The sequence below is a fragment of the Agromyces chromiiresistens genome (assembly GCF_029167465.1).
Taxonomy (GTDB): Bacteria; Actinomycetota; Actinomycetes; order Actinomycetales; family Microbacteriaceae; genus Agromyces; species Agromyces chromiiresistens.
This window is the reverse complement of sequence record NZ_JARFNL010000003.1, coordinates 1-56,538: the sequence shown is the minus strand read 5'-3', so window position 1 is coordinate 56,538 and position 56,538 is coordinate 1. Positions and strand designations below refer to the sequence as shown.

Here is a 56,538-nt window from a genome sequence, read left to right as displayed (position 1 = left end):
ATCCGGCCCGCGGCGTCGCCGGGGGTCTCGTAGTGGATGAGGTGCCCGACCTCGGGGATGACCTCGAGGGTCGCGTCGGGGAACCGCGTGACGAGCCGTCGCTGGGCTTCGAGCGGAGTGACGTCGTCGCGCTCGGCCGCGACGAGCAGCGTCGGCACCGCGATGTCGGCCGCGTACTCGCCGACGTTGTGGCTGACCGAGGCGCGGAACGCCTCGAGCAGCTGGTCGCGGTCGCCGAAGTCGGAGAAGTAGCGGTCGTGCTGGTCGTGGATCCAGCGACGGAGCTCGCGATCGCGGGTCTTGGCCATCGTCACGCTCATCACCCGGACGATCGCACCGTTGCGGAGCAGGGCGAAGCCGGCCCGTTCGGGCAGCGCAGCCGACGCGCGGTAGTAGACGACGGCGAGCCGGGTCATCACGCCTCTCGGCCCCTCGAGTGCCGGGGCGCCGATCGGGTTCACGAGCACGAGCCGGCGCGGGGCGAGGCCGCCGGCCACCGCCGCGCTCGCCACGATCGACCCGAACGAGTGGCCGAGCAGGTCGTAGTCGCCGTCGAGGCCGACCGCCTCGACGAAGGCGGCGAGCCAGCGCGCATAGCCGTCGATGTCGTGGGCGCGGTCGGCGAAGACGGCCGACGCACCGAACCCGGGCAGGTCTGGCGAGACGATGCGGTAGCCCGGCAGCTGCGCCACGATCGGTTCGAGCCCGTGGTGGTCGCCGCGGAAGCCGTGTACGAGGACCAGCACCGGCGCGCCCGCGTCGCCGTACTCCCACCACGCGGTCGACGTGCCGTCGACGTCGATGCGGTGCTCCCTGACTGGGATGCGGTCGAGCGCGGAGGCGTACGGCGAGGCGATCATCCCCGCCATTCTACGGACGGCGACTGCGCGCGACCTGCGCGTCGCGACCCGTGCTCGCCGCGTCGCGCGGGATTGCGCGGCCCGGGGTCAGGACACGCGATCGGCTGCACCGGTGATGACGGTGGCGCTGCATAGCCTGTGGCACATGGATGCTGTGAACGGGGCCCGCTGGGCCGACACCCTCGCCGTCTTCGACCTCGAGACGACCGGGATCGACGTCGACGTGTGCCGCATCGTCACGGCGCACGTGGGCGTGCTCGGTGCCTCGGGCGAGGTGCTCGAGCGGCGCGAATGGCTCGTCGATCCGGGCGTCGAGATCCCGACGGCCGCCTCGCTCATCCACGGCGTCACGACCGAACGGGCTCGGCTCGAAGGGCAGAACGCCGCGACCGCAGTCGCCGAGATCATCGGCGAGCTCGCATCGGCCGCGGCGAGGGGCCTGCCGATCGTCGCGTACAACGCCGCGTACGACCTCACCGTGCTCGCGCGGGAGGCCGAGCGCTACGGGCTCGCCCCGCTGCCGGGCCCGGGCCCGGTCGTCGACCCGCTCGTCATCGACAAGGCGGTCGACCGCTACCGCAGGGGCAAGCGCACGCTCTCGGTCACGGCCGCCCACTACGGCGTCCGCCTCGACGACGCGCACGACGCGGGCGCCGACGCGGTCGCGGCCGGGCGGGTCGCACAGGCCATCGCGCGGGCCTACCCCGAGCTCGCGGCCCTCGCGATCGGCGACCTGCACGCACGGCAGGTCGAATGGTGCCGCGACCAGGCCGAGAGCTACCAGGCGTGGCGACGCGGCAACGGCGAGCCCGAATTCACGACGTCGGGAGCGTGGCCCGTGCGCGTTCGCACCGGCGCCTGATGCGAGGACGACGAAGGGGCGGGCGACCTCGGTCGCCCGCCCCTTCGTTCGGCTGGATTACTTGCCGAAGTTCTTGAAGCGCTGGTTGAACTTCTCGACGCGGCCGGCCGAGTCCATGATGCGCTGCTTGCCCGTGTAGAACGGGTGCGACTCGCTCGAGATCTCGACGTCGATGACCGGGTAGGTGACACCGTCGAGCTCGACCGTCTTGTCGCTCGTCGCGGTCGAGCGCGTGAGGAACGTGGCGCCCGAAGCCAGGTCGCGGAAGACGATGGCGTTGTACTCGGGGTGGATGTCGGTCTTCATGGAGACTTCCTTGGATTTCGGTTGATAGAGCGATCGGATGATGTTCGAGCTCCCGCCGCGCGAGTGTCGCACCTTCGCGGTGCCGTTCGTCGGCGGGAAAGCATGCTGGCCCCGAGGGCCAGCTAACGAGTTTAGCAGAGTCGAGGCGCGAACGTCTCAGACGGCGCGCGCGGCGAACCGCCCGTCGCGCTCGGTGAGCTCGATCTTCATGTCGAAGGTGGTGCTCAGCGCCTCGGCCGTGAGCGCCTCGGCGAGCGGGCCCGCCGCGACGATGTCGCCCTTCGACAGGAGCAGCGCGTGCGTGAAGCCGACCGGGATCTCCTCGACGTGGTGGGTGACCATGACGATCGCCGGAGACGCCGGCGACGCGGCGTAGCCGCCGAGGAGCCCGACGAGCTCTTCGCGGGCGCCGAGGTCGAGGCTCGCGGCCGGCTCGTCGAGGAGCAGGAGCTCGGGGTCGGTCATGACCGAACGGGCGATCTGCACGCGCTTCTGCTCGCCGTCGGACAGGCTGCCGAACCGGCGGCCCGAGAAGCCCTCGAGGCCCCACTCCTTGAGCACGCGCTCGGCGCGACGGAGGTCGATGCCCTCGTACTCCTCGTTCCAGCGCCCCGTGACCGAGTACGCCGCGGTGAGCACGACGTCGAGCACGGTCTCGTCGCGCGGGATGCGGCGGGCCATCGCCGTCGAGGCGAAGCCGATCATCGGGCGGAGCTCGAAGACGTCGACCTTGCCGAGCTTCTCCTGCAGCACCTCGGCCTTGCCCGAGGTCGGGTGCATCGCAGCGGCGGCGATCTGCAGCAGCGTGGTCTTGCCCGCACCGTTCGGCCCGAGCACGACCCAGCGCTCGTCGGAGTCGACGCTCCACGTCACCGAGTCGAGGATCGTGTTGCCATCTCGGACCACCGACACATCCCGGAACTGCAGAACCGTACTCGCACTCGCCATGCGTCCAATGCTATCGGGAGCGAAGTCGCCCTCCGACGCACCCGTCGGGTCAGCGGCCGAGCACCCGCTCGTACACCTCGATCGTTCGGGCGGCGATCGCGTCCCACGCGAACTGCGTCTCGGCGCGCCTGCGGCCGGCCGCGCCCATCTCGGCGGCGCGCGCCGGATCGGCGACGACGCGCGTGAGCGCCGCAGCGAGATCGGCGACGAAACGGTCGGGGTCGAGCGGGGTGCCCGTGCCGTCGTCGGCCTGCTCGATCGGCACGAGCACGCCCGTGACGCCGTCGTCGACGACCTCGGGGATGCCCCCGGTCGCGGTGCCGACGACGGGCGCGCCGCAGGCCATCGCCTCGAGGTTGACGATGCCGAGGGGCTCGTAGATCGAGGGGCACACGAAGCACGTCGCCGCGGTGAGCAGTGCGGTGAGCTCGTTCCTGGGCAGATGGCGGTCGATCCAGACGACGCCGTCGCGCTCGGCGCGCAGGCCCTCGACGAGGCCCTCGACCTCGGCCATGATCTCAGGGGTGTCGGGAGCGCCAGCGCAGAGCACGAGCTGCACGTCGGCGGGCAGCAGCCGCGCCGCGCGCAGCAGGTACGGCAGGCCCTTCTGCCGGGTGATGCGGCCGACGAACACGATCGAGGGCCGTTCGGGGTCGACGCCGAGCGCGCTCACGGCGTCGGCGTCGTTCGAGGGCGCCCAGTCGGTGAGGTCGATGCCGTTGTAGACGACCTCCACGCGAGCGGGGTCGAGGTCGGGATACGAGCGCAGGATGTCGCGGCGCATGCCGTCGCTCACCGCGATGACGGCATCGGCATCGGTGAAGGCGGCCCGCTCGACCCACGAGCTCAACCGGTAGCCGCCGCCGAGCTGCTCGGCCTTCCACGGTCGCAGCGGCTCGAGGCTGTGCGCGGTGACCACGTGCGGAACGCCGTGCAGTCGCTTGGCGGTGAAGCCGGCGAAGTTCGCGTACCACGTGTGCGAGTGCACGAGGTCGGCGCCCGCGGAGTCGCCGGCGATGAGCAGGTCGACGGCCATCGTCGAGAGTGCGGCGTTCGCCTCGGCGAACTCGGCAGGCACCGGGTAGGCGGTCGTGCCGGCCTCCGTGCGCGGCGCGCCGAAGCAGCGCACCTGCACGTCGATGCTCGCCCTCAGCGCGCGGACGAGCTCTGCGGCGTGCACGCCGGCACCCCCGTAGACCTCGGGCGGATACTCACGAGTGAGGAGGTCGACGCGCATGCTGCAACGCTAGCGCAGGGGCCGGTGACACGCTCCGAAACCGGGAGCACCGAATCGCCGCCGGCTGGTTACAGTGGGCACATGGTTGCGCGCAAGGTCTTCGGTATCGTCCTCGCCGGCGGCGAGGGCAAGCGGCTCATGCCACTGACGGAAGACCGGGCGAAACCCGCCGTGCCCTTCGGCGGCCAGTACCGGCTCATCGACTTCGCACTGTCGAACCTGTTGAACTCCGGCCTTCGCCAGGTCGTCGTGCTGACCCAGTACAAGTCGCACTCGCTCGACCGGCACGTGTCGCAGACGTGGCGGCTCAACGGCCTCCTGAACTCCTATGTCGCGTCGGTGCCGGCGCAGCAGCGTCTGGGCAAGCGCTGGTTCTCGGGATCGGCCGATGCCATCCTGCAGAGCCTCAACCTCATCTACGACGAGCGGCCCGACCTCATCGTCGTCGTCGGCGCCGACCACGTCTACCGCATGGACTTCTCGCAGATGATCGACGCGCACGTCGAGTCTGGGGCCGCCGCCACGGTCGCCGCCATCCGGCAGCCGATCGCGCTCGCGAACCAGTTCGGCGTCATCGAGGTCGATCCCGCCTCCCCCGAGCGCATCAACCGGTTCCTCGAGAAGCCGAACGACCCCGTCGGCCTGCCCGACTCCCCCGGCGAGGTGCTCGCCTCCATGGGCAACTACGTGTTCGACGCGCAGGCCCTCATCGACGCGGTGCTGAGCGACGGCGAGCAGTCCTCGTCGAGCCACGACATGGGCGGCGACATCATCCCCGCCTTCGTCGACCGCGGCGAGGCGGGGGTCTACGACCTGCAGCGCAACGAGGTGCCCGGCTCGACCGATCGCGATCGCTACTACTGGCGCGACGTGGGAACGATCGACTCGTTCTTCGAGGCGCATCAGGACCTCATCTCGGTGCTGCCGGTCTTCAACCTCTACAACCGGGAGTGGCCCATCTTCAGCCAGCAGCTCAACTCGCCCCCGGCGAAGTTCACGCGCGATGCGCGGGGTTCGCTCGGCACCGTGATCGACTCGATCGTGTCGCTGGGCTCCGTCATCTCGGGTGCGCACGTCGAACGGAGCGTCCTCGGCCCGTGGGCGATCGTCGGCTCGGGGGCGCACGTCGCCGACTCGATCCTCTTCGATCGCGCACGCATCGAGGCCGGAGCGACGGTGCAGCGCGCCATCCTCGACAAGGAGGTGGTCGTCGAAGCCGGCGCACGCATCGGCGTCGACCGCGCCGAGGACGTCGCGCGGGGCTTCATCGTGACCGACAGCGGCATCACCGTCGTGGGCAAGGGCTCGCGCGTCCGGACGCACGCGTGAGCGCCGCGCAGACAGGCCGCTCCGGCGGCCCGCTCGTCGTGCTCGACGCCGACTCGACGCTCATCCGAGAGGAGGCGATCGAGCTGCTCGCCGAAGCCGCCGGCAGCCTCGAGCACGTCGCCGCCGTGACCGAGCGGGCCATGCGCGGCGAACTCGACTTCGCGGCGAGCCTGCGCGAGCGCGTCGCGACCCTCGCGGGTGTCGAGACCGCCGTGTTCGACGAGGTGCGGACCCGCATGACCCCGACGCCCGGCGTCGAGGCCCTCATCGCCGGCGTGCACGCCGCGGGTGGTCGCGTCGGCGTGGTGTCGGGCGGTTTCCACGAGCTGCTCGACCCCCTCGCCGAACGACTGGGACTCGACTTCTGCCGGGCGAACCGGCTCGCGGTCGTCGACGGCCGGCTCACGGGCGTGGTCGACGGGCCGATCATCGACGCCGAGGCGAAGCGCCTCGCGCTCGAGGAATGGGCCGACCGCAGCGCGATCCCGCTCGGCCGAACGGTCGCCGTGGGCGACGGGGCGAACGACCTCCGCATGCTCGACCGCGCGGCGCTCGGCGTCGCATTCTGCGCGAAGCCGATCGTGAGGGCGCAGGCCGACGTCGCGGTCGACCGACCCGACCTCGCTCAGGTGCTCGCGCTGCTCGGCCTGCGCGGCTGAGCCGCGTCGGCGGGAGCGTCGGACGCGCTCAGTGCCCCATGCCGAGGCCGCCGTCGACGGGGATGACGGCACCCGAGATGTACCCGGCGTCGTCGCCCGCGAGCCAGGCCACGACCCGCGCGACCTCGTCGGGAGACGCGAATCGTCCGAGCGGGATGTTCTTCTTGTACTCCGCCTGCTGCGCCTCGGGCAGCTCATCGGTCATGTCGGTCTCGATGAACCCCGGCGCGACGACGTTCGCGGTGATGTTGCGGGCGCCGAGCTCGCGGGTGAGCGAGCGGGCCATGCCGACCAGGCCGGCCTTCGACGACGAGTAGTTGATCTGGCCGGGCGAGCCGTAGAGCCCGACGACGCTCGAGATGAGCACGATGCGGCCGAACCGCGCCTTCAGCATGCCCTTCGACGCCCGCTTGACGACGCGGAACGCGCCCGTGAGGTTGGTGTCGATGACGCTCGTGAACTCGTCCTCGCTCATGCGCAGGAGGAGGGTGTCGCGGGTGATGCCCGCATTGGCGACGACGACCTCGACGGGGCCGAGCTCGGCCTCGATCTCGGTGAACGCGCGGTCGATCGACTCGGCGTCGGTGACGTCGGCCCGCACGGTGAGGGAGCCCTCGGGCCCCTCGCCGGAGCGGGCGGTGACGGCGACGCGGTGCCCCTGGGCGATGAACTCGCGGGCGATGGCGTAGCCGATGCCCCGGTTGCCACCGGTCACGAGGACGGTGCGGCTCGTCGTCATGCTGGACTCCGTTTCAAGGGTCGATGCGGGGAACTGGCCGTGCGGCCCGTCCCAGCATAGAGTGTCCCGTTCTCGGCATCCGTCGGGCCGCGACGGACGTAGGCTTGAAGCAAGAGGAGCGCCGTCAGATCCCGGCGACCACCATGAAGCAGCAGTCGATCACCTCGCTGCCGCCCTCCCCCGAAGCGGAGCGGCGCGCACGCATGATCAAGTACACGATCGCGATGACGATCCGGGTCGCCTGCATCTTCGCCATGCTCTTCGCGAAGGGATGGTGGCTCGCGGTCTTCGCAGCCGGGGCGATCTTCCTCCCCTACATCGCGGTCGTGCTCGCGAACGCGCAGGGTTCGGGTCGCGCGGGCCGTGCCGTCCGTCCCGATCGCGCCCTGCCCGCCGGGCCGTCCGCGCCCTCACCGGACGAAGGCGACGGAACCCGATGATCGGCGGACTCTCCGGCGCCCCCGACGGCGCCGTCTGCTCCCGCGCCGCGTGCACGACGGCCGCGACGTGGCGCATCGAATGGCGCAACCCCAAGATCCACACGGGCGACCGCAGCAAGACGTGGCTCGCCTGCGACGAGCACGTCGACTACCTGCGCGGGTTCCTCGAGGCCCGCTCGTTCCCGGTCTCCGTCGCCGCCTTCGGTCATGACGAGCGCGGCGCGGATGCCTCGACGGGAGGCCGCTCGTGAACGACTGGCGCTTCCTCCTCAGCGGCCGCTGGGCCGGGTACCTCGTCCTCGTGGTGATCTTCGCGATCGCGTGCTCGGCCCTCGGCACCTGGCAGCTCAACCGCCGCGCCGAGGCGCTCGCCGAGGTCGCCCGCATCGACGCGAACTACGACGCCGACGCCGTTCCCGTCGCCGAGGCGCTCCCCGACCCGGGCGCGTTCGACATCGACCAGCGCTGGCAGGTCGTGTCGCTCGAGGGCGAGTACCTGGCCGCCGACGAGGTCGTGGTGCGGAACCGACCGCTGGGCGGCAACGTGGGCTTCGAGGTCATCACCCCGTTCCGCCTCGACGACGGCACGGTATTCATGGTCGACCGCGGCTGGATCCCGGAGGCGCCCGACGGACGACCGGGCGATATTCCGGCCGCGCCCTCGGGCGAGGTCGTGGTCGAGGCGCGCCTGAAGGCGGGTGAGGGCACGATCGCGGGCCGAACGTCGACGGGCACCGAGCTCGCGACGATCGATCTCGACGAACTCGCCGCACGGATCGACGCCCCCGCCTACACCGGCGCGTACGGCCTGCTCGTGCAGTCGCCCGACGACGCCGCCGAGCCGCCGCTCGCGGCCCCGCGCCCCGAGCGCGACGAGGGGCCGCACCTGTCGTACGCGCTGCAGTGGTTCGTGTTCGCCCTGCTCGCGTTCATCGGCCTGGGTTGGGCGGCGAACCAGGAGCGCAAGGGCCTCGCCGAGGCATCCACGGGCAGCGGCGGCGACCGCGGTCCGCAGCGCCGCGCACCGCGGCGACCCGAGCGGAAGGCCCGCCGCGACGAGGACGCCGACGTCGAGGACGGGATCCTCGACCGCCGGTAGGGCGCTCCCGGTCGATCGCTGCGGTGCGGCCGCGTGCGCGCGTCAAGCCAGTTCGATGAGCTCCTGGTACTCCGCCGACCAGTGGTCCTCCACGCCGTCGGGCAGGATGAGCACGCGCTCGGGGTTGAGCGCCTCGACGGCGCCCGGGTCGTGCGAGACGAGCACGACTGCGCCCTCGAAGTGCGAGAGCGCGTCGAGGATCTCGTCGCGGCTCGCGGGGTCGAGGTTGTTGGTGGGCTCGTCGAGCAGCAGCACGTTGGCGCCGGACACCACGATCATCGCGAGCGCGAGGCGCGTCTTCTCGCCGCCCGAGAGCACACCGGCCGGCTTGTGCACGTCGTCGCCGGTGAAGAGGAACGAGCCGAGCACCTTGCGCGCTTCGGTCTCGGTGAGGTTCGGCGAGGCCGACACCATGTTCTCGAGCACCGTGCGCTTGACGTCGATCGTCTCGTGCTCCTGCGCGAAGTATCCGATGCGCAGGCCGTGGCCGGGCTCGAGCTGCCCGGTGTCGGGCTGGTCGACGCCGGCGAGGATGCGCAGGAGCGTCGTCTTGCCGGCGCCGTTCAGGCCGATCACGACGACCTTCGAGCCGCGGTCGATCGCGAGGTCGACGGCGGTGAAGATCTCGAGCGAGCCGTAGCTCTTCGACAGGTCCGAGGCCTGCAGCGGCGTTCGACCGCAGGCCGCGGGCGTCGGGAAGCGCAGCTTCGCGACGCGGTCGACCTGGCGCACCTCGTCGAGCCCTGCGAGCAGCTTCTCGGCGCGCGCGACCATCTGGTGGGCCGCGGCCGCCTTCGAGGCCTTGGCGCCGAACTTCGCCGCCTGGAGCTTCAGCACGTCGGCCTTCTTCTCGGCGTTGGCGCGCTCCTTCTTGCGGCGCTCCTCGTCGGCGGCGCGCTGGCGCTGGTAGTGCTTCCACCCCATGTTGTAGACGTCGATGACCGATCGGTTGGCGTCGAGGTAGAACACGCGGTTCACGACCTCGCCGACGAGCTCGACATCGTGCGAGATGACGATGACACCGCCCTTGTAGCCCTTGAGGAACTCGCGCAGCCACACGACGGAGTCGGCGTCGAGGTGGTTCGTGGGCTCGTCGAGGATCATCGTGGAGGCGTCGCTGAACAGGATCCGAGCGAGCTCGATACGCCGGCGCTGGCCACCGGACAGGGTCTTCAGGGGCTGGTCGAGGATGCGGTCGGGCAGGTTGAGGTTCGAGGCGATCGACGCGGCCTCCGCCTCGGCGGCGTACCCGCCCAGCGCGTTGAAGCGGTCGGTGAGGTTGCCGTACTTCTTCATCGCCTTCTCGGCCACGACCGGGTCGTCGCTGCCCATGTTCATGGATGCCTCGTGCATGCCGAGCACGAGCGAGCCGAGGCCGCGTGCGTCGAGGATGCGGGTGCGTGCGAGCATCTCGGGATCTCCCGACCGCGGGTCCTGCGGGAGATAGCCGATCTCGCCCGAGCGGTCGATGCGACCGTCGGTGGGCAGGGTCTCACCCGCGAGGGTCTTCGTGAGGGTCGTCTTGCCGGCGCCGTTCCGGCCGACGAGGCCGATCTTGTCGCCGTCGGACACACGGAAAGAGACGTTCTCCATGAGCAGGCGCGCGCCGACGCGGATCTCGAGGTCGTGGACGGCGAGCACGGCGGGCCTCCTGGCGGGGTGGGTTCGATGGTGCCGAGTGGCACAGCCTCCCAGTCTAACCGGCGGCGCGCGGCCGCCTCGCGCGATGTCGGCAGCGTCGGGCAGACTCGCAGCATGACGACGGATGCCTCGCACGATTCCGCGGTCGCGGCGCTGCGCGCGGCCCGGCTCCGGGCGCAGGGGCTCGTGACCCCGTTCGGCTCCCCCGCCGACGCGATCGAGCGGCTCGTCTGCGTGCAGGCGCAAGACCTCGCCGCAGCGAAGTGGGTGCTCGGCGCGCGCGTCCGCGACTCGAGCGAGGCGTCGATCGACGCCGCGATCGAGGGCCGGCTGCTGCTCAGGTCGTGGCCGATGCGCGGCACGCTGCACTTCGTCGACCCGGTGATGCTGCGTCCGATCCTCCGGCTCGCGTCGCCCCGGGTCCGCATGCGCTCGGCGAAGATGGAGCGCGACGAGGGCATCGACCTGCAGGTGCTCGCCACCGTCCGGGGCATCGCGGTCGCGCTGCTCGAGGGCGGGCGCTCCGCGACCCGCGACGAACTGCAGGCCGCCTGGAGCGCTGCCGGTGTCTCGACGACGGGCCAGCGCGGCTATCACCTGATCTGGCTGCTCGCGAGCGAAGGGCTCCTGTGCAACGGCCCGATCGAGACGCGTGCGCGACAGCGCTTCGTGCTCCTCGACGAGTGGTCGCCAGCGGGCGCGTCCGACCTCGGCGACGACGAGGCGCTCGCCCGGCTGTTCGCGGGGTACGCCCGGGGGCACGGTCCCGTCTCGGCTCGCGACTTCGCCTGGTGGACCGGGCTCACGCTCACGCAGGCTCGCGCCGCGGTCGATCTGGCGGGCGGCGCGGTCACCGCATGGGACGACGAGCGATTCGTCGCAGCCGACGCGCCGAACACGGGCCGTTCCGCGTCGGGGCATCACGTGCTCGCGCCGTTCGACGAGTACTTCCTCGGCTATGGCGATCGCTCCGCCTTCTGCTCCCCCGACGACGCGCTGCGCGTCGTGCCGGGCAAGAACGGCCTGTTCCTGCCGATCCTGGTGCGCGACGGCGAAGTGGTGGGCACGTGGCGCCGCTCCCCCGAGCGGCGTGCCGGCACCACCGTGACGCTCGCACCCTTCCTGGCTGGGTGCGAGCTCGACGGGTTCCGGCCCGCCCTCGATCGCTGGGCGGCGTTCTGGTCGGCCCGGCTCGCCGGGGTCGAGGTGGAGCCGACCGAGGTGGGGCCGACCGCCTGACGGCACGGCGCCGCACATTCGCGCGGGGACGCGTCCCCATGGCGCCGCCGGAACGACGAAGGGTCGGACGCCCGAGGCATCCGACCCTGTCGATCGCGCCGCGCGACCTACTGCTGGAAGTCCGCCTGCAGCTCGAGCGTGATGGTGACCTGGTCGCCGAGCAGCACGCCGCCGGTCTCGAGGGCGGTGTTGTACAGGAGGCCGAAGTCCTCGCGGTTGATGACGGCCTTCGCCGACGCGCCGCCCTTGTAGTTGCCGTAGGGGTCGCCGCCGAAGCCGCCGAACTCGAAGTCGAACGTGACGGGCTTCGTGATGCCGCGGATCGTGAGGTCGCCGTCGACCTTGAAGTCGCCCTTCTCGACGCGCACCCCGGTCGAGACGAAGTCGATCGTCGGGTAGGTCTCGGCTTCGAAGAAGTCGCCGGTGCGCAGGTGGGCGTCGCGGTTGGGCTCGTTCGTCGACACCGACGCGACCTCGGCCGAGGCGGTCACGGACGACTCGAGCGGGTTCTCCGCGGTCACGAAGGTCGCGTCGAAGCGCTCGAACTTGCCCTTGACCTTGCTGATCATGAGGTGGCGGATCTGGAAGCCGACCTCGCTGTGGGCGGTGTCGATCTTCCAGGTGCCAACGCGATAGCCGGGGATCTCGATCGTCGGGGCGGTGGTCGTCATAGCTCGCTGTTCTCCAGTTCGATATCTCGGGGCCGATCGGCCTCACGTATGCAAACGCATGGATCTGCCGGATCTATTCCCGGAACCGGGGAACTTTCTTCGCGGACTCCCGACCCGCTCGACATTCAGCTCAGTTCGCGCCGCAGGGCGAGCACGCGCGTCACGGCGTCGTCGAGCCGCGCCTCGGAGATGCGCCCGGACGCCACGGCGTCCGTGATCGCCCCGACGAGCCCGTCGACCGAGATGCCGAACTCGGAGGGATCGGCGGGAAGCACGTAGAGCAGCAGGTCGGCACCGGCCGCCACGGCGCGCACCGCGTTCTCCCCGGGGTCGGCGTACTCGGGGAGCCCGTTGTGCTGCAGCATCAGCATGTCGTCGGTCACCACGACGCCGTCGAACCCGAGCTCGTCGCGGAGGATGCGGTGCCACGCGGGCGAGAGCGACGCCGGCGCCGGGTCGATGGCGGGATACGCGAGGTGTCCCGTCATCACGAGCTCCGCCCCCGCGTCGATCCCGGCGGTGAACGGGAGCGCCGGGCCGGTACGCCACGCGGCGAGGTCGAGCGGCGCGCTCGGAACGCTCGAGTGCGAGTCGCCGGGCGCGGCACCGTGCCCGGGGAAGTGCTTGAGCGTCGTGGCGACGACGCCGCGCTCGCCTCGGACGGCCGCCGCGACGCGATCGGCCGCCGCTTGCGGGTCGGTGCCGAGCACTCGTCCGGCGATGAACGAGTCGGGGTCGTCCGTGACGTCGGCGATGACGCCGAAGTTGACGTTCGCCCCGCCCGCGTCGACGCTCTGCGCGCGAGCCGCGAACGCCGCGGTCGTGTCGGACGACGGTGCAGCGCGGAGGGTTCCGGCACTCGCCGCCGTGTCCCAGTCGAGACGCTGCACCTCGCCGCCCTCCTCGTCGACGGCGATGAGCGGCGGGAGTGCGGGATCGACCGTGAGCGCACCGGTCAGTGCGCGCAGCGACGCCGCGTCGCCCGCGATGTTGTCGCCCATGAGGATGACTCCCGACACCCCCTGGTCGAGATAGGTGCGCAGCGGTCCAGGATCGGTGCCGGGTGCGTGCAGCATCAGGAGTGCGGCCGCCTTCTCGGCCGCGGTCATCGTCGAGACCCGGTCGGAGACCCAGTCCTCGGAGGCGTCGGCCGTCGGCGTGGCCATGGCCGTCGGCGTCGCGGATCCCTCGGTGCCGGCCGTCGCTCGCGTGGGCGCGCTCGCGGGTGCGCACCCGACGAGGAGCGCCGCTGCGACGGCGAGCACGGCGGGCGGGAGAAGGCGGGGGGAACGCACCCGGCGAGTGTACGCTGCGTGTCTGATCGGGCGCCGAGCGGGGGCGTGGGTAGACTCGCGGCCTCGGGAGGGGTGAGTCGATGCGCCGCAGACGCCTGATCGTGCACGCCGCGACCGCGCTGATCCTCGTCGCGGCCATCGGAGCGACGGCGTCGCCCGCTGCGGCTGAAGACTATCCCAGTTGGGATGAGGTCGAGGCGGCGAAGCAGAGCGTCGCGGCCAGGGCGGCCGAGGCGGATCGCATCACGGCCATCGTCGACGGTCTCGAGCAGGAGGCCGGCCGGCTCGGCGACGTCGCCGTGGAGGCCGCCGCGACCGCCGCGACGGCGGAAGCCGAGCACCGCGCGGCCGCCGCTCGGGCCCGGCAACTCCGATCCGACGCGGACGCGGCGGCCGGGACGGCCGACGAGGCCACCGCACGGTTCGCCCATCTGAGTTCGGTGCTCGCGCGCACCGGGGGCGCCGATGTCGCACTCCGGCTCTTCGTCGAGGCGGGCGACGGCGGTGACGTCGGAGATCTCCTGGACGGACTGAGTCGCGGCGCGCAGCTCAGCGACCTCGCAGCGGGACTCGCCGCGCGAGCCGATGCCGCCCAGGCCGAGTCGGCCTCGGTCAGTGCGCAGGCGGATGTCGCCGAGCGCGAACGCGGGCGTCTCGCGGCGGCGGCGGAGACCGCGGCCGATCAGGCGCGCGCCGCTCATGAGGCGGCCGAAGCGCGCGTCGCCGAACAGCGGCAGGCGCTCGACACGCTCTACGCGCAGCTCGCGAGCCTGCGCGACCGCTCGGTCGAGCTCGAACGCCGGTACCGCATCGGCGAGCAGGCGCGTCTCGAAGCCGAGGCCCGCGAACGCGCGGCGGCCGAGGCGGCCGAGAACGCCGCCGACTCCGGCGGCGGCTCGGGCGGCGATGCTCCGCCGCCGGGCATGGTCGTCGACCCCGATGCGGCCAAGGCGTACGCCGCGGGCGCCGTCGGTCGCTTCGGATGGGGCTCCGCCCAGTTCGAGTGCCTCGTGCTGCTGTGGACGCGCGAGTCGAGCTGGCGGGCCGATGCGTACAACGCGTCGAGCGGAGCGTACGGGATCCCGCAGTCGCTGCCCGGCAGCAAGATGGCCGCCGCCGGCGCCGACTGGCGCACCAACGCCGCGACGCAGATCGAATGGGGCCTGTCGTACATCTCGGGCCGCTACGGCGCCCCGTGCGGTGCGTGGGCGCACTCCGAGCAGTTCAATTGGTATTGATGGATTCCGACGACCTCCTCTTCCGCCGACATGCCGCCGAGGGTGTGCTCCTCCTCGGCGGCGGCGCGGCCATCCTGCTGCAGCTCGCCGACCCCCGTGTGGCGCACGGCGTGGCACGGCACAGCGACTTCGCGCATCGGCCGCTCGACCGGCTGTTCGGCACGCTCGACTACGTCTACGCGATCGGGTTCGGCGACGACGCGATCGTGCGCGAGGCCGTGCGGCGGGTGAACCGACGCCATGGCCCCGTGCGCAACGGCGGGGGCGCGGAATCCCCCGCCTACAGCGCCTTCGACGCCGATGCCCAGCGCTGGGTGGCGTCGACGATCCTCGCGACGGCCCTCACCCTCCAGGAACGTCTCTGGGGTCCGCTCGACCCGCACGTCGCCGACGTCGTGGTGCGAGGCTACGGCGAACTCGGCATCGGCCTGCAGGCCGGCCGCGCGGGATGGCCCTCGACCCGGACCGGGTTCGATGCCTGGTGGAGCGGCCGCCTGGCGACGGTCGAGGTCGGTGACGAGGCACGCCGCATCGCACGCACCCTCCTCACCGCTTCGCCGGCGCTGCCACCCGGCTCGCGGTTCCTCCTGCCGTTCGTCAGGCTGATCACCGCGGCGCTGCTGCCGCCCTCGGTGCGAGACGCGTACGGCTTCCGCTGGACGCCGCGCGCCGAGCGCGTGAGCCACGCCTGGCTGCGCGCCGTCGCGATCGCCTGGCCCCACCTGCCGGCGAGCATCAGGCACGCCCCGATGCGGGCCTCGCTCACGCGCGCGAGCCGCGCGAACCGGTACGCTGGGCGGTGAGGCAGAGGACGACGATGACCCCGCAGGCACCGCACCGCAACGATGCGCTCGACAGCATCGATCGCCGAATCGTGGCCGAACTCAGCCGCGACGGACGGCTCTCCGTGCGCACGCTCGCCGACCGCGTGCACATCTCGCGCACGGCCGCCCACAACCGCCTGCAGCAGCTGCAGCAGCGTGGCGTCATCACGGGCTTCGGGGCGCAGATCGACCGCCGCTCGATCGGGCTCCACATCTCGGCGCTCGTCGTCGTGCGCATCGGCGAGGTGTCCTGGGAGGAGATCGCGGCGAAGCTCGCGACGCTCCCCTTCGTCGAGAAGGTGCAGGCGGTCTCGGGCGACATCGACATCATCCTCACGGTGAGCGCGCCCGATCACGAGCAGCTGAGCCAGGCGATCCTGCGCGACATCCACGACATGCCCGGTGTCGTGTCGACGCGCAGCCATCTCATCCTCGAGGAGATCGACGGGCGACCACCCGCGCAGACCCTGGACATCTGGCGCACCTGACCGCACCGGTCGCGGACGATCGGCACGCATTCGGATCGTCGCAAGCCGTTCGTTCACGCTTGCGTGACACGCCCGCCGACGCGGGCGAGCATGTCGCACGATGGGCACATGAGCCTCAATGTCGAGCACCTCCCGACGCGCACCCTTCCCGCCGAGAAGCCGCTCCGGCTCCTCGACAACGCCGGCCACGCGGTGTCCGGCGAGTCCACCGGCGGGTTCTCGCTGCCCGACGTCGAGACCCTCCTCGACCTCTACCGCAAGATGGTCGTCGCACGACGCTTCGACGTGCAGGTCACGGCACTCACCAAGCAGGGTCGGCTCGCGACCTACCCCTCGGCGTTCGGCCAGGAGGGTTGCGAGATCGGCGCCGTCGCGTCCCTCGACGCCGTCGACTGGCTCTTCCCGACCTATCGCGACAGCATCGCGCTCCTCACTCGCGGCATCGCGCCCGGCGAGATCCTGCAGTCGTTCCGGGGCGACTGGCACAACGGCTACGACCAGCATGCGTACCGCACGGCCGCGCAGGCGACGCCGCTCGCGACCCAGGCGCTGCACGCGGTCGGGCTCGCGCACGCCGCCCGCCTGCGCCACGACCCGCTCGTCGCGCTCACCTTCATCGGCGACGGCGCGACGAGCGAGGGCGACACGCACGAGGCCTTCAACTTCGCCGCGGTCTGGCAGACCCCGACCGTCTTCGTCGTGCAGAACAACCAGTACGCCATCAGCGTGCCGCTCGCGCGCCAGACGCGCGCGGCCACCCTCGCCGACAAGGCCGTCGGCTACGGCATGCCCGGGTTCCACGTCGACGGCAACGACGTGGCCGCGATGTACGCGGTCACGACGGCGGCGGTCGAACGGGCGAGGGCCGGCGGCGGCCCGACGCTCGTCGAGGGCGTCACGTACCGCATCGAATCGCACACGAACTCCGACGACCCGACCCGCTACCGCTCCTCGCGGGAGGTCGAGCACTGGAAGCGGCGCGACCCGATCGAGCGGCTCGAGAAGTACCTGGTCTCCGAGGGCGCCCTCACCGAGAGCCTGCGCGCCGACATCACGGACGCCGCCGAAGAGCTCGCGGCCGCGACGCGCGAGGTCATGACCGTCGAGGCCGAGCTCGACCCGCTCGAGCTGTTCGATCACGTCTACTCCCGCCCGCGTGCCGCCCTCGCCGAGCAGCGCGCCTTCCTCGAGGCCGAGCTCGCCGAGGCCGCGCAGGAGGCCGGCCGATGACCGCCACCGCGACCGCTGGCGCCCGCGCCGAGACATCCCCGACCGAACTGACGATGGCGGGGGCGCTGGGCGCCGCACTGCGCGACGCGATGGCCGCCGACGACCGCGTCGTCGTCTACGGCGAGGACGTCGGCCCGCTCGGCGGCGTGTTCCGGGTGACCGACGGCCTGCAGGCGCAGTTCGGCGAAGACCGCATCTGGGACTCGCCGCTCGCCGAGTCGGGCATCATCGGCACCGCGGTCGGCATGGCGATGTACGGCATGCGCCCCGTCGTCGAGATGCAGTTCGACGCGTTCAGCTACCCGGCGTTCGAGCAGATGGTGTCGCACGTCGCGAAGATGCGCAATCGCACGAAGGGCCGTGTGACCCTGCCGATGGTCGTGCGGATCCCGTGCGCCGGCGCGATCGGCGGCGTCGAGCACCACTCCGACTCCTCCGAGTCGTACTGGGCGTCGACCCCGGGCCTCACGGTCGTCATGCCCTCGAACCCCGCCGACGCCTACTCGATGCTGCGCGAGGCGATCGACAGCGACGACCCCGTGGTGTTCATGGAACCGAAGAGCCGGTACTGGGCGAGGGCCCCGCTCGCACTGCCGGTGACGACGGCGCCCATGGATCGTGCCGTCGTCGTGCGCGAGGGCACCGACGTCACGCTCCTCGCTTACGGGCCGACCGTCCGCACCGCGCTCGAGGCCGCCGACGCGGCGATCGACGAAGGGCTCTCGATCGAGGTCGTCGACCTGCGGAGCCTCTCCCCCTTCGACGACGAGACGGTCGGCGCGTCGGTGCGCAAGACGTCGCGCGCCGCCGTCATCCACGAGGCCGCCCAGTTCGGCGGCTACGGAGCGGAGGTCGCAGCCCGGGTGACCGAGCGCAACTTCCACCATCTCGCAGCGCCGATCCTGCGCATCGCGGGTTTCGACATCCCGTACCCGTCGCCGAAGCTCGAGGAGCACCACCTGCCGACGGCCGACCGCGTGCTCGCAGCACTCGACACCTGGGAGTGGGACGCATGACCCGCGAGTTCATCCTGCCCGACCTGGGCGAGGGCCTCACCGAAGCCGAGATCGTCGCCTGGCTCGTCGCGCCCGGCGACGAGGTCGCGATCGACCAGCCCGTCGTCGAACTCGAGTCGGCGAAGTCGGTCGTGCAGCTGCCGACGCCCTTCGCCGGCGTCGTCGAGTCGCTCGGCGGCGAGGTCGGCGAGACGTTGCACGCCGGCGCGGTGCTGCTGACGCTCGGTGCCGCGACCGCCGCGACCGCGGCGACCGCCGGGGACGACTCGACCACGGCGGCCTCGGCGGCCGACGTCGCTTCGCCGGGTGCGGTTCCGGTGGCCGCCGAACCGGGCGTCGCCGCCCCGACCGACGTCGCGACCGAGGCATCGGGCGCCGTGCTGATCGGCTACGGGACCCGCACGAGCGGCGCGACCAAGCGCGCGGCCTCCGCGCCCGCACGATTCGGCCGTCGCCGCAGCGGCGGCGCTGGCGGCGGAGCCTCGACCGGCGCCGGTGCGAACGCGCCGACGATGCTCGACCCCGCGCGACGCTCCCCCGTCGTCTCCCCCATCGTGCGCCGTCTCGCACGTCAGCACGGGTTCGACGCGGGCCGGCTGACCGGCACTGGCCCCGACCACCTCGTCATGCGGCGCGACGTCGAGGCGTACATCGGCGAGCAGCAGGCGCAACGCCCCGGAGCCGACACTGCGCCGACTCGCGTCGGGGCATCCGCACCCGACGCCGCCCCCGCCCCCGCCCCCACCATGGCGGCCGGCGACGAGCGGCTGCCGCTCGACCGCGTCGCGCGGGCCGCCGCCTCGCACTTCTCGCGCTCCCGCCGCGAGATCCCCGAGGCGACCGTCTGGATGGACGTCGACGCGACCGCGCTCGTCGAGGCCCGGCGTCACCTGAACGAGGCGACCGGTGAACGCTTCGGCACCACGGCCCTCGTCGCGCGCTTCGTGGTGGCCGGGCTGCGCCGTCACCCCCGGCTCAACTCGAGCTACGATGCCGAACGCGGCGAGCTCGTGCTGCACGGCGCCGTCAACCTCGGACTCGCCGCGCAGACGCCACGTGGGCTGATGGTGCCCGTCGTGCACGACGCCGAGCGCATGACCCTGCGCGAACTGCGCGACGCGATCGGCGTGCAGACCGAGGCGGCGACGACGGGCGCGTTCGCCCCGAACGCCCTCACGGGGGGAACGTTCACGCTGAACAACTACGGCACCCTCGGGGTCGACGGTTCGGCTGCGATCATCAACCACCCCGAGGCGGCGATGCTCGGCATCGGGCGCCTCGTGGAGCGCCCCTGGGTGGTCGACGGCGCGCTGGCCGTGCGGACGGTGACGGAACTCACGCTGTCGTTCGACCATCGGGTGTGCGACGGCGCCGAGGCCGCGGCGTTCCTGACGTTCGTGGCGCGCTGCATCGAGCACCCGATCTCAGTGCTCGCCGAGCTCTGAGGCGGGCGGGCCCCGTCGATCGGCCGATCAGAAGAACTCGTCGGGCGTGCCCGCGGCGCGCTCGACGTCGCGGGTGTCGACACCCGCGGCGCGCAGCTTGGCGACCGACACCCGGAGGCCCGACTCCATCTGCGCCGCCCAGGCGTCGGACTCGCGGGCGCTCGTCTCTGCGGCGCGGGCGCGCGCGTCGGCCGACTCGGCCGCGTCGCGCGCGTCGCGCACCTGGCGCAGCGCGAGCGAGATGCCGTAGTAGGCGGCCACCATGGTCGCGATCGGCGCCGCGACGATCGCGAGCGCGCTGATCGCACCGGCCGACGGGCCGAAGGCGACGACGAACGCGAACGCGATGAACAGCACGACGATCGCGACGAGCACGACGAGCATGAATCGCAGGTCGCGGCCCCAGGGACGGACGTCGTTCGACGGGGCGGGCGGCATCGCAACGGTGTCGTCGGTCGACTCGGGTGCCGGTGCGAAATCGGGCACCGTCGGCTGGTCGTCGTGGCTCGGACGGGCGTACGCGTCTGACATTCGGACTCCGCTCCTACGTTCTGATCGACCCCCCAATTCTGGGCCGCCCCTGTCGGGGGGTCAAGGAACCGCGCCGGGCGCGGGCGGATGCCTCAGGCGGCGCGCCGCCTGGCGAGGCCGCGTTCGATCGTGGCGATGATCGCCGGGTCGTCGGGCTCGGTGGTCGGCCGGAAGCGGTGCACCTCGCCATCGGGGAGGATGACGAACTTCTCGAAGTTCCACTTCACGCGGCCGGCCTTGCCGCGGGCATCCTGCACCTTCGTCAGCTCCTCGTAGAGCGGGTGACGGTGACGGCCGTTGACCTTGGTCTTCTCCATGAGCGGGAAGCTCACGCCGTACGTCATCGAGCAGAACTCCTTGATGTCGTCGGCCTCGCCGGGCTCCTGCCCGGCGAACTGGTTGCACGGGAAGCCGATGACGGTGAAGCCCTGGTCTTCGTACTCGCGCTGCAGGGCTTCGAGCTTCTCGTACTGCGGGGTGAGCCCGCAGCGCGACGCGACGTTCACCACCATGACGACCTCGTCGGCGTGGTCGGCGAGCGAGGCGGGCTCGCCGTCGATGGTCGTGAGCGGGATGTCTCGGATCTGCACGCCTTCGAGCCTACGCCGCCGCGCGCTCGGTGTGGGCGGGTGCCGCTACGATCGCAACGCCCTACCGGAAGGATCCGACCCGATGCACCGCGCCCCGATCGCCGTCCATGCCTCCTCCGACGGCGGCCGGCGATGATGGGGGTCAGTCATGCGGTGAGCGGAGCGGCCGCCTGGATCGCCGTGACCGGCACCGTGCCGTACCTCTCGAGCGGTGCCCTTCCGCTCGACCCGGTCGCCGTGCTCGCAGGCTCACTGGTCTGCGCCGGAGCGGCCCTCCTCCCCGACGCCGATCATCACAGCGCGACCATCGCGCAGTCGGTGCCGGTGCTCGGCCGGTTGACCGCCCGCACCGTCGAGGCCGTCTCCGGCGGGCACCGGCACGGGGCTCACTCACTCCTTGGCGCATTCGTGGTCACGGGCGCGGCGTGGGCGCTCACCTTCGCGACCGTGGAGGTCGACGGAGTGGGTCCGCTCTCGATCGGCGTCGCCGCAGGCGTCGCCGCGCTCACGTGCTTCGGCGTCAAGGCGCGCGACTTCGTCGATTCGTGGTTCACAGCATGGATCGCGGGTCTCGCGCTCGCACTCGTGCTCATCGTCGTGGCGCCGGGCGGACTCGTCTGGTTCCCGCTCGCGGTCGCGCTCGGGTTCGTCGCCCACCTCGCCGGCGATGCGCTCACGACGGGCGGCCTGCCCGGTCTTCTCTGGCCGTGGATGCCGCGGCCGCCGTCCTTCGTGCGTGCCGTGCCGCTCGTGAACCGCGTCTGGCTGCCGAACGGGTTCGTCGCGCTGCCTTTGCTCGGTGACACCGGGTCGTGGCGCGAGAAGGCCCTCGGCGGGCTGCTGGCGCTCTATTGCACGGTCGCGGTCGCCGCTGAGGTGCTGCGCGCGATCGGCGTCGAACTCGGGGCGTGACCCTGGTCGAGTCCGCCCGAGGCCCGAAGGACGACGGCGGGACTACCCGGCGGCGCCGGAGCCGGCCGGAACGCGACCGGCGGCGCCGGAGCCGGCCGGAAACCTCTCGGCCTTCGCGCTGCGTGGAGTACGACTCGTGATCCGCTCGATCCGCTCGCACGTCGCCGATGCTGCGCCCTCCGAGCGTGGCGATCCCGAAGGTGGCGGGCTTGCCGCGCATCCGTGCGATCACCTCGACGATCATCATCACGCACATCACGAGCGTGCCACCGATCCACGCGACGAGGGTCGCCCACAGGGGCGGATACACCCAGTCGGGCGCGCCGAGGATCACGCCGAAGACGATGATCTCGACGAGGACCAGCGCGAGCCCGACCACGAAGACGGCGCCGGAGAGGGTGTAGACGGTTCGCGCCGGGTCGCCCCGGTGGATCAAGCGGACTCGGGGCTGCTTCACGGTTGGAGAATAATCGACGACGATTCGCCCCAGCCAGTCGCATGCGTCGCGACGGAATCGACACGCGAACCGGCGAGGTTCATCGGGTCGCCGCGCACACGCGCTGCGGCCGGGCATCACGGCGATCGCGCGGACACCGGTTCCGGTGAGTTCGACGTCGACGCCTGGGTAAGGCTGGAGACCTACCTCTTGCTAGCGGAATAGACGGCCATTTACGGAGTGGGGACCGTCGCAGCAACGCTCGAAAGGTTGACGATGGCTTCACCGCCGTTCATCACCATGTCGGCGGCGTAGGGGCGAGAGAGTCCGGTGAGTGCGAGCACCTTCAGCCGCAGCAGTTCGTCGAGACGGTCCGGTTCGGTTTCGATGACGTCAGCATCGGCGCCGATCCCGGCGTTGTCGACGAGCACTTGGAGCGAACTGCACGGCGAGCTCGGCCCTGATCCCGGAGCTTGCTCCGGTCACCGGAGCGGCATGCCCCGAACCCGTGCACGCGGTCGAGCCTCTCGTTCATGCTTCGTTCCTCTTTGAGGGAAGCGTGCCGCTGACACCTGCCGCAGCCAGATCGCGGAGGGCGACCTCGACGGCTTCCGTCACCGGAAGGCGGTGCGCCACGATGAAGCCGCGCTCGTCCGCCGCGAGCGGCTCGAGCGCCTCGAGTTGCGAGGCGAGCATCGACGCGGGCATGAAATGACCGGTTCGCCGCGCGATTCGTTCGGTGAGCTCTGCCTCGGTGCCGTGCACGTGCACAAACGCGAGGTTCGTCTCGCTGACCCGGATGAGGAAGTCACGATACCTCCGCTTGAGCGCAGAGCATGAGACCACGATCGGGTGTCCCTCGGCGTGCTCGTCCCGCGCTCGAGCTGCCACGCGGGCGAGCCAGGGCCATCGGTCCTCATCGGTGAGTGGGATCCCGGCAGCCATCTGCGCCTTCGCCTCTGGCGAGTGCAGATCATCGGCCTCGATGAACACCCCGTCGATCCGGTCAGCAAGGGCGACGGCGAGGGTCGACTTGCCGGCGCCGGCGACCCCCATCACGACGATCGCTGGGGGTGTCGCAGGGGCAACCGCTTCCGGACCGGTCGCCGAGATTCGATTCGGCATATCGGTCACCAGTCGTGGACCGTTCCGTCGAGGAGCCGGTTGTACGGGAGGTAGGCCTGCTCGTACGGGTACGTGCCCGCCTCGTCGACGTTCAGCTCGACCCCGAGTCCGGGCTTGTCGCCGGGATGCAGGTATCCGTCGGTCCAGGTGAAGGACTGCTCGAAGACGCGGTCGGTCTTCGCCCCGTGCTTCATGTACTCCTGGATGCCGAAGTTGTGGATCGACAGCCCGAGGTGCATGGCTGCGGCCATGCCGACCGGGCTGATGTCGGTCGGCCCGTGCATGCCCGACTTGATCTGGTACATCGCCGCGTAGTCGAGCGTCTTCTTGAGCGGCGAGATGCCGCCCATGTGCGTGACGGCCCCGCGGACGTAGTCGACGAGCTGGTCGCGGATGATGTCCTTGAAGTCCCAGACGGTGTTGAAGATCTCGCCGATCGCGAGTGGCGTCGTGGTGTGCCGGCGCACGAGGCGCAGCGCCTCCTGGTTCTCGGCCGGGGTGCAGTCCTCGAGCCAGAACAGGTCGTAGGGCTCGAGATCCTTGCCGAGTCGTGCAGCCTGGATGGGGGTCATCCGGTGGTGCCCGTCGTGCAGCAACGGCAGATCCGGTCCGAACTCATTGCGGACCGCCTCGAAGACGCCGGGCAGGTGGTTGAGGTAGGCGCGGGTGTCCCAGTCCTCCTCGACGGGCTTGGCACGGCGCCGCGCAGGCTCGTGGTCGTAGCGCACCGTCGCGTCGCCGACATCGGCGCCCTGCGCCGCGATGCCGTAGATCGCCTTCAGCGTGGGCACGCCGGTCTGCACGCGGATCGCTCGATACCCCTGCTCCTGGTGCGCCCGGATCGAGTCGAACAGCTCGGGCAGTTCCTTGCCCGAAGCGTGCCCGTAGGCCATGAGCCCGTTGCGGGACGCACCACCGAGGAGTTGGTAGACGGGCATGTCTGCGGCCTTGCCCTTGATGTCCCAGAGCGCCATGTCGACGGCGGCGATCGCGGCCATCGTGACCGGCCCGCGACGCCAGTAGGCCGAGCGGTACAGGAACTGCCAGGTGTCCTCGATGCGGCTCGCGTCGCTGCCGACGAGCAGCGGCACGACGTGCTCCTGCAGATAGGCGACGACGGCGAGTTCGCGCCCGTTGAGGGTCGCGTCGCCGAGGCCGGTATGCCCGTCGTCCGTCGTGATCTTGAGGGTGACGAAGTTGCGGTCAGGGCTGGTGACGATGACTTCAGCCTGGTCGATGATCATGCTCATGGTGTTGCTCCGTGGATCGTGGGTGAGCGGGATGTGTTCAGGATGTCGAGCGCGGTGACCGCTTCGGCGACACGTTCGGCGAAGCCGGCGTCAGCCGCGAGGCGTGGATCCAACGTGGCGAGGAGGGCGCGCCGCGTGGATACGTCGAGTTCGGCCACCACGGCCGGGTCGATGCCCTCGGGCGTCGGGGCTGTGCCGGCTCGAACGCCGAGCATCCACGCGGCGATCGCGGCGGCGCACCCGGGCGCCTCACGGCCGGCCGCGCGTTCGCCCAGCGCGACCGGCACGATACGCAGGCGCGCCTTGGTGGTCGAGTCCTGAGCGATCTGCGCGAGGCGGTGCTCTATGCGCGGATTGCGGAAGCGTTCGACGAGTGCGCCCCGGTAGTCGGCGAGGTCGAACCCTGGCAGCTGTCGCGCGTCGTCATCCCAGAGCCCCTCGACGAGAACCCTGCACACCGGGTCGTCGATCGCCTCACTCACGACGGTGTGGCCGCGAGTCTGACCGAACGTTGCGAGCACGGTGTGGGCGCCGTTCAGCATCCAGAGCTTTCGGTTCTCCCACGGGGTGATCTCGTCGACGAACGTGGCGCCCGCGAATTCCCAAACAGGGCGGCCGGAAGGGAAGTCGCCCTCCAGCACCCAGTCGGAGAACGGCTCGGTGACGACCGGCGCGGCGTCGAGCCATCCGGTGGCCTCAAGGACGGCGTGCGACTCGGCTTCGGCGTCGATCGCCGGCGTGATGCGATCGATCGAGGTCGAGACGACTGAGACCGACGCCCTCAACCAGGCGGGGAGGTCGGGCGATGTTCGCTCGGCGAGGTCGGCCAGCGCGCGTCGCAGGAGCCCACCGTTGTCGGGGAGGTTGTCGCAGGGCACGAGCGCGATCGGGCCTCCGCCGGCGCGACGCCTGGCATCGAGCGCCAGCAGAACCCGACCGAGCGCGGTCGCAGGCCGGGCGGCGTCCGTCGCACAGCCAGGCGCGTCGCCCGTGAGCGCGCTTCGAAGCAGGTCAACATCGGAAGCCACGGCCGCATCCTCGAGGTCCGGAGTGCCGTCGGCGGCGAGCCGGTAGCCGGCCTCGGTGATCGTGAGCGTCAGGATCGCGACCTTTGGGTCGGCGACGGCCGCGACGAACGCGGGCACGTCGTCGCCCGCTTCGACGCGCACGATCGACGGGATGAGCTCGACTCGGTCGCCATCGGCGGTCCGCTCGACGAGGGTGAACAGGCCATCCTGCGGGGTGAGCCGGTCGGCCAGGTCTCGGCTGCGACCGGTGAACGCGACGATCCCCCAGTCGTCGGCATCGGCCGCGTGAGCGGTGTACCAGGCCTGGTGCGCGCGGTGGAAGGCGCCGAGACCGAGGTGCACGATCCGCGCCGGCGGAGTCGGGAGCCCAGCCGCGGCGCGCGACAGGCGGACATCGGTTGTGGCGGTCACAGCTTGAAGACCTCTCGGGGAATGGCGTCGACCAGGTCGTCGATGATGCGCTCCGCGGCATCCATTCGCACTCTGCCCTCGACGACGAGCCGCGCGAGGAACCCGGCGTCGACGCGGCGGGCCGTGTCGTGCCGGGCCGGGATCGACAGGAACGCGCGCGTGTCGTCGATGAAGCCGCTCGACCGGTAGAAGCCGGCGGTCTCGGTCACGGCGGACCGATGGCGGGCGATCGCGTCAGGCGCGTCGAGGAACCACCACGGTGCGCCGAGGTACACGCTCGGGTAGAACCCCGCGAGCGGCGCGAGTTCGCGCGAGTAGGTGGTCTCGTCGACCGCGAACAGCACGAGGTGGAAGTCGCGCTCGAGGCCGTATCGCTCGAGCAGCGGACGGATGCCGCGGGTGAACTCGGTCGCGACAGGGATGTCGTGTCCGGTGTCGGGCCCGAACCCGGCGTGCGTGGCCGTGGAGTGGTTGCGCAGCACCCCCGGGTGGATCGTCATGACGAGCCCGTCATCGACGCTCATGCGCGCCATCTGCACGAGCATGTGCCCACGGAACGCCCGCCGCTCCCCCGCATCCGCCGTGCCGGCGAGCGCGGCCTGGAAGAGTCGCTCCCCCTCACCCGGGTCGAGGTCGACCGTGAGCAACTCCTCGACGCCATTGTCGGTCGAGACCGCGCCATGCCGGATGAAGTGCGCGCGACGATCCTCGAGCGCGTCAAGGTATCCGGCGAAGTCAGCGGGCCGGCCGGTCGCGGCGAGCAGTCGCTCGACGTTGCCCGTGAATCCGATCGTGTCGGGATCGAGGTACCGGTCCGGTCGGAAGGTGGGCACCACTCGCCCGGGAAGGTCCGATGCAGCAAGCAAAGCATGTTCGGACAAGTCATCGAGCGGATCGTCGGTGGTCGCGAGGAACTCGATGCCGAACCGCTTGAAGAGCGCGCGCGGCCGGAACTCCGGACGTACGAGGGCGGCGGCGATCTCCTCGTAGATCGTGTCCGCGGTTTCGGTCCCGAGCGGTGTCCTGATGCCGAAGACCCCGTCGAGTTCCTCCTCGATCCAGTACCCCGACGCGGTGCCCGCGAACCGGTGCCAGTGCGCCGCGAGCGTTCGCCACACCGTGCGCGCATCTCGCCCGGCCGCCTCGTCCACGACCAGTTCGGCGAGGTCGACCCCGGCGGCGTGCAGGAGGCGGGTCACGTAGTGGTCCCCAGTGACCAGCAGCGCCACCGGGTCGCTGTACGGCTCGTCGCGCAGGAGCAGCGACGGCGCAACGTGCCCGTGCGGCGAGATGATGGGGCTGTCCGCCACTCTCGCGTGAAGGTCGAGGGCAATCGACCTGGTCGAGGGGTCGGCCGGCAGCAGCCGTGCGGGATCTCGGAGCGGCATGGTCACTTCGCGATGAGGTTGAGCTGGGCGTTCAATGCGGCGACGTGCTCGAGCGACACGCCACCGGCCTGCTTGATGAGCTTCTCGACGCTCATCCGGTCGACGATGGCCTGCATGGCCGGCGGAATCTCCACGCCCTGGCCGACCTCGCCGCGGCTGGTCGCGACGGCTTCCATCACCGAGGCGATGACGCGGGCGCCAGCTTCGGACTGCTTGATGTCGCCGAGCGAGTCGCGAACCGAGAAGAACCCGGCGGGACTCGGCAGCTCGGCCTCGTCGAACCAGTTGGCGATGGTCGTCGTGGGCATCACGCTTGCAGCGGAGACCTTGTCGACCTTGCGCAGCGTGATCGTGTCGGTCGATGCACCCGAGCGAGCGGTGACCTCATGCTCGCCGGTCAGTGGCACCTGGAAGCGGAAGACCCGGCGACCCGAGGCCGCACCGATCTCGACGCCGTCGACCGACAGCACGACCCGGTCCTGGTTCGAGTACACGATCACCTCGGTGACATCTTCTGCCCGTTCGGCGCGTCGGCGGCCTGCGATGTGCACGAACGGTTCGCTCGACCATGCGGCCTTGTACACGTAGAACGCGTCCTTCTTCTGCGACCGGTCGAACGAGACGAGGCCCTTCTGGTTGCGGCCCGCAACGCCCCCCTCGTCACGTCCGGCGGATCCGAAGTCCGCAAGGTTCCACACGTGCGTGGCCCAGAGCCACGGCCGCGCCTCGATCATGCCGACCATGTGCTCGTGGTAGAGCGCCTGGTAGCTCTCGGTGTAGTCGCCCTTCTCGGGAGCGGCGGACTGGAACTGCGCGTTCGCGTCGGCCCCGTACTCGGCGAGCCCGATCGCGATCTCGGGGTTCGCGGCGTGGAAGTCGTCGAGCCAAGAGTCGTTGTCGGCGACCTCGCCGACGTACCAGCCGAAGTAGAGGTTGTACGACATGACGTCGGGCAGCCCGACCAATGGGTGGTCGGTCTCGAGGAGGAAGAGGTTCGCCATCGCGGTCAGGCGGGTCGGGTCGAGCTCATGGGCGAGGTCGTTCAGTTCCCGGTGGGCGGCAACCACGTTCTCGCCCGATCCGGCGAGGGTGATCTCGTTCGACAGGCCCCACGAGACGATGCTCGCGTGGTGGCGGTTCTGCACGATCAGTTCGACGAGCTGATCGCGGGCGTTGTCGCTCGCTCCGGGGAGAAACACCGTGATCTGCGGGATCTCGGCCCACACCACGAGGCCCGCTTCGTCGCAGAGGTCGTAGAAGCGCTGGTCGTGCTGGTAGTGCGCGAGCCGCACGGTCGTGGCACCGAGCTCCCGGATCAGCGCGAGGTCGCCCTGCTTGATCTCCTCGGTGATCGCGTTGCCGACGCCCTCGAAGTCCTGATGGCGCGACACTCCGCGAAGCGGGTACACCTCGCCGTTCAGCAGGAATCCGCGCTGCGGGTCGACCGCGAACTCGCGGCAGCCGAAGCGCAGTTCGACGACGTCGAGCACCACGTCGTCGGCGAGGAGTTCGGCTCGGGCCGTGTACAGGTGCGGGTCGCGCAGGCCGTGCCAACGGCGCACGTGCTCGATCGTGAGCGACGCGTTCGCGGCACCATCGAGGATCGGCACGGTGACGGCCGCTTCGCCGTCGACGAGGAAGCGCACGCCGGTCGCCGACACGCCGGAAGTCGGGGCAACGGCCGCGCTGAGCGCGACCTCGGCGCGGTCGCCGTCGAGACTCGGGGTCACGATCAGGCCAGGGCCGCCGTGGCCTTCGAGTTCAAAGTGTTCGCGGCCGACGGTGATCTGGCGCACGTCGCGGTAGATGCCGCCGTAGAAGGTGAAGTCGGCCTGCTGCGGGTAGACCCGCTCGTTCTTCGCGTTGTCCACGATGACGACGAGCGTGCCAGATCCGTCCGTGAGTTGGTCGGTCAGGTTCACGCGGAAGGTCGAGTAGCCGCCGTCGTGGCTCGCGAGGAGACGGCCGTCGAGGTACACCTCGGCCGACGAGTTCACGCCCGCGAACTCGATCCAGGTCTCGACGTCGGACGCCTCTGCCTCGATCACGCGTGCGTACGTCGAGCGGCCACGGCGGTAGTCGCCGCCCGCCTGCCCGTCGATCGCATTCCAGGTGTGCGGAAGCACGACTTGCTCCCCTCCCGCGGCGACCACGTCCCAGCTCGATCCTGCGGGCAGTTCGACGGGTGCGTATGCCCAGCCCTCGGGGATCGACGTTGCCCGGCGGGCGACAGGGACAGCAGGCTGCGTCATGGGAGTCTCCTTCGACGTGAATGCGCCGGCGCGCGCCGGCTGGGCTCCACCACGATACGAACGATCAGCGGGCTCGTGATAGAACTGATCACGCACGATCAGAACTGAATCGGCAATTTCTTGCCGATCACACGAACCGAGGCAGTTCCATGACGACGACGTCGGACGCAGATACGCAGAACGCACTCGAGCCAATCGCCGCCGCTATGGCGGAGGTCCTGAGCTGCCCGATAGTGCTCACGACCGACATCGCACCGGCACTCGACGCATTCGAGTCGGCACACTGCCTCAACCCTCGCATCCAGCCCGCCTTCACCGCGTCGGTGCTCCGAGGATTCGTGCGCGACATGGACATGCAGGTCGTTCACGAGATCCGTGAGCCGCTCGGCATGGCGATCGCGCTCGTTCGGTGGGGCGATCGCCTCCTCATCATCGGCCCGTACACGCATGAACCCATGCATCCGGGTGTCGCAGAAGAGGCCATGAGCCGGTTGGGGGTTCCCAGTGCCCACCTCCAGATCTACAAGCTCTACCGCACCCGATACCCGATCGTCGATGCAGAGTACGTCTACCGCGGAGCCGCGAGCCTGCTCCGCGCCGGCGGCGCCGAGGACGCACTCGGCAGCCTTCGCGAGATCGAGGCCGAAGGGGGGACGATCGCCCCCGGAGTTCGGGAGGCCCCGCAGTCCGCCGCATTCACCGTGATCGAGGAGCGGTACCGACTCGAACGGGAATTCATGGATGCGGTCGCGAAGGGCTCTTCCGATCGAGCCCTCGCAGCCCTGCAACGCATGGGACGGATGCCGCAGACCATCAGCTACCTGAACACGCCCTTCCTCGGCACGACCATCCTGCGCATCATGGCCCGGGTCGCGGCACAGCGCGGCGGACTGCCACCGGTGACCGTCGACGCGATCTCCCAGGAGTATGCGCAGCGCCTGCACCGCATCGGCCATTCCTCCGACCCCAAGCGTTCTGCAGCGTTCACCGCGCAGATGGTCACGGACTTCTGCCGGCACGTCCGACGTCACAACCAACGCGAGTACCCGCCAGTGGTGCGTCGGGTCGCCGACGAGATCGACCTGCATCTCAGCAGCCAAGTCTCGACGACGGAGCTCGCGGACCGGCTAGGGGTGTCCGCGTCCACGCTCGCTCGCCGCTTCAAGGCCGCGACCGGCCTGACCATCGTCGCGTACACCGCCCAGCAACGGGCTGAACGCGCGGCCCGCTTGCTCGCCACGACGACGCAGAGCGTGCGCGATATCGCGCTTTTCGTCGGCTACGACGACGCCAACTACTTCGTGAAGGTGTTCCGAGAGACGCACGGCATGACGCCGACCGCCTATCGCGAGGCTCACACGGCCTGACCCGCACGAAGGCCGCGGATCGCATTGGATCCGCGGCCCTCCATTGTCGGCGCTTCGTCAGGTGAGCACTGACTCGCCCTCTACCTCCGCGGCCTGCAGGGTGGCCTTGCGCGCGCCGACGCGCTTCTGCACCTCGACCATCTCGGCACGGTCGAGCTTGTAGCCGCGCATGGCAATGAGCGAGGCCACCCAGCCGAGGATCGGCAAGCCGAAGAACAACGCCAGGCTCATCAGCAGAATCGGCGTCGACGGGCTATCGGTGGGCTGCGGCATCACCGTCGTGAAGCCAATGAGTGCCACTGCGCCGAGCGCAAGCGTCGCACCGAGCGACGTGATGACCTGGTCGACGAAGTTGTACGTCGCGGTGACTGTCGCGGGCAGGAACTTGCCTGAGCGCTCCAGCTCATAGTCGATGACGTCGGCCCGCATGGCGCCCTGAGCGACGGTGACCACCATGGAAGCGCCGTTGAGGAGCAGGTAGACGAGGAAGAAGCCGATCGTGAGTGCCAGGTTGCCGAGGATGGACCCCATGTCGACGACGAGGCAGAACACGGTCAGGATCACGGCGAGGATCAGGCAGATCCACGTCCAGGTGATAGTCGCGGCCTTCGACCCGTGCTTGCCGGTGTACCGGGCGCCCCAGATGGCGAAGACGATGCCGGGGAGGATCGCGATGAGACCGAGCACGGAACCGAGCTGCATGTTGCCGAGCAGGATGCCCCACATGAGCGTGCCGATCACGGCCTGCGACTTCACGACCTGCGCGAGCTTGTCGGAGGCACCACTGATCAAGTAGCGCTGGAAGGGCCCGTTCTTCGTGAGCAGGTTCCACATGTCGCGCATCGAGACGTCAGCCTTGGCCTTGTCGACGTCGAGGTGCGCGAAGTTCTCCGGCTTGTCGATGCGCGAGACGCCGACGCAGGCGAGGATCTGGAACGCCAGCGAGCAGGCCACGTAGGCGATCGCCGTCTCGCTCAACATCTCGACCGTGAACTGGTTGCCGTGACGCGGAAGGAACACCACGGTCGAGAGGATCGAGAAGACTGCGGGCACGAAGTACGCGTAGACCGTGGACCACACCTGCACGGTCGGACGCTGTCGGGGGTCGTTGGTGAGCACCGGGCCGGTCATCTGCCCGGCGATGTCGTTCATCGACGAACCGATGATGTAGACGACGTACATCGCAATGAAGAACACGGCGCCCAGACCGCTGTCGGAGGCCCAGACGAACAGCATCAGGATCGCGAGCGACCTGATCAGCCATCCACCGAGCATGAAGAAGCGCAGCTTGCCGAACCGGAAGTTCACCTTCTCGATGAGCAGCGCGATCAGCGGGTCGATCAGGCCGTCGAACACGCGGGTGAACGTGAGGATCAGGCCTGCCGCGGCGACCGCGATGCCGTAGCCGGCGTTCTGCAGGTAGCTCATGAGGCCGACGAGGACGTAGAAGATCATCGCCGAGCCGTTGTTCATCTGGGAGAGGGCGATCTCCCACGTCTTGGCGCGGCGGTAGGTCACGCCGTCCGCCTCGCTTGCCGTCTGCTTCGGGTTACGCGCCATTGCGTTTTCGCTCCTTCGGGAATTCCGCTCGTGCGACGAACGGGTTGTTCCATCGGTCGCTTCACTGAGCCGAGAGCAACACTAAGAATGCGGCGCGTGCCGGTGATAGAACCGTGTCGACGGATCTAGTACGAATTCGGCACCCGCCTTCGAATCCGTCAGGCCTCGAGGAGGTCGCCCATCTGCTTGGCGATGAGGGTCGTCGCGAACCGCGGGTTCAGACGCGAAAGCCGGTCCATCGCCGCGGCATCCGAACCGATCGTCGCGCGGAACCGTCCCTTCTCGATGGCGGCGACGATGACGCGTCCTGCTTCGACCGGGCTCGTCGTCTTGAACGTCGCTGTCTCGGCGGACGTGTCACCGGCGAGGCTGACGCCCGAGTTCGCTGCGATGTCCGTGCCGATCGCCCCTGGGAACACCACGGTCACCTGCACGTTCGTCCCGAGGAGTTCGGCGTAGAGCGCCTCCGTCAGGAGCTTCACCGCCGCCTTCGACGCTCCGTAGACGGCTTGACCGGGCACCGGCGCGTACGACCCCATGCTCGCCACGTTGAGGATCGCCGCCTCGGGGCGCGAGAGGAGTATGGGAAGGAACGTCTTGCACATGTTCATGACCCCGCCGAAGTTGACGTTCATCACCTTGTCGATCTCGGAGAACGGCAGGTCGACGACCTTCACGAACTGCTGGATGACTCCCGCGATGTTCACGATGCCGTCGACCGCGCCGTGCGCGTTCTCGACAGCATCGGGCAGCGCCGCGACCGCTTCACGGTCGGTGATGTTGACGACATGCCCCGAGAACCGATCGCCGGCCGAAGCGAGCCGAGCGGTCTCGGTGAGACCGTCGGCATTGAGATCGACGCCGGCGACGGAAGCTCCGCCGCTGAGGAGCCTGAGGGTGGTCTCCCGTCCGATGCCGTTGCCGGCGCCGGTGACGACGAAGACCTTGTTGGTGGTGTCCATGTGAGATTCCTGCCTGGTCGGGGTGGGGGTTGCCGGTCGAGCCGAATCGCGGGGCCTCGCGTGACGCCGGATCCGGTGACGCCGGTCGAAACGAATGAACTGCTCGAGGGAGGTTCGGCGACGAACTCGTCGATCAGGACGGGAGCAGTCGCCGGAGTACGTCGGCGCTCACCTCCGCGCTGCGCAGCGGCGACCCGTCGATCCAGTTCTTGTGGGTCTCGAGGATCACCGCTTCCATCTGCAGCGCGATGGCTCGCTCGATGATGGGGTCCACGGCCAAGTTGCCGGTGCCGAGTTCGACGCTGTCCGCTTTGACGATGGGCGTCATCGTCGGGCCGGTCACGCGCGAGCCGCGGTCGGTGAGGTGGAGGAGACGAACCCGTTCGCCGAACGTGTCGAGCAGCCGCAGCGGATCCGCTCCCGCAGTGGCCGCCCAATAGCAGTCGAGCTCCAATCCGATCGCCTCGGCATCCGTCTGCTCGAGCAGCGCCGCGAAAGCGGTGCCGCCTGAGGGCAGCCGCCGGAACTCCGCGGTGTGGTTGTGGTAGAGCAGGCGGAGGCCGTCGTTTGCGAAGGCGTGGCCGGCGACGGTGAGCCGTTGCGCCAGCCGGGCGACCGCCTCCTCGTCGCCGTAGTCGAAGCGGTGCATTCCGGTGACCACGACGTTGCGCGTGCCGAACTCGGCGCACCGCGCCACGACCTCCGCCCGTGCGGACTCGATCGTCCCGAGGTCTTCGTGGAGGGCGACCACCGAGAGGCCCGCGTCGGCGACGAGGCGCGGCCAGTCGAGCCGCCCGCCGCCGCCGACCGGCATTCCGGCGACTCGCGTCAGGGCCCGGACGATCAGTGGGGTCGGCCGGGTCATGAATCCGTTGAGTTCGATGCCTTCGAATCCGGCCGCGACCAGGCGCGCGAGGGTCTCGCGCGCCTGGTCTTCTGTGGACGAGATCCGGCCGATCTGGATCTGCTGGATCGCCCGCAGCGGCCGCCGAGTGGATGACGGCACGCGTCAGACCGTCTCACCGGCGTCGGCGAGGAGCGTGCTGCCGGTCATGATCATCGAGAGGTCGCTCGCGGCGAAGAGTACGACGCGCGCGATGTCGTCGGGGGTGCCCATGCGGCCGATCATGCTCGTCTTCATCACGTCGAGGGTCGGCATCTCGATGCCGGCCGCGGCCGCCGCCTCGGCGCCGGCCTTCGCCGCCGCGATGTTGCCCTCGGTGGGTACGAAGCTCGGCGCTACGCCGAGCACGCGAATGCCGAGCGGGGCGAGGTCGACCGCGAGCGACTTGGTCATGCCGAGCGCGGCGTGCTTCGACCCGACATAGGCGGCCATGCCGGGGAACGCCACCTGCACGCCCGCGGTCGAGATGATGTTGACGATGACGCCGCCCGATCGGTCGGCCGACATGCGGCGTGCGGCCTCGCGCGAACCGAGGAACACACCGCGCGCGTTGACGGCGAAGGTCGCGTCCCACATCTCGTCGGGCATCACGGTCACCGGCGCGTTCGGGAAGATCCCGGCGTTGTTCACCCAGATGTCGATGCCGCCGAGTTCGGCGACGGCCACGTCGGCGGCCGCCGCGACCGAAGCCGTATCGGCGACGTCGGCGCGCGTGGCAGCCACGCGAACGCCGTACCGGTCGGCGAGCTCCACGGCGGCGGACTGCGCCGCATCCTCGTCGAGGTCGATCAGCAGGAGGTCGGCCCCGGCCTCGGCCAGTCGCGCCGCGATGGCCTTGCCGAGGCCCTGCGCCGCGCCGGTCACGACGGCCCGGCGGCCGGTGAGCGAGAGCAGCTCGGTGAGCGAACGGGCCGAGACGTCGGCGAACGGGAAGCTCATGCTGCAGCCTCCGCCGAGTCCAGCCCATTGCGCTTCGCGACCTCGCCGAGCCAGGCGAGGCTCGGTTTCGGTGTGCGCACGAAGGTCTCGCGGTCGACCGCGATGAGGCCGAAGGTGGGCTCCCAGTGGCCCCACTCGAAGTTGTCGAGGAGTGACCAGTGCAGGTAGCCGCGCACGTCGACGCCGTCGGCGATGGTGCCCGCGAGGCCCCGCAGCGCCTCTTCCGTGTAGCGGATGCGCTGCGCGTCGTCGGCGGTGGCGATGCCGTTCTCGGTGACGACGACGGGCGTATTCTCGCTGACCTCCCACGCGTGACGCACGGCCATCGCGAGGGAGTCGGGACGGAAGGAAGTGCCGACGAGGGTGTTATCGGGGTGCGGCGGGTGCGGCACGAGGCCGTTCGCGTCGACCTGCTGGCTCGAGTACGCCTGCACGCCGACGAAGTCGTCGCCGCGGCTGCCCTCCCAGTACACGTCCTCCTTGCCGTACCGGATCTGCAGCAGCTTCTCCTCGCCGCCGGGCGCTGCCGTGAGGGCGCCTGCCGCGATCGTCCAGCCGACCTTCGCACCGGTGCGCTCGCGCACGATCGCGCGGGCGGCGTGGTGGATCCGCGTGAACATGCGCCCGATCTCGGGGTCGGCGTAGGTCAGGAACTCACTGTGCGTCTGCTTCTTCTCCGCATCGCCCTCGGCCTCGACCGTGGGGCTCGTCCACTCCCCGCCGGATGCTGAGAGGTGCCGCATCGCGGTCATGATGGCCGCCTGCATGTTGGGCTCGTTCATGGTCGCGACCCATTCGACGCCGTCGAGGATGGTGCACGCCTGCTCGACGTACGCGCAGAACAGCGCTTCGGCGTCGGGGCCGTCCCAGCCGCCGAGCGCGGCGAACCACTGCGGCGTCGTGAAGTGCTGCAGGGTGACGACTGGTGCGACGCCGTGGTCGAGGCAGTAGTCGATCATGCGACGGTAGTGGGCGAGCTCAGCCCTCGAGAAGTGACCGCGCACCGGCTCGATCCGCGACCACTCGAGGCTGAAGCGGTAGGACGTGAGGCCCGAGTCCGCGAGCAGTCGGATGTCCTCGCGGTAGCGGTGGTAGCTGTCCACAGCATCGCCCGAGAGCTCCATGCCCGGCATCATCTGCTCGCGCGCCCACCAGTCGCTGTTCACGTTGTTGCCCTCGATCTGGTGACCCGCGGTCGCGGCGCCCCAGAGGAATCCATCGGGGAAGGTCGTCATGAGTTGGTTCCTCTCGTTCGTTGAATCGTCGATTTCGAAAGATGGATGCGGCGTGCGGAGGCTGCCGCGGGGGTCATGCCTTCGCGGTCGACGCGCGGGCGGGGAGCGTGGCGGTCGTCTCGAACCGGCCCGCCCCGATCCGGTGCTCGGTGCCGTCGGGCAGCACGACGTGGGCGGTGGTGCCCGACGGGATCTCGGCCGACAGCGACATCCGCTCGCCCTCGATGCGCCAGTCGACCGCGATCGTGCCCTGCGGCCCCTCGTGACGCCCGCGTGCCCAGGTGACGCCGCCCCCTGGAACGGGCGCGATCACGACGCGCTCCCAGCCGATCGAACCGGCCTCCTGCCGCAGCCCGAGCGTGTGCGTGTGCAGGAACCGCATCGCCGCACCCTTGCTGTAGTGATTGAGCGACTCGTGGGCGTCGCCGTGCTCGTCGATGCCCTCCCAGTCCTCCCAGACCGTGGTCGCGCCGCGGTCGAGCATGTACCGCCATGATGGGGCGGTGCGCTGCTGGAGGAGTTCGTACGCGACGTCCGCGCGGCCGTGGTCGGCGAGCACCTGCAGCAGGTCGCCCGTCGCGAGGAATCCGGTGCCGACATGGGTGCCGGCGTCGCGGATCAGCTCGACGAGCCGGTCGACCGCGCGGTCGCGGAGCTCCTCGGGAATCAGCCCGAACGCGAGGGCCCGCACATAGGCGGCCTGGGTGTCGGTCGTCGTCGTGCCGTCGGCGCTCAGGTAGGCCTGTCGCCAGGCATCGGCGATGCGGTCGGCGGTCGCCGCGTAGCGGGTGGCATCCTCGACGCGGCCGAGGATGCGCGAGACGGCGGCGAGGGTCGCCGTCGAGCGGTGCAGGTACGCGGTGCCGACCTCACCCTTGTCGGCCATGAACCAGGCCATCGGGTTGTGCTTGATCGGGTCGATCCGGTTCCCCTCGGCGTCGCGCTGCCTCGGCTCGGTCCATTCGCCCCAGTGGAAGGTGCCGTCCCAGAGGTACTGCTCGAATGGCTCTGGCTCATCCGAGGCCTGCACGCGGGCGAAGTGCCGGGTGGTCCGCGCCTGCTCGAGCACCCACTCGACCCAGCGCACCATCGCGTCGACGTTCTCGGCGAGCACCTGCTCGTCGCCGTACGAGAGGTAGAGCTCCCATGGCACGGCGACGATCGCGTCGCCCCAGCCCGACGAACCGGTCATCATGGCGAACTGGTCATCGAGGTGATGCTTGATGCGGCGCCCGTCGGGCGAGAAGTTCGCGACGCGGCCGTCGTCGAGCTGGTCGTCGCGCACCGAGCGCAGCCACTTGCGGCTGAAGCCATGCACGTCGAACAGGCGTGTGGCCATGGGCGCGAACACTTGATAGTCGCCGGTCCATGCGAGCCGCTCACGGGTCGGGCAGTCGGTCGGCACGTCGACGGCGTTGCCTCGGAAGCTCCAGTCGACGATCTCGTGCAACCGGTTCAGCTCGTCGTCGCTGCACGCGAAAGTGCCGGTGCGCGCGAGGTCGGTCTGCACGACGCACATCTCCAGGGATGCCGCAGCGAGAGCGCTGCCGTCCGAGCGGGTGATGCGTGCGTAGCGGAACCCGTGCACCGTATGGCGGGGCTCGAAGACGCTGCCCTGCTCCCCCGCGACGACTTCGTCGCGCTGCACGAAGGCCTTGCGCCCACCATCGGGCCGTTCGGAATCGAGGTGCGCGGTGTCCAGGTCGCCGTCGCGGCCCAGCGCCTCGCCGTATTCGAGCACGGTGCGGGTGCCCGGCGCGCCCAGGTCGGTCAGCCGGATCCATCCGGACGCGTTCTGCCCGAAGTCCGCGAGCCAGACACCGTCGGCGATCGCGCGCAGCGACTCGGGTGCGCGCGTCTCGACGACCCGCACCGGCGGGGCCGGCGACCAGTCGATCGGCGGCGCTTCGACGACATCGACCAGCACGCGTGCCTCGGCGGCGGACGGCGCGGACAGGTCGAGCGTCTGGCCGTCCATGAGGTCGGCACGGGTGATCGCCGATCGCCGGCTGGTCCAGGAGGCGTCGCTCACGACGACCTGCCGCGACCCGTCGGTGAACTCGACGTGCAGCTCGACCCGGGCGCCCAGCGTCGTGCCCCACCCGGAGGGCAGCCGGAACGCGCCAACTTGCCCGCGGTACCAGCCGTCGGAGAGCTCGAGCGCGATCGTGTTCGCCCCGTCGCGGAGGAGCCGGGTGACGTCCGCCGCCTGCGCATAGAGGGTGCGGTCGTAGGAAGTCGACCCTGGTGCGAGCTCGATCGTGCCGACGCGGTCGCCGTTCACGTCCGCCGTGTACACGCCGAGCGCGGTCGTGTAGAGGCGGGCCGACGAGACGGCGCCGGCGATCGTGAATCCGCCCGCGAGTACATGGGCCGCGCGCCGCCCGTAGCCGGCGTCGCCGTCGGCGCCCACGGCGGGTTCGACGGGAGAGATCCAGTGTGCGGTCCAGTCCTCGTCGAGGAGGCCCGACTCGAACCCCGCCCACTCCGACCACGCAGCATCCGGTGCATCGGCGCGGACGCGCCACCGGACACGCCGTGCGCTGCCGAGCGCCGTGAACGGCCAGGCCGTCAAGCGGCGACCGGCGACCTCCGCGACGATCGGCGGTGCTCCGTCGATCACCGCTTCCACCCGGTAGGCGTCGCGGGGGTCGCGGTCGACCGGGTCCTTCCAGGAGAGGCGGGGGGCGGCGCCGGTGACAGGGAATTCGTCACCGCCGCGGTCGACGACGAGGTCGTACGGGGCACTGGGCATGCGGGTTCGCTTCCGTTGGGATGCCGGTTCGGAATGTCGAGCTCGGCTCAACGGACCGACTTGACCTTGAACATGATGACGAGACCGCCGATGAGCGCGAACGCGGCGCCGAGCAGGTAGAGCAGGGTGTAGTTCTTCTCACCGCCGGTCGCGCCGAACGTGATCACGACACCGGCCAGCAGCGGCGCGATGGCACTCGGGATCTTCTGGGCGAACTGGATGACCGCCATGTAGCGGCCGGCCTGGTCGCGCTCGGGGATGGTCGCGTAGACGATCGCCTGGTCGACTGTCGCGAACACCGCGATCGTCAACTGCATGAGCACGGCGCCGACGACGATCTGCGCGAGCGACCACGCCGTAGCCTCGACGAGCGCGCCGACGACGAAGAGCACGGCGGCGATCATCACGAAGAGGCGGCGACGCTGGAGCCTGTCTGAGAGGAATCCGCCTGCGAGCGCGCCGCCCGTGGCGGCGAGCACTCCGACCATGCCGACCGTCGCGACCACGCCGGCCACCTCGCGGACCGGCATGTCGAGACGCTGTGCGTAGAAGAATGTGCCGAACGTGGTGTTGAAGTAGAGGCCGATGAAGAAGACGAAGCGGCCCAGCCAGTTCCACGCGAAGTCGGGGTACTTGCGGATGTTGAACCCGTAGCTCGCGACGACCGACCTCACGGTGACCTGCGTCGACGGCGCGAGGTCCTTCGAACTGCCCTCGGGCTTGATGAGCGGGAACAGTACGAGCAGCACCGCGCCGATCGCGCCGGGCAGCAAGAAGACGAGGAACGTGTTCGAGGACACCGCGTAGGCGACGCCGATGCCGAGCACCGGAGCGATCTGCGTCATGAGGCCGGTGAGCGCAGAGACCTTGCCGCGCTGCCTCTCGGGCAGCTTGTCGGCCTGGATGTTCTGCAGGGCGGCGCCGGCGATCGACCAACCGACCATGCCGAGCACCCAGCCGGCGCCGACGATCGGCAGGTTCGGAGCAAGACCGATGACGACGAGGCCAGCCAGGCCGATCGCCGCGCCGAGGTAGATGAACGGGCTCCGACGCCCGAAGCGCGACCGGGTGTGGTCGCTCCAGATGCCGACGAGCGGGCTGAGTACCAGATAGACGGCCTGCGCGATCCCGGTGATGAATCCGAGCACCTCTTCGTGACCGGGTGCGAGCTCGGTGATGCGGACGGCGATGCCGTACGAGAGCGGCACCATCATCGCCATGGATGCGCCGAAGCTCGCAAGCATCAGCCAGAGGATGTACCCCCGGCTCATCGGCTGCTGCGGCTCTGCCACGAGATGCTCGACCGGCGGCGCGGTCTCCTCGTCGGACACGGCGAGGCCGGCGGCAAGGTCCGCGGCCGGCTCGTTCTTCGTCACCATTGACTCCTTCATCGGCGGTGATCCGACCACGCGATCGTACGCGGGTCGTGCTGAGGGATTGCGCAAAAGTAACCATGTTGGTTACGTGTGGCCAAGAGTAACCACCGCGGTTACTATTGGCAAGTCGGCTTCGAACACGGGTCTGCGAGACTCGAGAGATGGGTGAACAGGGTGAAGGCATGCACGATTCCACCTCGCTGATGACGGCGTACACGCAGGGGGCCGGCACGCGCGTCGCCGACGACCACGCATCGGGATCATCCCCCGCGAGCCCGGCCCGAACTCGTCGGGGTCCCTATGCGAGCACGCCGGCGCGTCGCGCCCAGATCGTGCGCGCCGCGCTGGCGAGCTTCGCCGAGCACGGCTACGAACGCGCGTCACTTCGCGACATCGCCGCGCGCGCCGAACTGACGCATGCCGCACTCCTGCGCCACTTCTCCAGCAAGGACGAACTCCTCCTGGCCGCACTCGCGCAGCGCGATGACGACGATGAAGAGATGGCGCGCCGCATCATGCAGTCGCGCGTGCCGGCCGAGCAGGTGCTCTCGAGCGTGCTCGCCGACGAGTTCTCGCACCCCGAGCACCAGCGCAACTGGCTCGCCGTCACGGTCGCGGCGACGAACCCGGATCACCCCGCGCACGACTTCTTCATCGCGCGACGCGAACGCTTGCGCCAGCACTTCTCGAGCGGCCGTCTCGCCACCGCTCATGACGGCGAAGAGGTCACCGCCGACGACAGGATCACCATGCTGCTGGCCATGATCGACGGCCTGCGCATCCAGGCGCTGCTCGACCCGAGTCGAGCGACCCTCCCGCTCCTGGAGACGTTCATGCGCACCATCATTACCGACGACGACGCACGCGACTGACGAAGTCGTCTCGCAGAACGAGGGGAAGCCGCACGGGCAGCCCATCGAGGCACAGCACCCACTCGAGGGCACGCGGCGCCGATCGCCGGAACCGGCTCCGAGCCCGTCCCTCGAATCCACTGTCGCAGAAGAAGCGTGACGTCTCCCATCGACCCACTATCCCGCCGGTTGGTACAGGCGATCCTGCTCGTGCTGGGACACGTGCCTCGCCCTCACCGAGGAGACGAAGGACCCGCGTCGCCTGCCCGGCCGCGATCCTCACGAAGGTCATCCTGCTGATCGCCTACGTCGGCATCAGCGTCGTCGCGATGACGTGCTCCGCGCGGGGCCGGGTTACCGAATGCCCGGCTGATATCCAGGAGTGTCAAGCGCCATGCGGGTTCCCTGTACCGACTGTTTCGAGCCAGCGCGTGATCTTGAGGATCCCCTGCTCGAAGTCTCCGCTCAGAGGATCGTTGAGGAATCCATGCGACGAGCCGGGAACGACTGTCTCCGTCACGCAGACGCCGAACGCTCGGAGTTGTTCCGCGAAGCGCCGGCCCGACGCGCGCAGGCTGTCACGCTCGGCATCCAGGATCAGCGTGGCGGGGAGCCCTGCTGGGTCGCCGGCTCCTGGAAACACCTTCGGGTCGGCGAGGAGGCTCCGCGAACCCGCGTAGTTCAGCGTCATGCGCTCCACCCACTCCCCGGCCTGCGCGCCGGACGGGGACAGCGGATGATCGGGCTCGGCCTCAGTGGGTACCGGCAGGCTCGCATGGAACACCCCGTAGGCGAGAACCAGCCCCAAGGGAGGCACGCTGCCTTCGTCGCTGAGCCGCGCGGCGACGCTCGCGGCGATGCAGGCTCCGGCGCTTGCGCCGCCCAAGAACGCCGCACCTTGCTGCGCGAGGTCGAGGAAGGCGGCCGTCACATCGTCCTGCGCGGCGGGATAGCGCCCCGGCGCAGGTCCCAGGTCGAGCGGTCCGTGCTCCGGCCACGGCGGAGCCAGCCGATACTCCACCGTCCGGACCAGCCGCCCGCCGGCGGCGAGCCGACGGGCGACGGCATCGGACTCGGGCATGTCGATGCTGCCGCCGGCGAAACCGCCCCCGTGCACCCAGAGCAACGCGGCGCCCTGCGGGTGCTCGAGTATGTAGTCACGAACGGGCGTCCGTGAGTCCGCGAGCTGTCGGTCGTGCACCACGAACCTCACCGAGACTCCATTCCTACGCCCCGATCGGGAAGTGCGCCTCATGATGAGCGTCGAGCACCTCACGGTATGCCGCACCCGACTGCTTCACCGTGCGCTGCTGTGTTCCGTAGTCGACGCCGACGATGCCGAAGCGTTTGCCATAACCCTCCGCCCATTCGAAGTTGTCCATGAGCGACCAGGCGAAGTACCCCCGTAGCGGCATCCCAGCATCGGTGCACCGGGCCGCCGCCGCAAGATGGTCCAGGAGGTAGGCGACCCGGGACGGATCGACGATCGATCCGTCGGCGGCCGGCTCGTCGGCCCATGCGGATCCGTTCTCCGTGATGTAGATCGCCTTCGGGGCGTAGCGTTCGTGCGTCTGGGCGACGATGTCGGTGAGCCCCTTCGGGTACACCTCCCAGTCCATGGCCGTGTAGGTGCCATCGGGTCGAGTTTCCCGAGCACGAGTCACTGGGACGGAATCGTCACCCACCACCACGGCTCGCGAGTAGTAGTTGATGCCGACGAAGTCGATCGGTTCGGCGATCGTCTCGAGGTCGCCCGCTTCGACGGGGATCTTCTCGCGGAAGAGGTCCTCCGTGAGCGGGTGGTACTCGCCGTGCGTGATCGGGTGCAGGAAGAGCCAGTTGCGGTAGAGGTCGTTCCGCTCGGCTGCCGCGATGTCCTCGGGCGCGGGAGTCGCCGGCTCGGTCGGACTCATGCTGAGCGCGATCCCGACCTCTCGTTCGGTGGGGAGCGTGGCGCGGAGCGCCTGCACGCCGAGGCCGTGCGCCAGCAGCGAGTGGTGCATCGCGCGGACGGCGCTGTCCTCGGACGTCAGGCCCGGGGCGTGGACACCGGCGAGATGCCCGAGGAAGACGTACACCCACGGCTCGTTGAGCGTCATCCAGTGCTGTACCCGGTCGCCGAGCCGCTCCGCGACGTGCGTGGCGAACTCCGCGAATCGGTGTGCTGTGGAGCGATCGGTCCACCCTCCGACGGTTTGCTGCCACTGCGGCAGGTCCCAGTGATAGAGCGTGACGAACGGATCGATTCCGCCCGCCAGCAGTTCGTCCACGAGTCGGTCGTAGAAGTCGAGTCCGGACCGGTTCACGATGCCGTACGGCGAGGGAACGACGCGGGGCCACGCGATCGAGAAGCGGTACGCGCCGAGGCCGAGGTCGCGCATGAGTGCGACGTCGTCGCGCCACCGCCGGAAGTGGTCGTCGGCGACATCGAGCGTGTCGCCGCCCGCGACGGCGCCCGGCACGCGGGCGAACGTGTCCCAGATGCTGGGAGTGCGGCCCCCTGCGGAGACGGCGCCTTCGATCTGGGGCGCGGCGGTCGCCGCACCCCAGACGAAGTCGGCAGGGAAGCGCCCGCCGAGATCACGGGCGCGTGCCGTCAGCACGGCGGGGAGATCAGGGATGCCGCTCATCCGGCGTGTCCCTGAACGAAGCGGGACGTGCTCGAGCCCTGCAACTCGGCATCGGGGATCAACGCCGGGATCGTCGGATCATCTGGGAGCTCGATGACCTCGGACAGACGGATGTCGCGCGAGGACGCCCCGACTTCGACGCGGAACTCGCCCCCTTCCCTGCGCCAGAGCCCGAGGCGGCCGTCGCCGCGCTCGGCGACCGAGTCCCAGTACGCGAAGTCGCGGCTCTCGAGCTCGAACACGACGCGGGTGGACTCCCCCGGCGCGAGTCGGACCTTCTCGAACCCCCGCAGCTCGCGGACGGGACGGTACACCTCGGCGTCGGGGTCACCGACGTAGAGCTGCACGATCTCGTCGCCGGCGACAGGCCCGTCGTTCGCGATCGTGACCGACGCGAGAACGAGTCCGGCCGCGGCATCCGCGATCTCGACCGAGAGGTCGGAGTACTCGAACGAGGTGTACGACAGTCCGTGACCGAATGGGTATCGCACCGACCGGTTCAGAGCGTCGTACCAGCGATACCCGATGAACACTCCCTCGCCGTAGAGCACGGTGCCACGTTCGCCGAGCCAGTTCGGCTGGCCGGGTGTGTCCTCGAGGGCGACCGGGAAGGTCTCGGAGATCTTGCCGGCCGGGTTGACGCGTCCGAAGAGGACGTCGGCGACGGCGCCGCCGAGTGCTTGCCCCGTGAGCCATGACTCGACGACCGCATCGACGCGGTCGTGCCACGGGTCCATCGTGACGGCCGTGCCGTTGGAGAGGACGACCACGAGCGATGCGCCGGTGCGCTCCCGGAGGTCGGCGAGGCGACCGATGAGGGCGACCTGGTCTTGCGGTAGGGCGAGAGTGTCGCGATCGTTGGCCTCCTGCTCGAAGGCGAGCGGCAGGCCGCCGAAGACGACGATCGTCTCGGCGGCTTCGGCAGCGGCGACGGCCTCGTCGATGAGCCGCGCTGCGGTCGTTGAGACCGGGCCGTTCACGGCGTGCTGCACGGCCTCGGCGAGCTGGAGTTCTCGTGCGAGGGTCGCCGAGCGGCGTGCGACGGTCGGGCGCTCCTCGACGAACTCGACCTCGTGCGCGGCGAGGGTGGCGATGTTGTCGTCCTGGTACGCGTTCTTGGGCAGGTAGACGTAGCCGGGCGCGTAGACGACCCGTTCCCCGGCGATCGCGCGGATGGCGTCGAGCGGCGCGTCGACTCGGGTGGGATCCACGCCCGACGAGCCACCGCCCTGGATGCGGGCGTGCTCGGCGAAGGCGCCGACGACCGCGACCGTGCCGGTGGCGTCTTCGGCCAGTGGCAGGGCAGCAGCGCCGTGGGGTGCGGGTTCGTTGCGCAGCAGGGTGATGCACGCTGCGGCGGCTTCACGCGCGAGCGCATGGTGCTCGTCCGCGCGCAAAAGCTCCAGTTGCGCGGGAGTGAGGCGGTCACCGGCCTTATGACCAAGACGCATTACGGGGCCGTCGACGAGGTCGGCACCCGGGTAGGCGCGCGCCACGAGACGCAACACTCGACGGGCGGCTTCGTCGACCACCGACTCGTCGAGCTCACCGGCGCGCACCGCTGCGACGACGTCGGCATCAGTGCGGCCCTCCGTGCCCGGCATCTCGAGGTCGAGCCCCGCGCGGACGGCGGCGACGCGGTCGTGCACGGCGTTCCAGTCCGAAACCACTGCGCCTTCGTAGCCCCAGTCCTCACGCAGCACCTCGGTCAGCAGCCAACGGTTCTCCGAGGCGTGCACACCCCGCAGGCGGTTGTACGAGCACATGACCGTCCATGGGTCCGCTTTGAGAACCACCCGCTCGAATGCGGCCAGGTAGGTCTCGCGAAGCGTCCGCTCGTCGGCGACGACCGAGATGCGGGTACGCTCGATCTCCTGGTTGTTCGCCGCGAAGTGCTTGAGCGACGTGCCGACGCCGGTCGACTGGACTCCCACGACGTACGCCGCACCGAGCTCGCCCGAGTGCATCGGGTCCTCCGAGAAGTACTCGAAGTTCCGGCCGCAGAGCGGTGAACGCTTCATGTTGACCCCCGGGCCGAGCACCACCTGGACGCCTTGCGCCCGCGCCTCCTCGCCGATCGCGGCTCCGACGCGGCGCATCAGGTCGCGGTCCCACGACGCGCCCATCGCCGACGCGGTCGGGAAGCCCGTCGCCGGTACCCACACCATGTCGACACCGGTCTCCTTGCGCAGTCCGTGGGGGCCGTCACCGACCTCGATCGGCGGCACCGGGTCGGTCAGCTCCGGGCGGTCGATCGGCTGTGTGAACCAGTCATCGCGCCCCGAGAGCAGCGACGCCTTCTCCTCGAGCGTGAGCTCTGACAGTGCGGTGTCGACGTCGAACGGCGGGAGGGTCATGTTTCTGCTTTCTGGTGGAGGTCGTGTTGGCACGGGCGCGAGCCCGACGTGGGCCCGCGCCCGGATGCTCAGGCCAGCGGGGGCAGGGCGTCCTTCTGGAGTTCGAGGAACTCATCGAGCATTGCGACTGCGCGGTTATGGTTGTCGACGATCGGGTCGAGGAGGATCGCCTGCAGCAGCTTCGCCTTGGACTGCTCGACGTAGGCCTCGACGAGCAGCTTGTGGATCGATCCCTGGAGGCGCACCATCGCGAAGATGCCCTCGGGGAGAGCCTCCATCGGCAGGGGCACCAGGGTGCCGTTCTCAGCCCGCGCGGGCACCTCGACCACCATGTCGTCGGGGAGACCCGGGATCGCCCCTCGGTTCGGGATGTTCACCGCCGGGAGCGGTCGCTCGACGCCGCAGGCGACCCACTCGATGATGGGGATCGCGAGCTCTTCCGAGGCTTCGAGCGGCTGGTCTTCGAGCGCGCCGCTCGGGCGCGGAGCATGGAACGGACGGTCGGTGTCGGCGAGCCCGATGTGGTAATGCCACTCGGGCGTCGATGCGCCTTCACGCCAGGGCGAACCATCGCCGGGGTCGTTGAAGTACTGCAGCTGCGCGGGCACGTAGTCGTCGGCCCACGAGATGTACTCGCCGATGTGGTTCGCGCTCGGCGACGGCCACAGGCCGAAACGGCGGAAGAGAATGCGGGAGAGCCCGATCTCGTGCCAGTCCGACACCCAGTTCGCCTCGTGCTCGAGCTCGCGCAGTCGCGGGTAGAGATCTTCGCCCGTGACCTTGTCGCGGACCGCCTGGAACCACGTGAAATGGTTGATGCCGGCGGCGGGCAGCTCGAGCTGATCGCTCGGAATGTCGAGCAGCGCCGAGATCTGCCGTACGCCGTAGAAGTAGCCGTGGCAGAGCCCGACCACCTTCACCGAGGTGAGCCGCGAGATCGCCTCGCAGACCTTGTGCTCCGGGTTCGAGAAGTTGAGGAACATCGCGTCGGGGGCATGTGCCTCGATCGCACGTGCGATCTCGAGCAGCGGGCCGAACTGGCGAAGGGCGTGGAAGAGGCCGCCGGGGCCGCCGTTCTCGCCATACACCTGCTTGAAGCCGTACTTGCGCGGAATCGTGAAGTCCTGCGACCAGTAGTGGTAGCGGTCGACCTCGATCGCGGTGACCACGAAAGCGGCCCCGGCTACGGCGTCGTTCAGGTCGGTGGTCGCCGAGACGGTGGCGGCATGGTCGAGCCGCTCGATGAGCTGTCGGGTGTACGTCTCCATCTCCGCGAGCGGCTCGGCGGCGATGTCCATCAGCACGATCTCGAGGCCCTTTTCGGCGATGGGCTCGCTCAAGAGGAGGTCGCGGACGATCTTTCCGGCGAACTCGCGGCTGCCTGCTCCGATCAAGGTGACTTTCATGTGCGCGAACGCTCCGTTCTCAGGGGTTGTTGGTGGCTTCTCCGGCGATGCCGCGCGCGAGTGCGACGGCGCCCATCACGGGCGACCGGGAAAGGATGTGCAATTTGACGTCGACATGGTGCCGTACGAGGGCCGACCGCAACGCGTTCTGCAGGCGGGGCTGGCGTTCGATCACCGAGCCGCCCGCGACGACGGCATTCGTTCGGACGCCGCGCGCGAGGAGCCGGTCGACGAGTCCAGCGAGTTCCTCGCCCGCGTTCCGGATGATGTCGGCGGCGATCACGGACCCTTCGTCCGCGGCGGCGAACACCTCGGGCGCATGAACCCCCCAAGCCCCGGCCGACGCGACCCGCGTGACCGCGAGCGCGAGTTCGACACCGTCACGGGCGGCGAAGGCGGCCAGCAACCGTTGCCCGAGCACGTCGATCGCCTCGCCCCGGTCGAGATGGGCCAGTACGGCCCGAGTGGCATCGCGCACGAGGGCGGGCGCACTGCCCTCGTCACCGAGCAGCCAGCCCCAGCCCCCCGCCGTCAGTAGTTCGCCGCCGCCGTCGCGGGCCGTTGCGATCGATCCCGTGCCGACCACCACGCCGATCGCGCCGTCCACGCCCATGGCCGGAGCCATGAGCTCCGAGTCGTTCACCACGACGACGGGACCGGTGAAGAGCCGGCGGAGCACGTGCTCGAGCTCGTGGCATTGGTCGGTGTTGTCGCAGCCGTGCGCCCCCACCGCGAGCGGCGCTGACAGCACTGACTCGCCGAGATGGCCGACGAGAAGGTCTCGCAGTGCGACACCGTCGGCGCGGAAGTCCCCGAGCGCACCCCGCCAGGAGACCGAGGGGACGACGAACTCGCGGGTCCGCCAGCTCCCGGCAGCTTCGACTGGTGCGACCGCGACCTGGGTCTTGGTACCGCCGATGTCGACGGCGACGACGTGACCCGACAGTGCCGTGCCGTCGCCCGCGATCGGGAGGGTCATGTCAGGCTCCTTGATGTGCTGCTGAGATCGGCGAGGTTGCCGCCGGTCCTGTCGAATCGGGTCAGACCGGAAGGGCTGCGGCCTCACGATCGACGAGCAGCTCCGCATTGCGGCACTCGGTGACGATCGTGGCCGGCCAATCCGCTTCGTACGATTCCGCCGTCGTGATGCGCGCGAACGCCTCGCGCTTGTGCTCGCCGCACAGGATCATCGCGACCTCCGCGGACAGTCGCGCGATCGTGTCGATGCCGACCGTGACGCCGTTGCGCGGCACCATGTCGAGATGGGTGAACTCGGGGAATGTGCCCATGTTGTCGCGGCGGGTCGCCTCGCCGAGGTCGACGATGTGCGTCTTGGTCGCACGAGGGGTGCCCGGCTGATTGAACGCGATGTGGCCGTCGCTGTCGCCTGATGCGAGCAGGAACAGGTCGATGCCACCGGCCGCGGCGATGCGCGCATCGAACTGTTCGGGAGCCTTCGGATCCGCAGTCCACAGTTCGGTCGGGGGCACGGTGCCGGCAGCGGCGCAGGCCCCGGCGATGGGCGCGAGGATGTCGCGACGGGCGAAGCCGAGACACGAGTACGACGCCTCGGGGTCGACGATGTGGAACTCGCCGCGCGCATCGGGAACGACGTAGTCGTCCATCATCACGATGACCAGTCGGGACAAGTCGCTTCCCTCGGCGGCATGACGCGTGAGGGCGGCATAGACCGGCGACGCCGTACGGCCGCTCGGGCAGCCGAGCAGGAAGGGGGCATCGCCCTTCGCCGTCATCCGGTCGACGATGCGCGCCGCGAGGAGGTCGCCGATCGCGTTCGCGGTAGGGAGGATATGTGGTGTCAGTTGCACGTTGTTGCCTTTGCTTGAGATTCGCGTCCGAGCGCGGTCATTCCTTGATCGCCCCGGCGAGCATGCCCGAGATGAACTTGCGCTGGAAGATCACGTAGAGGATGAGGACCGGTGCGGCGACGATGAGGCCGCCTGCCGCCATCAGGTTGATCTGCGTGACGTACTTGCCCTGGAAGACGCCGAGGGCGACGGTTGCGGTCTGGTTGTCGCCATGGAGGAACACGAGCGAGAGGAAGTAGTCGTTCCAAGTCCACATGAAGCTGAGCAGGACCAGCGTGTACACCGCCGGCATGAGGTTGGGCACGGCGATCGACCAGAGCATCCGCATCGGCCCGGCACCATCCAGTGAGGCCGACTCGAAGATCCCGCGCGGCAGGGCCCTGAAGGCCGCCCGCATCCAGAAGATCCCGAACGGCACACCCATTCCCAGGTGGATGAGGATGACGCCGAGGAGATTGTCGGTCAGCCCGAGAGTCCGGAACTGGTAGTAGAGCGGCACGATGATCGCTTCGAGGGAAATCATCATCCCCAGCAGGATCAGGGGGAAGAACCATCGATCGCCGATGACGCCCAGGACGCCGAACGCGTATCCTCCCATGAGCGCCAGGATGACGCCGACGACCACCACGGAGACGGTGATCACGAGCGAGACCGTCATGGAACGGGCGAACTCGGCGTTCTCCCAGGCGGTGACGAAGTTGCCCCATTGCAGATCGGCGCTCGGTCGCCCGGCGCGGTCTGGGCTGAGGGCCGCGGCCAGGAACGTGCCGACCGGCCACAGCACGACCAGTGCCAGTAGGCCGAGAATGAGATAGTTCCAGATCTTCTCCGCACGGGAGGACATGTTCACTCCTTCTCCGAGATGCGGGTGATCACGAGCGCGATGACGAGGCAGAGGACGGCCATGACGACCCCGATCGCGGCGGCTTGGCCGACATTCGGGTTGACGAAGGCCGCCTTGTAGAGCGCGACCGCTGGAGTCAGCGTGGACGTGCCCGGGCCACCCCGAGTCGTGATCCAAATGAGGTCGAAGGCGCGCAACGCGGCGGTGATCGTCAGGGTGAGGGCGACGGCGAGCTGACCGCGCAGCCCCGGGAGGGTGACCGCGAAGAACTCGCGCACGGGGCCGGCGCCGTCCATGCGGGCGGCCTCGTACAACTCCGGGGAGATCGAAGACGCTCCGGCGATGAACAGCACCATGCAGAAGCCGAACGTCACCCAGGTTCCGATCAGTCCGACGGCGGGCAACGCCCAGGTGAAGTCTCCGAGCCAGTTCTGGGCGAGTTCGCCGAGGCCGACCGCGCGCAGGGCTTCGTTGATCGGACCTTCAGGTGCGTACATGCGCTTGAAGATGAGCGCGATGACCACGCTCGTCAGCACCTGCGGCAGGAAGAAGATCCACCGGAACACGGCCATTCCGCGTCGGTTCGCGCTCGTGATCATCGCCGCCGAGAGCAGACCGAGCGCGATCGGCAGAATCGCGAAGAAGACGAGGAGGACGAGCACGTTCCCCAAGGTCGAACGCAGCACGGGATCGGTGAAGAAGTTCACGTAGTTCTGGAGACCCACCCATGTGGCGCTGCTGAACCCGTCCCACTTGTAGAACGAGTACTGCAGTGACTGCAGCAGCGGCCAGAGCACGACGGCCGCGTACAGCAGCAGCCCGGGCGCCGCGATCAGCAGCCCGACCCGACGCGTCCTGCGATTCGCGTGCGAACCGCGGCGCCGCTTTCGAGGGAGCAGCATCGCCCGAGTGGCCGTGGGGCCGCCGTCCGCTACCGAAGTCGCGGCGGCCCCAACCTGCGTGATGCTCATCGTCCGTTGCTTACTGCGCCAGGAAGGCGTCGCGGTCCGCATCCACGGCGGCGGTGAGGTCTTCCGGCGTGGTCTTTCCTGCGAGCAGGAGCTGCGTGTTCTGCGTCAGGATGTCGAGCATCGTGGGGCTCGCCCAGTCGAAGTAGGGCACGTATCCGTCATCGGCATCGAGCGTCGCGGTGGCCGCGGCTTCGCCGCTCTGGCTGAGCACATCGGGGATGGTGACCTCGTTGAGCATCGGGACAAGGCCGAGGTCGACTGCAGTCTGGCTCGCGTCCTCCGACATGAGGAAGTCCAGGAACGCGGCGGCGACATCGGGGTGCTCGGCCTTCGCCGAGATCACCATGGCGCCGGGGGCTGCGCCAACGCCGACCGTGGTGTCGTCCGCTGCTTGCGGCAGTTGGATGTAACCGAACTGGTCGAGCTGGTCACCGCTCAGGCCGAGTGCACCGGTGTAGTCGAAGCGGAAGACGCCGTCTCCGTCGAGGAAGTCGGCCAGTGAGGTCTGGTAGTCGATGCCCTCGAAGTCCGGGGTCAGCCAGCCCTGCTCGTTCCAGTCCTCGAGTGTGGTGGCGGCGTCGGTGAGACCCGTCTCCTCCGCCGTCACGTCGGGGTCGCCGTAGACGAAATCATTGATGTCGGCTTCGGGGCCGTAGAGCGATTGGAGCCCCAGGAGGGCTGCGGTATTGCCGTCGAGTCCGCTGTAGCTGAACGGGATCTCGCCGGCCTCCTTCGCCGCAGCAGCGGCGGCCTCGAGCTCATCGAGCGTCGTCGGCGCCTCGATGCCGAGTTCCTTGAGCTTGGCGGCGTTGTAGTAGATGCCGATCAGCGATGCGCGGGCGGGAGGGGTCGCGAACCAGGAACCTTCGCCGATCGTGGTGAAGTCGGTCGTGAACTGGTTCTGCCGAGCGATCGTCGTCGGCACAGTGTCGTTCCAGTCATACAGGTCGGCGTACGCGTCGAGGTTGAGCACGAGGCCGGCCTTGGCGAGGGTCCCGAGGGACGACCATCCGTTGTTCGCGGATGCGATATCAGGCCCGCCCTCGTCCTGGAGCTGCAGGTTCAGCGTGCTCGTGAGCTGGCCCCAGTCCTCACGCGTTCGCTCGATGGTGACGTTCGGGTACTTCTCCTCGAACTGGTCGATGAGGGAGACAATCCACTCCTCCTCGGCCGAAGTCCAGAAGTCCGAGAGCTTGAGCGTGACGTCGCCGGCGGCGGCCACATCGTCTGAGACCGAGGTCGGCGCCGCCGGGCCTGGTGTGCTCGCCGCTGGGGCGCACGCGGTGAGCGCGAACGCCGCCATCGAGCCGATTGCGACCGCCGCGAGGCGAGTCTTCTTCGAGAACATTTTCACTCCGTCGTGGTGTGTGGGGACGAGAAACCTCATCAGGCCTGGTGCAGCAGCCCGGACGGCGGGGGGACCGTCACGGGCAAGCTACCACGAATAAACCAGTTATTCCAGTTGCGAACCAATACTCCGAAATCTTGCACCAGTCTCGACATGTGGTACCGTGTCGTCGTGACTCTCGCTGCCGCCGCCACGCAGGCCTATGACCAGCTCGCTCAGGAGTTGGACCAGGGCGCCTACGCCGCTGGAACGAGGCTGCCCGGCGAACGCGAGCTGTCTGCACGCTTGGGCGTCAGCCGCGTCACGCTTCGCGCAGCGCTCACCGCGCTTGAAGACGAGGGTCGCCTCACCCGCTCGGCGCAGCGCGGCTGGTTCGTTCCCGCCAATGTGGTCGGCGAGCCGCCGAGCACCCTGCAGTCGTTCACCGAGATGGCACGCGCCCGAGGGCTGCGACCGACGGCGCGAGTCCTCCGCCAGGAGGTGCGCCCGGCCACGTTGTCCGAAGCCGACACCCTCCGTGTCGCACCCACCTCCCCCGTGATTCAGATCGATCGGCTTCGCGGTCTTGATGGGCGTCCGGTGTGTTTCGATGTCGTCGTCGTGGCCGAGGAACGAGCGCCCCAGTTGGCCGATGCTCCACTCGACAACGCCTCGCTCTACGAAACGCTTCGCGAGCGCTGCGGTATTGCCATCCACCGCAGCGCGTACAGCGTCATGGCGGCCACCGCCGATGCGTCGATGGCCCGGCTGCTCGACACGGTCGTGGGCGCCGCCGTGCTCATCGGCGAAGAGGTCGCCTACACGACCGACGGCACTCCCATCCTCCTCGGCACGAACACGTACCGGGGCGACGCCTACCGATTCCAGGCCGACCTCTTCCGGCGAGCCTGAGCGTTCAAGATCTCGTTGCGAGGAGCCGGCTCTCGAGGGCAACTGCCGCATCGCTTCGTCAACGCCGGACCATTCGCTCCAGACAGGGCGCGAACCCGGCGGCGCGCAAGCTCATTCGAAACGACACCCCGCTGGGAGACGCCGGCATCACGACCTGAATGGTCCAGTAACCGGCACGCTGCAATGCATCGATCGCGTCGAGCGTGGCAAGCTGGCTGGAACCGGCCTCGATCGCTGAAGCGCTGAGTACTGCGATTCGATCGGACGACCGCCAAGTGTCGTCAGGACCTGGAACGATCGTCAACTGGAATCCTGCCTGCCCAACGAGTTCCGACAAGCTCGCAGGCGCCTGCTCGGTTCCTTTCCCGGCGGCTGGTCTTGACCGCATCCAGATCTCCGAGTGTGGCTCGAATCCATGCCGAAGGTAGAGCGACTTCGCTCGATCGTTTCCACTCATGACGTCGAGCGCGGCGACGAGGCCGCGTCGGCGCACCTCGCCGTCGAACGCCGCCATCAGTCGTGTTCCCAGGCCACTCCCCCGCGCGTCGGGAGCAACGCTCAGCGTCTCCAGCATCCTGCCCTCGGATCCGGCGACGAACTCGTCGAACGCTAAGGCGTACCCGATCGCCGTGGAATCCCGCCGGGCGATCCAGAGAGTGGGGTTCGCCTCCCCCGCGAATACACGCTCGTAGTGGGCGCGGCGAAGCGACCATGTCCGCTCCCGAGGAATGATGGCGAACCCGGCCGCGCCGATGGAGCGATGATGGTCGAACAGCGTCTCCCACAGCGGCGCCACGACGTCGATCGACTCGAAGCCGACTTCGGTGATGGTCGTCCTCGCGCTCACGAGCTCCTCCTTCGACGCTCTGGGCGAGTCATCTGTCCCTCACGATAGTTCAGCCGCGAGCGGTGTCCACCGCATTCTTCCCTGCTCAAGGGACGGATCGGGTTGGACCCACTATGGGGACGGGGTGCCGCCCACCACGGGCTCACCGCTCGTACACGATTTCGCCCCCGACCACGGTGACTGCCGTCTGCAGAGAGACGATCGCCTCGGCGGGCAGCTCGAACGGGTCGCCCGTGGCGACCGCGAGGTCGGCTCGCTCGCCGACCCGCACGCGGCCCGGGCGGCCGAGCACGAGCTCGGTCGATCCCGACGTGTAGGCCGCGAACGCCTGCTCGAGCGTGAGCGCCTGGTGCTCGGCGTCGAGGGTCGGCGGCAGGGCGCCGGACTCGGCGCCCTCGGGCAGCGGCGGCACCTCGACGCCGGGAGGCGGCGGCGCCCAGCGGTTCACGACCACGTGGATCGCGAGCCACGGGTCGGGCGGCGACACCGGCCAGTCCGAGCCCATCGCGAGCTCCGCCCCGCCGTCGGCCATCGCGCGGAACGGGTAGCCCGCGAGCATCCGCTCCTCGCCGATCATCGGCACGACGTACGGGTCGGGAGCGGCCCACAGGCCCTGGATGTTCGCGGTGATGCTGAGCGGGCCGAAGCGCGCGGCATCCCCGGGCTGCACCATCGAGAGATGCGCGACGTGGTGGCGCGGCGCCTGGCGGCCCGCCCCGGAGCCACGTGCGGCCCCGTTCGCCGCGCGCGCCGCCTCGATCGCGTCGAGCGCGACTCGGATGCCGCGGTCGCCCATGATGTGCAGGTGCAATGCGAAGCCCGCCGCATCGAGCTGGGCGACGAACGCCCGGATCACGTCCTCGTCGAAGTGCAGTTCGCCGGCGAACCCGTCGCCGTTGTTGCAGTAGGGCTCGAGCAGCGCCGCCGTCTCGCCGTGCGGCACGCCGTCGATCATCGCCTTCGCGGTCGAGGTCGAGAATCCCGCACGAGCATTCCGATCGCGCGACTCGACGAACTGGGCGACGAGCGCGGGCACTTCGTCGAGGTCGAGCCCGGGCGCGATCCAGAGCGCCCCCGAAACCGAACTCCGCAGCTCGCCCGAGGCGATGCCGCGCAGGTACGCGGGCGTGCAGTCGGCCTTGCCGTTGTACTCGCCGAGGATCGCCTCGTGCCAGCCCGTCACGCCGATCGACCACAGGTACTCCTGCGCGTTCAGCAGGCCGGCGAGCACCTCGTCCTCGGTGGCCGGCGGGATCACCCGTCCGACCAGCTCGGCCGCGGTCTCGTTGAGGTACCCGGTCGGGTCGCCGTCGGCGTCGAGGTGGATATGCCCGTTGTGCGGCTGCGGGGTGTCGCGATCGACGCCCGCGAGCTCGAGCGCCCGCGAGTTGACCCACAGCGTGTGGTGCCCGGCGTCGCTCAGCGCGACGGGGCGGTCGGGCACGATCGCGTCGAGCTCCTGCCTGGTGGGCGCCGGGAACAGCTCGTGGCTCCACCCGCCACCCGTGAGCCATCCGGCGTCGCTGCGCTCGGCGCCGGCGCGGATCAGCTCGAGCGTCTCCTCGACGCTCTGCGCCGGCGTGAGGTCGAGGCTCAGCCGTTCGACACCCGCGAACGCCGCGTGCACGTGCGCGTCCACGAACCCGGGGTGGATGACGCCGCCTGCGGCGTCGACGATGCGTGTCGCGTCACCGCGGAGCGCGAGCATGTCGGCATCGGCACCGACGCGCACGATTCGGTCGCCCGCGACGGCGACCGCGGTGTGCACGGTGCGCACGCGCCCGTCGAAGACGCGCCCGTTCACGATGACGAGGTCGGCGGGTTCGGTCATGTCGGTCTCGATTCTCTGCATCAAGCTCGGGGTTCGGGATCCCTCGGGCGAGGCATCCGGTCGGGTGACGCCGCCTCAGACGAGTCGGAACACGCGGATGATGACGAAGCCCGGCTCGGCCCGGGCGTACCCGACGAACTGGGACT

Annotated in this window: 52 protein-coding genes (1 of these 52 only partly in view); 18 read left to right on the top strand and 34 right to left on the bottom strand. The window is 69.7% G+C overall.

The window, feature by feature from the left end:
- Positions 1-860: the 5' portion of an alpha/beta fold hydrolase gene (locus tag PX701_RS06170; RefSeq protein ID WP_275505798.1), read on the bottom strand. The gene continues 34 nt to the left of window position 1, outside the view; only the first 860 of its 894 coding nucleotides appear in the window; the start codon lies at positions 858-860; its stop codon lies beyond the left edge, outside the window.
- Positions 861-1,005: 145 nt separating this feature from the next.
- Between PX701_RS06170 and PX701_RS06165 the strand changes: the two genes are divergently transcribed.
- On the top strand, positions 1,006-1,722 hold the full coding sequence (locus PX701_RS06165; protein ID WP_231431011.1) for an exonuclease domain-containing protein: 717 nt from the start codon (positions 1,006-1,008) through the stop codon (positions 1,720-1,722).
- Between the two features lie 57 nt (positions 1,723-1,779).
- On the opposite strand, the gene PX701_RS06160 is transcribed toward PX701_RS06165, so the two are convergent.
- From PX701_RS06160 to glgA, 3 genes are all read right to left on the bottom strand, one after another.
- Complete coding sequence (locus PX701_RS06160) at positions 1,780-2,028, bottom strand: type B 50S ribosomal protein L31 (protein ID WP_231431010.1); 249 nt, start codon at positions 2,026-2,028, stop codon at positions 1,780-1,782.
- Between the two features lie 156 nt (positions 2,029-2,184).
- Complete coding sequence (locus tag PX701_RS06155; RefSeq protein WP_275505797.1) at positions 2,185-2,976, bottom strand: ABC transporter ATP-binding protein; 792 nt, start codon at positions 2,974-2,976, stop codon at positions 2,185-2,187.
- Between the two features lie 49 nt (positions 2,977-3,025).
- A complete protein-coding gene (glgA, locus tag PX701_RS06150; RefSeq protein WP_275505796.1) occupies positions 3,026-4,213 on the bottom strand; it encodes a glycogen synthase in 1,188 nt (395 codons plus the stop codon).
- Between the two features lie 81 nt (positions 4,214-4,294).
- Here glgA and glgC point away from each other — a divergent pair, with 81 nt between their 5' ends.
- Together glgC and serB are read left to right on the top strand one after the other, a co-directional pair.
- On the top strand, positions 4,295-5,542 hold the full coding sequence (glgC, locus tag PX701_RS06145) for a glucose-1-phosphate adenylyltransferase (RefSeq protein ID WP_231431007.1): 1,248 nt from the start codon (positions 4,295-4,297) through the stop codon (positions 5,540-5,542).
- Positions 5,539-6,201 (top strand): phosphoserine phosphatase SerB, encoded by a 663-nt coding sequence (gene serB, locus PX701_RS06140; RefSeq protein ID WP_231431006.1) that lies wholly within the window; start codon positions 5,539-5,541, stop codon positions 6,199-6,201. Before glgC ends, serB begins: the two co-directional genes overlap by 4 nt.
- A 28-nt stretch (positions 6,202-6,229) precedes the next feature.
- Here serB and PX701_RS06135 read toward each other — a convergent pair whose 3' ends face one another.
- Entirely contained in the window at positions 6,230-6,940 is a 711-nt protein-coding gene (locus PX701_RS06135) for a beta-ketoacyl-ACP reductase (protein ID WP_231431005.1), read from the bottom strand.
- 104 nt (positions 6,941-7,044) lie between these two features.
- On the opposite strand from PX701_RS06135, the gene PX701_RS06130 reads away from it, so the two are divergent.
- From PX701_RS06130 to PX701_RS06120, 3 genes are read left to right on the top strand one after another with little or no spacing between them, the layout of a single operon-like run.
- On the top strand, positions 7,045-7,380 hold the full coding sequence (locus PX701_RS06130; RefSeq protein ID WP_231431004.1) for a DUF3099 domain-containing protein: 336 nt from the start codon (positions 7,045-7,047) through the stop codon (positions 7,378-7,380).
- Positions 7,377-7,631, top strand: a complete 255-nt coding sequence (locus tag PX701_RS06125; protein WP_231431003.1) for a hypothetical protein — start codon at positions 7,377-7,379, stop codon at positions 7,629-7,631. The genes PX701_RS06130 and PX701_RS06125 overlap by 4 nt, the downstream gene beginning before the upstream one ends.
- On the top strand, positions 7,628-8,479 hold the full coding sequence (locus tag PX701_RS06120; RefSeq protein ID WP_231431002.1) for an SURF1 family cytochrome oxidase biogenesis protein: 852 nt from the start codon (positions 7,628-7,630) through the stop codon (positions 8,477-8,479). Before PX701_RS06125 ends, PX701_RS06120 begins: the two co-directional genes overlap by 4 nt.
- A 42-nt stretch (positions 8,480-8,521) precedes the next feature.
- Here the strand turns inward: PX701_RS06120 and PX701_RS06115 are convergent, their stop codons facing one another.
- Positions 8,522-10,120, bottom strand: coding sequence for an ABC-F family ATP-binding cassette domain-containing protein (locus PX701_RS06115; RefSeq protein ID WP_231431001.1), 1,599 nt, complete (start codon positions 10,118-10,120; stop codon positions 8,522-8,524).
- A gap of 114 nt (positions 10,121-10,234) precedes the next feature.
- On the opposite strand from PX701_RS06115, the gene PX701_RS06110 reads away from it, so the two are divergent.
- Positions 10,235-11,359 carry a winged helix DNA-binding domain-containing protein gene (locus PX701_RS06110; protein ID WP_275505795.1) on the top strand — a complete coding sequence of 375 codons (1,125 nt, stop codon included), beginning with the start codon at positions 10,235-10,237 and terminating at the stop codon, positions 11,357-11,359.
- Positions 11,360-11,466: 107 nt separating this feature from the next.
- Here PX701_RS06110 and PX701_RS06105 read toward each other — a convergent pair whose 3' ends face one another.
- Positions 11,467-12,030: a YceI family protein gene (locus PX701_RS06105; protein ID WP_275505794.1), complete on the bottom strand. Its 564-nt coding sequence runs from the start codon at positions 12,028-12,030 to the stop codon at positions 11,467-11,469.
- Positions 12,031-12,155: 125 nt separating this feature from the next.
- Positions 12,156-13,325, bottom strand: a complete 1,170-nt coding sequence (locus tag PX701_RS06100; protein WP_231430998.1) for a glycoside hydrolase family 3 N-terminal domain-containing protein — start codon at positions 13,323-13,325, stop codon at positions 12,156-12,158.
- An 80-nt stretch (positions 13,326-13,405) separates the two neighbouring features.
- Between PX701_RS06100 and PX701_RS06095 the strand changes: the two genes are divergently transcribed.
- The 6 genes from PX701_RS06095 (at position 13,406) to PX701_RS06070 (ending at position 19,566) form a co-directional block, all read left to right on the top strand.
- Positions 13,406-14,563 carry an aggregation-promoting factor C-terminal-like domain-containing protein gene (locus PX701_RS06095; protein ID WP_275505793.1) on the top strand — a complete coding sequence of 386 codons (1,158 nt, stop codon included), beginning with the start codon at positions 13,406-13,408 and terminating at the stop codon, positions 14,561-14,563.
- The gene (locus tag PX701_RS06090; protein ID WP_231430996.1) at positions 14,563-15,366 is read left to right on the top strand and encodes an oxygenase MpaB family protein; all 804 of its coding nucleotides are present in this window, start codon (positions 14,563-14,565) and stop codon (positions 15,364-15,366) included. Before PX701_RS06095 ends, PX701_RS06090 begins: the two co-directional genes overlap by 1 nt.
- A gap of 14 nt (positions 15,367-15,380) precedes the next feature.
- Positions 15,381-15,875, top strand: coding sequence for an Lrp/AsnC family transcriptional regulator (locus PX701_RS06085; RefSeq protein WP_275505792.1), 495 nt, complete (start codon positions 15,381-15,383; stop codon positions 15,873-15,875).
- Positions 15,876-15,983: 108 nt separating this feature from the next.
- Positions 15,984-17,105, top strand: a complete 1,122-nt coding sequence (gene pdhA, locus PX701_RS06080) for a pyruvate dehydrogenase (acetyl-transferring) E1 component subunit alpha (protein WP_275505791.1) — start codon at positions 15,984-15,986, stop codon at positions 17,103-17,105.
- Complete coding sequence (locus PX701_RS06075) at positions 17,102-18,121, top strand: alpha-ketoacid dehydrogenase subunit beta (RefSeq protein ID WP_275505790.1); 1,020 nt, start codon at positions 17,102-17,104, stop codon at positions 18,119-18,121. The genes pdhA and PX701_RS06075 overlap by 4 nt, the downstream gene beginning before the upstream one ends.
- Entirely contained in the window at positions 18,118-19,566 is a 1,449-nt protein-coding gene (locus PX701_RS06070; protein WP_275505789.1) for a dihydrolipoamide acetyltransferase family protein, read from the top strand. The genes PX701_RS06075 and PX701_RS06070 overlap by 4 nt, the downstream gene beginning before the upstream one ends.
- A 27-nt stretch (positions 19,567-19,593) precedes the next feature.
- On the opposite strand, the gene PX701_RS06065 is transcribed toward PX701_RS06070, so the two are convergent.
- Complete coding sequence (locus PX701_RS06065) at positions 19,594-20,097, bottom strand: hypothetical protein (RefSeq protein ID WP_275505788.1); 504 nt, start codon at positions 20,095-20,097, stop codon at positions 19,594-19,596.
- A 92-nt stretch (positions 20,098-20,189) separates the two neighbouring features.
- Positions 20,190-20,687, bottom strand: coding sequence for a glutathione peroxidase (locus PX701_RS06060; protein WP_275505787.1), 498 nt, complete (start codon positions 20,685-20,687; stop codon positions 20,190-20,192).
- A gap of 132 nt (positions 20,688-20,819) precedes the next feature.
- Here PX701_RS06060 and PX701_RS06055 point away from each other — a divergent pair, with 132 nt between their 5' ends.
- Positions 20,820-21,599: a metal-dependent hydrolase gene (locus PX701_RS06055; RefSeq protein WP_338029109.1), complete on the top strand. Its 780-nt coding sequence runs from the start codon at positions 20,820-20,822 to the stop codon at positions 21,597-21,599.
- 136 nt (positions 21,600-21,735) lie between these two features.
- Complete coding sequence (locus PX701_RS06050) at positions 21,736-22,260, top strand: hypothetical protein (protein WP_275505786.1); 525 nt, start codon at positions 21,736-21,738, stop codon at positions 22,258-22,260.
- A gap of 8 nt (positions 22,261-22,268) precedes the next feature.
- Here the strand turns inward: PX701_RS06050 and PX701_RS06045 are convergent, their stop codons facing one another.
- The 6 genes from PX701_RS06045 to PX701_RS06020 all read right to left on the bottom strand — a co-directional run bounded on the left by PX701_RS06045 (position 22,269) and on the right by PX701_RS06020 (position 29,489).
- Entirely contained in the window at positions 22,269-22,466 is a 198-nt protein-coding gene (locus PX701_RS06045) for an SDR family NAD(P)-dependent oxidoreductase (protein WP_275505785.1), read from the bottom strand.
- Between the two features lie 100 nt (positions 22,467-22,566).
- Positions 22,567-23,160 (bottom strand): gluconokinase, encoded by a 594-nt coding sequence (locus PX701_RS06040; protein WP_275505915.1) that lies wholly within the window; start codon positions 23,158-23,160, stop codon positions 22,567-22,569.
- Positions 23,161-23,165: 5 nt separating this feature from the next.
- Positions 23,166-24,404, bottom strand: a complete 1,239-nt coding sequence (manD, locus tag PX701_RS06035) for a D-mannonate dehydratase ManD (protein ID WP_275505914.1) — start codon at positions 24,402-24,404, stop codon at positions 23,166-23,168.
- A 2-nt stretch (positions 24,405-24,406) separates the two neighbouring features.
- Entirely contained in the window at positions 24,407-25,780 is a 1,374-nt protein-coding gene (locus PX701_RS06030) for a mannitol dehydrogenase family protein (RefSeq protein WP_275505913.1), read from the bottom strand.
- A 65-nt stretch (positions 25,781-25,845) separates the two neighbouring features.
- Positions 25,846-27,237, bottom strand: a complete 1,392-nt coding sequence (uxaC, locus tag PX701_RS06025; RefSeq protein ID WP_275505784.1) for a glucuronate isomerase — start codon at positions 27,235-27,237, stop codon at positions 25,846-25,848.
- Positions 27,238-27,239: 2 nt separating this feature from the next.
- A complete protein-coding gene (locus PX701_RS06020) occupies positions 27,240-29,489 on the bottom strand; it encodes a glycoside hydrolase family 2 protein (RefSeq protein ID WP_275505783.1) in 2,250 nt (749 codons plus the stop codon).
- A 149-nt stretch (positions 29,490-29,638) separates the two neighbouring features.
- Here PX701_RS06020 and PX701_RS06015 point away from each other — a divergent pair, with 149 nt between their 5' ends.
- Positions 29,639-30,856 carry a helix-turn-helix transcriptional regulator gene (locus PX701_RS06015; RefSeq protein WP_275505782.1) on the top strand — a complete coding sequence of 406 codons (1,218 nt, stop codon included), beginning with the start codon at positions 29,639-29,641 and terminating at the stop codon, positions 30,854-30,856.
- Positions 30,857-30,913: 57 nt separating this feature from the next.
- Here PX701_RS06015 and PX701_RS06010 read toward each other — a convergent pair whose 3' ends face one another.
- The 7 genes from PX701_RS06010 to PX701_RS05980 form a co-directional block, all read right to left on the bottom strand.
- The gene (locus PX701_RS06010; RefSeq protein WP_275505781.1) at positions 30,914-32,374 is read right to left on the bottom strand and encodes an MFS transporter; all 1,461 of its coding nucleotides are present in this window, start codon (positions 32,372-32,374) and stop codon (positions 30,914-30,916) included.
- A gap of 200 nt (positions 32,375-32,574) precedes the next feature.
- Positions 32,575-33,378, bottom strand: a complete 804-nt coding sequence (locus PX701_RS06005; protein ID WP_275505780.1) for an SDR family NAD(P)-dependent oxidoreductase — start codon at positions 33,376-33,378, stop codon at positions 32,575-32,577.
- Positions 33,379-33,511: 133 nt separating this feature from the next.
- Positions 33,512-34,384: a sugar phosphate isomerase/epimerase family protein gene (locus PX701_RS06000; RefSeq protein WP_275505779.1), complete on the bottom strand. Its 873-nt coding sequence runs from the start codon at positions 34,382-34,384 to the stop codon at positions 33,512-33,514.
- A 3-nt stretch (positions 34,385-34,387) separates the two neighbouring features.
- Positions 34,388-35,221, bottom strand: a complete 834-nt coding sequence (locus PX701_RS05995; RefSeq protein WP_275505778.1) for an SDR family NAD(P)-dependent oxidoreductase — start codon at positions 35,219-35,221, stop codon at positions 34,388-34,390.
- On the bottom strand, positions 35,218-36,456 hold the full coding sequence (locus PX701_RS05990) for a glycoside hydrolase family 1 protein (RefSeq protein ID WP_275505777.1): 1,239 nt from the start codon (positions 36,454-36,456) through the stop codon (positions 35,218-35,220). Before PX701_RS05990 ends, PX701_RS05995 begins: the two co-directional genes overlap by 4 nt.
- Before the next feature lie 73 nt (positions 36,457-36,529).
- The gene (locus tag PX701_RS05985) at positions 36,530-39,211 is read right to left on the bottom strand and encodes an alpha-L-rhamnosidase (protein WP_275505776.1); all 2,682 of its coding nucleotides are present in this window, start codon (positions 39,209-39,211) and stop codon (positions 36,530-36,532) included.
- Between the two features lie 47 nt (positions 39,212-39,258).
- On the bottom strand, positions 39,259-40,590 hold the full coding sequence (locus tag PX701_RS05980; RefSeq protein ID WP_275505775.1) for an MFS transporter: 1,332 nt from the start codon (positions 40,588-40,590) through the stop codon (positions 39,259-39,261).
- 179 nt (positions 40,591-40,769) lie between these two features.
- On the opposite strand from PX701_RS05980, the gene PX701_RS05975 reads away from it, so the two are divergent.
- Positions 40,770-41,459, top strand: coding sequence for a TetR/AcrR family transcriptional regulator (locus PX701_RS05975; RefSeq protein WP_275505774.1), 690 nt, complete (start codon positions 40,770-40,772; stop codon positions 41,457-41,459).
- A 364-nt stretch (positions 41,460-41,823) separates the two neighbouring features.
- Here PX701_RS05975 and PX701_RS05970 read toward each other — a convergent pair whose 3' ends face one another.
- From PX701_RS05970 to PX701_RS05930, 9 genes are all read right to left on the bottom strand, one after another.
- Positions 41,824-42,651, bottom strand: coding sequence for an alpha/beta hydrolase fold domain-containing protein (locus PX701_RS05970; protein ID WP_275505773.1), 828 nt, complete (start codon positions 42,649-42,651; stop codon positions 41,824-41,826).
- A gap of 13 nt (positions 42,652-42,664) precedes the next feature.
- Positions 42,665-44,068 (bottom strand): GH1 family beta-glucosidase, encoded by a 1,404-nt coding sequence (locus PX701_RS05965; protein ID WP_275505772.1) that lies wholly within the window; start codon positions 44,066-44,068, stop codon positions 42,665-42,667.
- Positions 44,065-46,425 carry a beta-glucosidase family protein gene (locus tag PX701_RS05960; protein WP_275505771.1) on the bottom strand — a complete coding sequence of 787 codons (2,361 nt, stop codon included), beginning with the start codon at positions 46,423-46,425 and terminating at the stop codon, positions 44,065-44,067. The genes PX701_RS05965 and PX701_RS05960 overlap by 4 nt, the downstream gene beginning before the upstream one ends.
- 68 nt (positions 46,426-46,493) lie before the next feature.
- Positions 46,494-47,831: a family 4 glycosyl hydrolase gene (locus PX701_RS05955; RefSeq protein ID WP_275505770.1), complete on the bottom strand. Its 1,338-nt coding sequence runs from the start codon at positions 47,829-47,831 to the stop codon at positions 46,494-46,496.
- A gap of 19 nt (positions 47,832-47,850) precedes the next feature.
- Positions 47,851-48,810 carry an N-acetylglucosamine kinase gene (locus PX701_RS05950; protein WP_275505769.1) on the bottom strand — a complete coding sequence of 320 codons (960 nt, stop codon included), beginning with the start codon at positions 48,808-48,810 and terminating at the stop codon, positions 47,851-47,853.
- A 61-nt stretch (positions 48,811-48,871) separates the two neighbouring features.
- On the bottom strand, positions 48,872-49,660 hold the full coding sequence (locus tag PX701_RS05945; protein ID WP_275505768.1) for a 6-phosphogluconolactonase: 789 nt from the start codon (positions 49,658-49,660) through the stop codon (positions 48,872-48,874).
- A gap of 37 nt (positions 49,661-49,697) precedes the next feature.
- Positions 49,698-50,504 (bottom strand): carbohydrate ABC transporter permease, encoded by an 807-nt coding sequence (locus PX701_RS05940; protein WP_275505767.1) that lies wholly within the window; start codon positions 50,502-50,504, stop codon positions 49,698-49,700.
- A gap of 2 nt (positions 50,505-50,506) precedes the next feature.
- The gene (locus tag PX701_RS05935) at positions 50,507-51,406 is read right to left on the bottom strand and encodes a carbohydrate ABC transporter permease (RefSeq protein WP_275505766.1); all 900 of its coding nucleotides are present in this window, start codon (positions 51,404-51,406) and stop codon (positions 50,507-50,509) included.
- Between the two features lie 79 nt (positions 51,407-51,485).
- Positions 51,486-52,823 (bottom strand): ABC transporter substrate-binding protein, encoded by a 1,338-nt coding sequence (locus PX701_RS05930; RefSeq protein ID WP_275505765.1) that lies wholly within the window; start codon positions 52,821-52,823, stop codon positions 51,486-51,488.
- A gap of 15 nt (positions 52,824-52,838) precedes the next feature.
- Here PX701_RS05930 and PX701_RS05925 point away from each other — a divergent pair, with 15 nt between their 5' ends.
- A complete protein-coding gene (locus PX701_RS05925) occupies positions 52,839-53,714 on the top strand; it encodes a GntR family transcriptional regulator (protein WP_275505764.1) in 876 nt (291 codons plus the stop codon).
- A gap of 58 nt (positions 53,715-53,772) precedes the next feature.
- On the opposite strand, the gene PX701_RS05920 is transcribed toward PX701_RS05925, so the two are convergent.
- The gene (locus PX701_RS05920; RefSeq protein ID WP_275505763.1) at positions 53,773-54,561 is read right to left on the bottom strand and encodes a GNAT family N-acetyltransferase; all 789 of its coding nucleotides are present in this window, start codon (positions 54,559-54,561) and stop codon (positions 53,773-53,775) included.
- A gap of 142 nt (positions 54,562-54,703) precedes the next feature.
- Complete coding sequence (locus PX701_RS05915; RefSeq protein ID WP_275505762.1) at positions 54,704-56,392, bottom strand: amidohydrolase; 1,689 nt, start codon at positions 56,390-56,392, stop codon at positions 54,704-54,706.
- Positions 56,393-56,538 lie beyond the last annotated feature (146 nt).

Excerpts from the sequence above, each read along its gene's own strand:
- PX701_RS06125 (WP_231431003.1), top strand. The coding sequence starts at position 7,377 with ATGATCGGCGGACTCTCCGGCGCCCCCGACGGCGCCGTCTGCTCCCGC.
- PX701_RS05940 (WP_275505767.1), bottom strand. The coding sequence starts at position 50,504 with ATGTCCTCCCGTGCGGAGAAGATCTGGAACTATCTCATTCTCGGCCTA.
- PX701_RS05935 (WP_275505766.1), bottom strand. The coding sequence starts at position 51,406 with ATGCTGCTCCCTCGAAAGCGGCGCCGCGGTTCGCACGCGAATCGCAGG.
- PX701_RS06040 (WP_275505915.1), bottom strand. The coding sequence starts at position 23,160 with ATGCCGAATCGAATCTCGGCGACCGGTCCGGAAGCGGTTGCCCCTGCG.
- PX701_RS06015 (WP_275505782.1), top strand. The coding sequence starts at position 29,639 with ATGACGACGACGTCGGACGCAGATACGCAGAACGCACTCGAGCCAATC.
- PX701_RS06065 (WP_275505788.1), bottom strand. The coding sequence starts at position 20,097 with ATGTCAGACGCGTACGCCCGTCCGAGCCACGACGACCAGCCGACGGTG.
- PX701_RS06085 (WP_275505792.1), top strand. The coding sequence starts at position 15,381 with ATGACCCCGCAGGCACCGCACCGCAACGATGCGCTCGACAGCATCGAT.
- glgA (WP_275505796.1), bottom strand. The coding sequence starts at position 4,213 with ATGCGCGTCGACCTCCTCACTCGTGAGTATCCGCCCGAGGTCTACGGG.
- manD (WP_275505914.1), bottom strand. The coding sequence starts at position 24,404 with ATGATCATCGACCAGGCTGAAGTCATCGTCACCAGCCCTGACCGCAAC.
- PX701_RS05960 (WP_275505771.1), bottom strand. The coding sequence starts at position 46,425 with ATGACCCTCCCGCCGTTCGACGTCGACACCGCACTGTCAGAGCTCACG.
- PX701_RS05950 (WP_275505769.1), bottom strand. The coding sequence starts at position 48,810 with ATGACCCTCCCGATCGCGGGCGACGGCACGGCACTGTCGGGTCACGTC.
- uxaC (WP_275505784.1), bottom strand. The coding sequence starts at position 27,237 with ATGCCGCTCCGAGATCCCGCACGGCTGCTGCCGGCCGACCCCTCGACC.
- PX701_RS06090 (WP_231430996.1), top strand. The coding sequence starts at position 14,563 with ATGGATTCCGACGACCTCCTCTTCCGCCGACATGCCGCCGAGGGTGTG.
- PX701_RS05965 (WP_275505772.1), bottom strand. The coding sequence starts at position 44,068 with ATGAGCGGCATCCCTGATCTCCCCGCCGTGCTGACGGCACGCGCCCGT.
- PX701_RS06135 (WP_231431005.1), bottom strand. The coding sequence starts at position 6,940 with ATGACGACGAGCCGCACCGTCCTCGTGACCGGTGGCAACCGGGGCATC.
- pdhA (WP_275505791.1), top strand. The coding sequence starts at position 15,984 with ATGAGCCTCAATGTCGAGCACCTCCCGACGCGCACCCTTCCCGCCGAG.
- PX701_RS05915 (WP_275505762.1), bottom strand. The coding sequence starts at position 56,392 with ATGACCGAACCCGCCGACCTCGTCATCGTGAACGGGCGCGTCTTCGAC.
- glgC (WP_231431007.1), top strand. The coding sequence starts at position 4,295 with ATGGTTGCGCGCAAGGTCTTCGGTATCGTCCTCGCCGGCGGCGAGGGC.
- PX701_RS06165 (WP_231431011.1), top strand. The coding sequence starts at position 1,006 with ATGGATGCTGTGAACGGGGCCCGCTGGGCCGACACCCTCGCCGTCTTC.
- PX701_RS05930 (WP_275505765.1), bottom strand. The coding sequence starts at position 52,823 with ATGTTCTCGAAGAAGACTCGCCTCGCGGCGGTCGCAATCGGCTCGATG.
- PX701_RS06075 (WP_275505790.1), top strand. The coding sequence starts at position 17,102 with ATGACCGCCACCGCGACCGCTGGCGCCCGCGCCGAGACATCCCCGACC.
- PX701_RS05955 (WP_275505770.1), bottom strand. The coding sequence starts at position 47,831 with ATGAAAGTCACCTTGATCGGAGCAGGCAGCCGCGAGTTCGCCGGAAAG.
- PX701_RS06110 (WP_275505795.1), top strand. The coding sequence starts at position 10,235 with ATGACGACGGATGCCTCGCACGATTCCGCGGTCGCGGCGCTGCGCGCG.
- PX701_RS06020 (WP_275505783.1), bottom strand. The coding sequence starts at position 29,489 with ATGACGCAGCCTGCTGTCCCTGTCGCCCGCCGGGCAACGTCGATCCCC.
- PX701_RS05985 (WP_275505776.1), bottom strand. The coding sequence starts at position 39,211 with ATGCCCAGTGCCCCGTACGACCTCGTCGTCGACCGCGGCGGTGACGAA.
- PX701_RS06070 (WP_275505789.1), top strand. The coding sequence starts at position 18,118 with ATGACCCGCGAGTTCATCCTGCCCGACCTGGGCGAGGGCCTCACCGAA.
- PX701_RS05995 (WP_275505778.1), bottom strand. The coding sequence starts at position 35,221 with ATGAGCTTCCCGTTCGCCGACGTCTCGGCCCGTTCGCTCACCGAGCTG.
- PX701_RS05990 (WP_275505777.1), bottom strand. The coding sequence starts at position 36,456 with ATGACGACCTTCCCCGATGGATTCCTCTGGGGCGCCGCGACCGCGGGT.
- PX701_RS06160 (WP_231431010.1), bottom strand. The coding sequence starts at position 2,028 with ATGAAGACCGACATCCACCCCGAGTACAACGCCATCGTCTTCCGCGAC.
- PX701_RS06055 (WP_338029109.1), top strand. The coding sequence starts at position 20,820 with ATGATGGGGGTCAGTCATGCGGTGAGCGGAGCGGCCGCCTGGATCGCC.
- PX701_RS06155 (WP_275505797.1), bottom strand. The coding sequence starts at position 2,976 with ATGGCGAGTGCGAGTACGGTTCTGCAGTTCCGGGATGTGTCGGTGGTC.
- PX701_RS05980 (WP_275505775.1), bottom strand. The coding sequence starts at position 40,590 with ATGGTGACGAAGAACGAGCCGGCCGCGGACCTTGCCGCCGGCCTCGCC.
- PX701_RS06105 (WP_275505794.1), bottom strand. The coding sequence starts at position 12,030 with ATGACGACCACCGCCCCGACGATCGAGATCCCCGGCTATCGCGTTGGC.
- PX701_RS06095 (WP_275505793.1), top strand. The coding sequence starts at position 13,406 with ATGCGCCGCAGACGCCTGATCGTGCACGCCGCGACCGCGCTGATCCTC.
- PX701_RS05975 (WP_275505774.1), top strand. The coding sequence starts at position 40,770 with ATGCACGATTCCACCTCGCTGATGACGGCGTACACGCAGGGGGCCGGC.
- PX701_RS06005 (WP_275505780.1), bottom strand. The coding sequence starts at position 33,378 with ATGGACACCACCAACAAGGTCTTCGTCGTCACCGGCGCCGGCAACGGC.